Source organism: Actinomadura sp. 3N508, assembly GCF_044326375.1.
Lineage (GTDB): Bacteria > Actinomycetota > Actinomycetes > Streptosporangiales > Streptosporangiaceae > Spirillospora.
Map to the genome: position 1 here is coordinate 56,677 of NZ_JBIRAX010000012.1, position 57,671 is coordinate 114,347.

The 57,671-nt window shown below is 72.0% G+C and carries 44 protein-coding genes and 1 riboswitch (2 of these 45 only partly in view); of the genes, 23 read left to right on the forward strand and 21 right to left on the reverse strand.

Annotated elements, in window-relative coordinates:
• The 3 genes from ACH34S_RS34050 to ACH34S_RS34060 form a co-directional block, all read right to left on the reverse strand.
• Positions 1-152, reverse strand: partial view of an exodeoxyribonuclease VII small subunit gene (locus tag ACH34S_RS34050; RefSeq protein ID WP_395956991.1) — the 5' portion only. Its footprint begins 85 nt before the window's first position; 152 of the gene's 237 nt are visible here — the first part of the coding sequence; the start codon lies at positions 150-152; its stop codon lies beyond the left edge, outside the window.
• A gap of 10 nt (positions 153-162) precedes the next feature.
• A complete protein-coding gene (gene xseA / locus ACH34S_RS34055) occupies positions 163-1,377 on the reverse strand; it encodes an exodeoxyribonuclease VII large subunit (RefSeq protein WP_395956992.1) in 1,215 nt (404 codons plus the stop codon).
• An 85-nt stretch (positions 1,378-1,462) separates the two neighbouring features.
• Positions 1,463-2,368 (reverse strand): hypothetical protein, encoded by a 906-nt coding sequence (locus ACH34S_RS34060; protein ID WP_395956993.1) that lies wholly within the window; start codon positions 2,366-2,368, stop codon positions 1,463-1,465.
• Positions 2,369-2,619: 251 nt separating this feature from the next.
• On the opposite strand from ACH34S_RS34060, the gene ACH34S_RS34065 reads away from it, so the two are divergent.
• Positions 2,620-3,597: a 4-hydroxy-3-methylbut-2-enyl diphosphate reductase gene (locus ACH34S_RS34065; protein ID WP_395956994.1), complete on the forward strand. Its 978-nt coding sequence runs from the start codon at positions 2,620-2,622 to the stop codon at positions 3,595-3,597.
• 1 nt (position 3,598) lies between these two features.
• Here ACH34S_RS34065 and ACH34S_RS34070 read toward each other — a convergent pair whose 3' ends face one another.
• Together ACH34S_RS34070 and ACH34S_RS34075 are read right to left on the reverse strand one after the other, a co-directional pair.
• On the reverse strand, positions 3,599-4,162 hold the full coding sequence (locus ACH34S_RS34070; RefSeq protein ID WP_395956995.1) for a DUF6542 domain-containing protein: 564 nt from the start codon (positions 4,160-4,162) through the stop codon (positions 3,599-3,601).
• A 56-nt stretch (positions 4,163-4,218) separates the two neighbouring features.
• Positions 4,219-5,574 (reverse strand): DNA recombination protein RmuC, encoded by a 1,356-nt coding sequence (locus ACH34S_RS34075; protein WP_395956996.1) that lies wholly within the window; start codon positions 5,572-5,574, stop codon positions 4,219-4,221.
• Between the two features lie 221 nt (positions 5,575-5,795).
• Between ACH34S_RS34075 and ychF the strand changes: the two genes are divergently transcribed.
• From ychF to ACH34S_RS34125, 10 genes are all read left to right on the forward strand, one after another.
• Complete coding sequence (gene ychF, locus ACH34S_RS34080) at positions 5,796-6,887, forward strand: redox-regulated ATPase YchF (protein ID WP_395956997.1); 1,092 nt, start codon at positions 5,796-5,798, stop codon at positions 6,885-6,887.
• Positions 6,888-7,395: 508 nt separating this feature from the next.
• Positions 7,396-8,451, forward strand: a complete 1,056-nt coding sequence (locus ACH34S_RS34085; protein WP_395956998.1) for a conjugal transfer protein — start codon at positions 7,396-7,398, stop codon at positions 8,449-8,451.
• Between the two features lie 62 nt (positions 8,452-8,513).
• The gene (locus tag ACH34S_RS34090; protein WP_395956999.1) at positions 8,514-8,798 is read left to right on the forward strand and encodes a hypothetical protein; all 285 of its coding nucleotides are present in this window, start codon (positions 8,514-8,516) and stop codon (positions 8,796-8,798) included.
• A gap of 59 nt (positions 8,799-8,857) precedes the next feature.
• The gene (locus ACH34S_RS34095) at positions 8,858-11,401 is read left to right on the forward strand and encodes a TcpE family conjugal transfer membrane protein (protein ID WP_395957000.1); all 2,544 of its coding nucleotides are present in this window, start codon (positions 8,858-8,860) and stop codon (positions 11,399-11,401) included.
• A gap of 190 nt (positions 11,402-11,591) precedes the next feature.
• Positions 11,592-14,081, forward strand: coding sequence for an ATP-binding protein (locus tag ACH34S_RS34100; RefSeq protein ID WP_395957001.1), 2,490 nt, complete (start codon positions 11,592-11,594; stop codon positions 14,079-14,081).
• Complete coding sequence (locus tag ACH34S_RS34105) at positions 14,078-16,540, forward strand: type IV secretion system protein (RefSeq protein ID WP_395957002.1); 2,463 nt, start codon at positions 14,078-14,080, stop codon at positions 16,538-16,540. Before ACH34S_RS34100 ends, ACH34S_RS34105 begins: the two co-directional genes overlap by 4 nt.
• Positions 16,540-17,181 carry a hypothetical protein gene (locus tag ACH34S_RS34110; protein ID WP_395957003.1) on the forward strand — a complete coding sequence of 214 codons (642 nt, stop codon included), beginning with the start codon at positions 16,540-16,542 and terminating at the stop codon, positions 17,179-17,181. Before ACH34S_RS34105 ends, ACH34S_RS34110 begins: the two co-directional genes overlap by 1 nt.
• Entirely contained in the window at positions 17,178-18,227 is a 1,050-nt protein-coding gene (locus ACH34S_RS34115; RefSeq protein ID WP_395957004.1) for an NlpC/P60 family protein, read from the forward strand. The genes ACH34S_RS34110 and ACH34S_RS34115 overlap by 4 nt, the downstream gene beginning before the upstream one ends.
• A 100-nt stretch (positions 18,228-18,327) precedes the next feature.
• Positions 18,328-19,029, forward strand: a complete 702-nt coding sequence (locus ACH34S_RS34120; RefSeq protein WP_395957214.1) for a Mut7-C RNAse domain-containing protein — start codon at positions 18,328-18,330, stop codon at positions 19,027-19,029.
• A gap of 24 nt (positions 19,030-19,053) precedes the next feature.
• On the forward strand, positions 19,054-19,443 hold the full coding sequence (locus ACH34S_RS34125; protein WP_395957005.1) for a (deoxy)nucleoside triphosphate pyrophosphohydrolase: 390 nt from the start codon (positions 19,054-19,056) through the stop codon (positions 19,441-19,443).
• A gap of 267 nt (positions 19,444-19,710) precedes the next feature.
• On the opposite strand, the gene ACH34S_RS34130 is transcribed toward ACH34S_RS34125, so the two are convergent.
• On the reverse strand, positions 19,711-20,739 hold the full coding sequence (locus ACH34S_RS34130) for an NlpC/P60 family protein (protein WP_395957006.1): 1,029 nt from the start codon (positions 20,737-20,739) through the stop codon (positions 19,711-19,713).
• A 7-nt stretch (positions 20,740-20,746) separates the two neighbouring features.
• Positions 20,747-20,882, reverse strand: a riboswitch (cyclic di-AMP (ydaO/yuaA leader).
• 183 nt (positions 20,883-21,065) lie between these two features.
• Here ACH34S_RS34130 and typA point away from each other — a divergent pair.
• Positions 21,066-22,919 carry a translational GTPase TypA gene (typA, locus tag ACH34S_RS34135; RefSeq protein ID WP_395957007.1) on the forward strand — a complete coding sequence of 618 codons (1,854 nt, stop codon included), beginning with the start codon at positions 21,066-21,068 and terminating at the stop codon, positions 22,917-22,919.
• Positions 22,920-23,011: 92 nt separating this feature from the next.
• Here typA and ACH34S_RS34140 read toward each other — a convergent pair whose 3' ends face one another.
• The 6 genes from ACH34S_RS34140 to ACH34S_RS34165 are packed head-to-tail and all read right to left on the reverse strand — an operon-like array spanning position 23,012 to position 31,112.
• On the reverse strand, positions 23,012-24,271 hold the full coding sequence (locus tag ACH34S_RS34140; protein WP_395957008.1) for an FHA domain-containing protein: 1,260 nt from the start codon (positions 24,269-24,271) through the stop codon (positions 23,012-23,014).
• On the reverse strand, positions 24,259-24,990 hold the full coding sequence (locus tag ACH34S_RS34145) for a 4Fe-4S single cluster domain-containing protein (protein ID WP_395957009.1): 732 nt from the start codon (positions 24,988-24,990) through the stop codon (positions 24,259-24,261). Before ACH34S_RS34145 ends, ACH34S_RS34140 begins: the two co-directional genes overlap by 13 nt.
• Positions 24,991-25,016: 26 nt before the next feature.
• A complete protein-coding gene (locus tag ACH34S_RS34150) occupies positions 25,017-26,933 on the reverse strand; it encodes an AAA family ATPase (protein WP_395957010.1) in 1,917 nt (638 codons plus the stop codon).
• Positions 26,934-26,974: 41 nt separating this feature from the next.
• Positions 26,975-28,120: a response regulator receiver protein gene (locus ACH34S_RS34155; RefSeq protein WP_395957011.1), complete on the reverse strand. Its 1,146-nt coding sequence runs from the start codon at positions 28,118-28,120 to the stop codon at positions 26,975-26,977.
• A gap of 22 nt (positions 28,121-28,142) precedes the next feature.
• A complete protein-coding gene (locus ACH34S_RS34160) occupies positions 28,143-30,566 on the reverse strand; it encodes a serine/threonine-protein kinase (protein ID WP_395957012.1) in 2,424 nt (807 codons plus the stop codon).
• 12 nt (positions 30,567-30,578) lie between these two features.
• On the reverse strand, positions 30,579-31,112 hold the full coding sequence (locus tag ACH34S_RS34165; RefSeq protein ID WP_395957013.1) for a DUF4282 domain-containing protein: 534 nt from the start codon (positions 31,110-31,112) through the stop codon (positions 30,579-30,581).
• 170 nt (positions 31,113-31,282) lie between these two features.
• Between ACH34S_RS34165 and ACH34S_RS34170 the strand changes: the two genes are divergently transcribed.
• Positions 31,283-31,900, forward strand: coding sequence for a prepilin peptidase (locus ACH34S_RS34170; protein WP_395957215.1), 618 nt, complete (start codon positions 31,283-31,285; stop codon positions 31,898-31,900).
• 42 nt (positions 31,901-31,942) lie between these two features.
• Here the strand turns inward: ACH34S_RS34170 and ACH34S_RS34175 are convergent, their stop codons facing one another.
• Entirely contained in the window at positions 31,943-33,715 is a 1,773-nt protein-coding gene (locus tag ACH34S_RS34175) for an LCP family protein (protein ID WP_395957014.1), read from the reverse strand.
• Between the two features lie 615 nt (positions 33,716-34,330).
• On the opposite strand from ACH34S_RS34175, the gene ACH34S_RS34180 reads away from it, so the two are divergent.
• The 5 genes from ACH34S_RS34180 (at position 34,331) to ACH34S_RS34200 (ending at position 40,137) form a co-directional block, all read left to right on the forward strand.
• Positions 34,331-35,161 (forward strand): hypothetical protein, encoded by an 831-nt coding sequence (locus ACH34S_RS34180; RefSeq protein WP_395957015.1) that lies wholly within the window; start codon positions 34,331-34,333, stop codon positions 35,159-35,161.
• Positions 35,162-35,173: 12 nt separating this feature from the next.
• Positions 35,174-37,201, forward strand: a complete 2,028-nt coding sequence (locus ACH34S_RS34185) for a fumarate reductase/succinate dehydrogenase flavoprotein subunit (protein WP_395957016.1) — start codon at positions 35,174-35,176, stop codon at positions 37,199-37,201.
• Positions 37,198-37,968, forward strand: a complete 771-nt coding sequence (locus ACH34S_RS34190) for a succinate dehydrogenase/fumarate reductase iron-sulfur subunit (protein ID WP_395957017.1) — start codon at positions 37,198-37,200, stop codon at positions 37,966-37,968. Before ACH34S_RS34185 ends, ACH34S_RS34190 begins: the two co-directional genes overlap by 4 nt.
• A 326-nt stretch (positions 37,969-38,294) precedes the next feature.
• Positions 38,295-39,011: a Crp/Fnr family transcriptional regulator gene (locus ACH34S_RS34195; RefSeq protein WP_395957018.1), complete on the forward strand. Its 717-nt coding sequence runs from the start codon at positions 38,295-38,297 to the stop codon at positions 39,009-39,011.
• A 112-nt stretch (positions 39,012-39,123) separates the two neighbouring features.
• Complete coding sequence (locus tag ACH34S_RS34200; protein WP_395957019.1) at positions 39,124-40,137, forward strand: LysR family transcriptional regulator; 1,014 nt, start codon at positions 39,124-39,126, stop codon at positions 40,135-40,137.
• A gap of 17 nt (positions 40,138-40,154) precedes the next feature.
• Here ACH34S_RS34200 and ACH34S_RS34205 read toward each other — a convergent pair whose 3' ends face one another.
• The 4 genes from ACH34S_RS34205 to ACH34S_RS34220 form a co-directional block, all read right to left on the reverse strand.
• Positions 40,155-40,907 carry a succinate dehydrogenase/fumarate reductase iron-sulfur subunit gene (locus ACH34S_RS34205; RefSeq protein ID WP_395957020.1) on the reverse strand — a complete coding sequence of 251 codons (753 nt, stop codon included), beginning with the start codon at positions 40,905-40,907 and terminating at the stop codon, positions 40,155-40,157.
• 2 nt (positions 40,908-40,909) lie between these two features.
• The gene (locus tag ACH34S_RS34210; protein ID WP_395957216.1) at positions 40,910-42,847 is read right to left on the reverse strand and encodes a fumarate reductase/succinate dehydrogenase flavoprotein subunit; all 1,938 of its coding nucleotides are present in this window, start codon (positions 42,845-42,847) and stop codon (positions 40,910-40,912) included.
• A 2-nt stretch (positions 42,848-42,849) separates the two neighbouring features.
• Entirely contained in the window at positions 42,850-43,539 is a 690-nt protein-coding gene (locus tag ACH34S_RS34215; protein ID WP_395957021.1) for a succinate dehydrogenase cytochrome b subunit, read from the reverse strand.
• Between the two features lie 178 nt (positions 43,540-43,717).
• Positions 43,718-44,947: a PP2C family protein-serine/threonine phosphatase gene (locus ACH34S_RS34220; protein WP_395957022.1), complete on the reverse strand. Its 1,230-nt coding sequence runs from the start codon at positions 44,945-44,947 to the stop codon at positions 43,718-43,720.
• 374 nt (positions 44,948-45,321) lie between these two features.
• On the opposite strand from ACH34S_RS34220, the gene ACH34S_RS34225 reads away from it, so the two are divergent.
• Positions 45,322-47,028 carry an ABC transporter transmembrane domain-containing protein gene (locus tag ACH34S_RS34225; protein WP_395957023.1) on the forward strand — a complete coding sequence of 569 codons (1,707 nt, stop codon included), beginning with the start codon at positions 45,322-45,324 and terminating at the stop codon, positions 47,026-47,028.
• Positions 47,025-48,812: an ABC transporter ATP-binding protein gene (locus tag ACH34S_RS34230; RefSeq protein ID WP_395957024.1), complete on the forward strand. Its 1,788-nt coding sequence runs from the start codon at positions 47,025-47,027 to the stop codon at positions 48,810-48,812. The genes ACH34S_RS34225 and ACH34S_RS34230 overlap by 4 nt, the downstream gene beginning before the upstream one ends.
• 16 nt (positions 48,813-48,828) lie before the next feature.
• Here the strand turns inward: ACH34S_RS34230 and ACH34S_RS34235 are convergent, their stop codons facing one another.
• Positions 48,829-50,922 (reverse strand): prolyl oligopeptidase family serine peptidase, encoded by a 2,094-nt coding sequence (locus tag ACH34S_RS34235; RefSeq protein ID WP_395957025.1) that lies wholly within the window; start codon positions 50,920-50,922, stop codon positions 48,829-48,831.
• A 208-nt stretch (positions 50,923-51,130) separates the two neighbouring features.
• Here ACH34S_RS34235 and ACH34S_RS34240 point away from each other — a divergent pair, with 208 nt between their 5' ends.
• The 3 genes from ACH34S_RS34240 (at position 51,131) to ACH34S_RS34250 (ending at position 54,113) form a co-directional block, all read left to right on the forward strand.
• A complete protein-coding gene (locus ACH34S_RS34240; protein ID WP_395957026.1) occupies positions 51,131-52,534 on the forward strand; it encodes a serine/threonine-protein kinase in 1,404 nt (467 codons plus the stop codon).
• Positions 52,535-52,615: 81 nt separating this feature from the next.
• Positions 52,616-53,515, forward strand: coding sequence for an N-acetyl-1-D-myo-inositol-2-amino-2-deoxy-alpha-D-glucopyranoside deacetylase (gene mshB / locus ACH34S_RS34245; RefSeq protein ID WP_395957027.1), 900 nt, complete (start codon positions 52,616-52,618; stop codon positions 53,513-53,515).
• A gap of 22 nt (positions 53,516-53,537) precedes the next feature.
• Positions 53,538-54,113, forward strand: a complete 576-nt coding sequence (locus ACH34S_RS34250) for a DUF6113 family protein (protein ID WP_395957028.1) — start codon at positions 53,538-53,540, stop codon at positions 54,111-54,113.
• Positions 54,114-54,128: 15 nt separating this feature from the next.
• On the opposite strand, the gene ACH34S_RS34255 is transcribed toward ACH34S_RS34250, so the two are convergent.
• From ACH34S_RS34255 to rocD, 3 genes are all read right to left on the reverse strand, one after another.
• Positions 54,129-55,742 carry a DHA2 family efflux MFS transporter permease subunit gene (locus tag ACH34S_RS34255; protein ID WP_395957029.1) on the reverse strand — a complete coding sequence of 538 codons (1,614 nt, stop codon included), beginning with the start codon at positions 55,740-55,742 and terminating at the stop codon, positions 54,129-54,131.
• A 178-nt stretch (positions 55,743-55,920) separates the two neighbouring features.
• Complete coding sequence (locus ACH34S_RS34260; protein WP_395957030.1) at positions 55,921-56,889, reverse strand: LCP family protein; 969 nt, start codon at positions 56,887-56,889, stop codon at positions 55,921-55,923.
• A gap of 103 nt (positions 56,890-56,992) precedes the next feature.
• A protein-coding gene (gene rocD / locus ACH34S_RS34265; protein WP_395957031.1) for an ornithine--oxo-acid transaminase crosses the window boundary here: on the reverse strand, positions 56,993-57,671 show its 3' portion. Its footprint extends 536 nt past the window's final position; only the last 679 of its 1,215 coding nucleotides appear in the window; the start codon falls outside the window, past its right edge — the gene reads right to left on this strand; its stop codon occupies positions 56,993-56,995.

The window sequence follows — 57,671 nt, forward strand, 5'->3', positions numbered from 1 at the left end:
CAGATCGCCGCGAGCCTCTCGCCCCGCTCCCACAGGGCGAGCGACTCCTCCAGCGTGAGCCCGCCGGCCTCCAGCCGCTTGACGGTGTCCGCGAGCTCGTCGCGCGCCTGCTCGTACGACGGCTTCTCGGCCGTCCCCTTCTCGTCCGCCACCTGCCCCACCCTAGGACTCCTCACGCTCGGAGACGGTCACGCCGAGACGGCCGCGGGCCAGCCGGACGGTCAGCCGCTCGCCGTCCTTGACCGCCGGCGACTCCCGCACCACCGCGCCGTCCTCCCGCTGGACGATCGCGTACCCGCGCTCCAGCGTCGCGGCGGGGGACAGGGCCAGCAGCCGGGCGCGGGTGTGCGACAGCTCGTCCCCGGCCCGGTCCAGCGCGCTCGACAGGCACCGCCGCGACCGGTCGCGCAACGCCATGACCTGCTCGGACTGCCGTTCGATCTCCCGTACCGGATCGGCCAGCGCGGGCCGCGACCTGATCGAGCGCAGCCAGGCCAGCTCCCGCTCCACGGCGCCCGTCAGGCAGCGCCGCCCGCGGTCGCGGAGCTGCCGGACGAGCTGGAGCTGCTCGCGCACGTCCGGGACGGCCTTCTTCGCCGCGTCCGTCGGGGTCGAGGCGCGCACGTCCGCGACCAGGTCGAGGAGCGGCGCGTCCTGCTCGTGCCCGATCGCGCTGACCACCGGGGTGCGGGCCGCGGACACCGCGCGGACGAGGGCCTCGTCCGAGAACGGCAGCAGGTCCTCCATCGCGCCGCCGCCACGCGCGATGATGATCACATCGATCTCGGGATCGGCGTCGAGCGCGCGCAGCGCCTCCATGACCTCGCCGACCGCGTACGAGCCCTGCACGGCGGTGTTCTCGACGCGGAACGCCACCGCGGGCCACCGCCGCCGCGCGTTCTGCAGGACGTCGTGCTCGGCGTCGGACTCGCGCCCGCAGATCAGCCCGATCTTGGCGGGCAGGAACGGCAGCGGGCGCTTGCGCTCCGGCCGGAACAGCCCCTCGGCGGCCAGCACCCGCTTGAGCCGCTCCAGCCGGGCGAGCAGCTCGCCGACCCCGACCGGCCGGACCTCCAGGACGCTGAGCGAGAACGTCCCGCGGTTGATCCAGAAGTCGGGCTTGGCGTGGACGACGACGCGCGCCCCGTCCGCCACCGCCGGGCCCGCGGCCTCGAACACCGCGCGCGGCCCGACCACCCGCACCGACATGTTCGCCACGGGGTCGCGGAGCGTCATGTAGACCGTCCCGCCGCGGGCGTTGAGGTCGGTGATCTGGCCCTCGACCCAGATCCGGCCGAGCCTGCCGATCCAGCCGCTCACCGCCTGCAGGACCGTCCGCACCGGGACGGGGGATTCCGCCGAGGTCTCCATCGCCATGCCGGAAGCCTATGGTGCGCGCCGCCCACCCCGGGCGGACGGAAGGCCCTCGGACGGCGTTTCGTCCGAGGGCCTTCCGTAGGGCTCAGCTGGTGCCGTTGAGCTTGGCTATGCGGCGCTCGTACATGCCGATGACGTCCTCGCGGGCGGCGTGCTCGCGCTCGTACTCGCGCAGCAGCTTCACCTGGTCGACGGACAGGCCGCGCAAGCGCGCGCGGAGCTGCGGCAGGCTGGCGTTGTCGTAGTCGGGGACCGGCAGATCCTCCGCGCTACTCGCGGCCTTGGCGGGCTTGGCGGGCTTGGCGGCCTTGGCGGGCTGCGCAGGCTTCGTGGGCTTGGCGGGTTCGACGGGCTTGGCGGCCTTGGGGCTCGGCGCGGGCTTCGCCTGCGGTGCGGGCTCGGGCTTCGGCTCGCTCGGCTCGGGCTTCGGCGCGGGCTCGGCGACCGGCCCCGCCTTCTCCTTCTTCGCCTCCGCCGCCTTGTGATGCCTGCCCAGCGCGCCCGGCCTCGCGGGCTTGGGCGGCGCACCCGGACGGGCGTGCTTCGGCGTGTGCCGCGTCCCGGCACCCGGCTTGCCGATCGAGATCTCCTCGCCCGCCCTGCCGTTGGCGCCGTTCCCGGCAGCGGACGTTCCCGTCGCTGACCTGGGGCGGGCCGGCGGTTCGGCCACCCGGGCGCGGCGGACGGGCTCGTCCGCCCGTTCCGCGCGCTCCTCGTCGCGGCCCGGCTCCTCGCCGCGGACGCGCTCCACCACGCGCCCGACGACCTTGACCGTCGTGGTCTGGACGTCGTCGCGCAGCCGCCCGAGCACCGGCTTCACGCCGCCGCCCTCGGTGATCTCCTTGTAGTCCCGGCTCACCCGGTCGCCGAGGAGCAGCGCCCGGCCGACGCCGAACATGGCCAGCCGGACCGCGTGCAGCGGAAGGTCGCGGACCTGTTCGCCCACCGTGTCCTGCACCTGCTCCTTGAGGCGGCGTGGCGATCTCGTCATCGTCTTTCCTCTTCCTGCCGACGTGAACACCGGATCGGGTCGGACGGCACTGGCTTGTCGAATGTCACTCTGCCCCATGGGTGCGATCGTGGTCACCCCGGGTTAATGGATTTCTGTCCAAGAGCGGCGTGCGGTGGGTCACATGGCGGGCTTCACCAGGGCTTCGACCCCGTCCCACCGGGCGTGCGCCCGCCCGGCGGACCCCGTCCGCCGCTGTGCTGGCCCCGTACCGTCCCTCGTACGATAGACGCATGACCGCGAACACGAAGCGCCGTGTCCTGCTCGCCAAGCCGCGTGGTTACTGCGCGGGCGTCGACCGCGCCGTGCAGGCGGTCGAGATCGCTCTGGAGAAGTACGGGGCGCCGATCTACGTCCGGAAGCAGATCGTCCACAACGTCCACGTCGTCAAGACGCTGGAGGAGAAGGGCGCGATCTTCGTGGAAGAGACCGAGGAGGTCCCCGAGGGCTCCATCGTGGTCTTCTCCGCGCACGGCGTCGCGCCCGTCGTGCACGAGGAGGCCAAGGGCCTGAGCCTGCGCACCATCGACGCGACGTGCCCGCTGGTCACCAAGGTCCACAAGGAGGCCGTGCGGTTCGCCGAGCAGGACTACGACATCCTGCTGATCGGGCACGAGGGCCACGAGGAGGTCATCGGCACCACCGGCGAGGCGCCCGACCACATCCATCTCGTCGACGGCCCGGGCGACGTCGCGAACATCACCGTCCGCGACCCGGAGAAGGTCGCGTGGCTGTCGCAGACCACCCTGTCGGTGGACGAGACGATCGCCACCGTCGAGAAGCTGCGCGAGCGGTTCCCCAAGCTGATGGACCCGCCGTCCGACGACATCTGCTACGCCACGCAGAACCGGCAGGTCGCGGTGAAGGAGATGGCGGCGCAGGCTGAGTTCGTGATCGTGGTCGGCTCGGTGAACTCCTCCAACTCCGTCCGGCTGGTCGAGGTCGCCAAGGAGCACGGTGCCGACGACGCCCGCCTCGTCGACTACGCCGAGCACATCGACCCGGCCTGGCTGGAGGGCGTCGACACGGTCGGCGTCACCAGCGGCGCGTCCGTCCCTGACGAGCTGGTCCAGGACGTCCTGGCCTGGCTGTACGAGCGCGGCTTCGGCGAGGCGGAGGAGGTCGAGTCCGTGCCGGAGAGCATGCGCTTCTCGCTTCCGAAGGAGCTCCGCAAGGACCTCCGCAAGCCCCTCCCCATCACGCCGGTCTGATCTAGTCGGCGTCGCCGTGGCGCAGGCGGCGGCGTTCCCGCGCCGTCGTGGCGGGGGACTCGTCCCACCGCACGGGGTTCTCGTTCTCCTCTTTCTCGAAGAGCCGGACCCCGGCGAGCTTGTCGCGCAGTTCCCTGATGTTCGTTCTGAGCCCGCGCGCCAGGCAGATGACCACGACCAGCACCGTGCCGAAGAACAGCCACGGCGCGGTGGACGCGAGCGCCGTGAGGACGCCGACGGTCACCGCGCGCAGCAGCGCCCCGTCGCCGAGCGCGGTGGCGAGGACGACCGTGAACGTGGCGGCGAAGAACACCAGCGGCGGGCTGACCACCAGCGTGAGCAGGTCGGCCGGGCGCGTGGCGAACGCGGCGAGGGCGCAGCCGGCCGCGAAGCCGCCGCCGGCGAGCAGCGGCACGCCGAACCAGCGCGACAGCAGCCCGCACACCACCCCGGCCGCGAACATGACCACGATGCCACCGCGCCCGGTGAGGCTGATCGGGCCGCCGGAAGAGCGGGCCGAGGACGCCGGGCGCCGCCGCCCGGGAGAGCCGCGCTCATGTCCCACCGGAGCCTCCGGGGCCGGCGAGGCGCCGCCCGGCGCGCCGCTTACCGTCGATGAACTCATCGCCACCCCTCACGCTCGTGGGTGTGTCGCCGATCAGTCTGCTCGGGGAAGGCCCGTCCGCCGAAACCTATCGCTTCCGGGTCCGAACCAGGCTGAGACCATTCGTCATCGGGCATGTGGTCGTCCTTCACAGCGTCGAACGGTTCGTCGTGGGCGGTGAGTTCCGCGGCGGAGAGCGCGCGCGGGCTCTCCTCGACGGGGCGGGCGCCGTCCAGGTCGTCGTCGACCACGCCCAGCTCGTTCAGCTTGCGCGCACTGACCAGTACGCGCGTCTCCAGCGTTCCGATCGTCCGGTTGTAGGACTTGATGGCGCCGGTCAGCGCGCGGCCCAGTTCGTCTACGTGCTGGCCCATCGTCCCTAGGCGCTCGTACAGTTCCTTGCCGAGATCGAAGACCGCGCGGGCGTTCCGTGAGAGAGCGGCCTGCTGCCATGCGTAGGACGCCGTCCGCAGCATCGTGATGAGGGTCGTCGGCGTCGCGATGTGCACGCGCCGCCGCATCGCGTGCTCCAGTAGTTCTGGGTCGCGGTCGAGCGCGGGCGCCAGGAACGCCTCGCCCGGAATGAACAGCACCACGAACTCCGGTGCCGGGCTGAACGCCTGCCAGTACGACTTCGCCGCCAGCCGGTCGACGTGGTCGCGCAGATGCCGGGCGTGCGCGTCCAGCCGCACCGGGTCGCCGCTCTCGGCGGCCTGCAGATACGCCGCCAGCGAGACCTTGGAGTCGACCACGATGCTCTTGCCGCCGGCCAGCCGCACCACCATGTCGGGACGGACCGTCCCGTCGACGGTCACGGAACTGGCCTGCTCGTCGAAATCGCAGTGATGCGTCATCCCGGCGAGTTCCACGACACGGCGGAGCTGGAGCTCGCCCCACCGCCCGCGCGCCTCGGGCCGCTGCAACGCCCGCACCAGCGACTGCGTCTCGCGCCGAAGCTGGTCGGAGCTCTGCCGGACGAAGTCGACCTGCTTGGCCAGCATCGCGTGCGACTCGCGGCGGCCCGTCTCGACCTCGCGGAGCTGCTCCTCCACCTTCGCGAGCGTCTCCTTCAGCGGCGCGACCAGGTGCTCGACGGCCTGCTGCCGCCGCTGCAGCTCCCCGGCCGCCTCGACGCCCGCCGCCTTGAGCCGCGCGTCCGCCAGCTCCAGGAACCGCTGGTTGCTCGCGTCCAGCGCCTTCGCGGACAGGTTCTCGAAGTGCTCGGCCATCCGCTCCTCGGCGTAGGCGAGCTTCTCCTCGGCCGCCCGAGCCCGCGCGATCAGCGCGCCCTGCCGGCTCGTCGCGAGCGCGTACCCGGCGACGACGCCGAACACGGCGCCGACGAGGAGTCCGGCGAACAGCGCGAGATCCATTGCCTCATCGTGACAGCGCGACCGCGAACGACCACCCCGACTCGCCGTGACCCCCGCCGTCCCCGGACATTTGGCTCTGACGAGTCGTTTTCATCCTTGGTCTTGGGTCACCCCTCGGCCGGTGCGCGAGGATGAAAACAACTCGCTGATCACCAACCCGCAGCCCGCTGGATGATCTGGGCAGCCCAAGGGGTCGGTTGACGCCCATAAACTTGACCGCCGTGAGCCTCTCCATCGGAATCGCCGGGCTGCCCAACGTCGGCAAGTCCACCCTGTTCAACGCGCTGACCAAGAACGACGCGCTGGCCGCCAACTACCCGTTCGCGACCATCGAGCCGAACGTCGGCGTGGTCGGCGTGCCCGACCCGCGCCTGGCGGTGCTGGCGGAGATCTTCGGCTCGCAGAAGATCATCCCGGCGACGATGGAGTTCGTGGACATCGCCGGGATCGTCAAGGGCGCCTCCGAGGGGCAGGGGCTCGGCAACAAGTTCCTCGCCAACATCCGCGAGACCAACGCGATCTGCCAGGTCATCCGCGCGTTCGAAGACCCGGACGTCACGCATGTGGACGGCGACGTCGCCCCGTCCCGCGACATCGAGACGATCAACACCGAGCTGATCCTGGCCGACCTCCAGACGATCGAGAAGGCGCTGCCGCGCCTCGACAAGGAGGCCCGCACCAGGAAGGACAAGGAGAAGCTCGCGGTCGTCGACGCGGTCAACGCCGCGCAGAAGCTCCTGGACGAGGGCATCACGCTGTTCGCGGGCGGCGCGGCCGCCGGGATCGACCTGTCGCTCCTGCGCGAGCTGCACCTGCTCACCGCCAAGCCGTTCCTCTACGTCTTCAACCTCGACGAGAGCGAGCTGACCGACGAGGCTCTGCGCGCGCGCCTGCGCTCCCTGGTCGCCCCCGCCGAGGCGATCTTCCTGGACGCCAAGATCGAGGCGGAGCTGATCGAGCTGCCCGACGACGAGGCGCTCGAACTGCTGCAGGGCATGGGCCAGGAGGAGTCGGGGCTCTCGCAGCTCGTCCGGATCGGGTTCGCCACCCTCGGCCTGCAGACGTACCTGACGGCGGGCCCCAAGGAGTCGCGGGCCTGGACGATCCGCAAGGGCGCCACCGCGCCGGAGGCGGCCGGCGTCATCCACACCGACTTCCAGCGCGGCTTCATCAAGGCCGAGATCGTCTCGTTCGACGACCTCACCGCCGCCGGATCGATGGCCGGCGCGCGCACCGCCGGCAAGGTCCGCATGGAGGGCAAGGACTACGTCATGCAGGACGGCGACGTCGTCGAGTTCCGCTTCAACGTCTGACCGGCGGCGTGCGGGGCAGGCGGCGGGGCGCCGCCTGCATGTGAACAGGGCCATGACCTGTGTGATTTTGACAACAGCGAGGTCGTGCGGTGGCTCTCTGGGGCCAATGAGGCCACCGCGTTCCATGGGGCGCGTGAGCTGGGTGTTTTGCTGTTATACGTCCCAAAACCGACACTTTGCCGGGTTCTTTGGGAACGGATTGCGGTCGGGGGCGTCACCAGGTAACCAAGCAACTCCCGACCCGCGCTGCTTGTCCGGAACCTGGGCCTGCGCACCGTTCGGAGGCTCGGATAGGGGATCGTCACCGTTTGGCAATCTTCCCTGTTCCTGCTGAGGTGGATCGCATTATCCACAACCGCGTGCCGGGGCTGTGCTTCACTGCGATGCGCTGGAACAATTGACGCTCGTGGTTACGCTGGGCCCGGGGTGGGTTCAGAAAGGCCACCGGGCAAGACGACCAGGCACACAGGACCGCGCCGACCGGGGGCGAGGCGCGAGCGGAGGCAGGATGGCTCGCAGGTCGGCCGTGGGACGCGGCCGTGACACCGCCGTCGTCGACGAGACGGCGCCGCCCGGCCGGGCGCTCGCATCGTCCGTCGACCCCTGGGGCCTGCCCGCCGGCGACCCGGCCGAACACCGGCGCGGCGGACGCGGCCGCGGAGGCGGCGGCGACGGCCCGCGCGGCGGACGCTGGGGCGGATCCGGCGGACGCTGGTGGGTCTGGGCCGGGCGCGCCGTCCTCTGGGCGCTCATCCTCGTCATCCTCGTCAACGGCGTCCGCGCCCCCTTCGAGCGCTTCACCGCCGAAGACGACCCGGCCGCCACCCCGGCCGGCGGCAGCGGTCCCAAGCCCGCGCGGGGCGCCGGGTTCCCCACCAGCGCGGCAGGCGCGTTCGCCCTCCAGTTCGCGAACGTCTACCTGAACTACGACCAGAAGACCGCCCCGGCCCGCGAGGCACAATTGCGGACGTTCCTGCCCGACGGCGCCGACCCCCAATTCGGCTGGAACGGCGCCGGCAAGATGCAGGTGCAGAGCGTCCAGGTCGCCGGGGTCGACGCCCGCGACGCCAGCAACGCGACCGTCACGCTGCTCGCCCGCACCGCCGACCAGTGGCTCCGCCTCGCCGTTCCCGTCTACGCCGACCGGAACGGCTCCCTGGTCGTGTCCGCACGGCCCGCCCTCCTGCCCCCGCCGACCAAGGCCAAGCTTCCCCAGAGCGGCGTCCAAGACCGCGACACCGCGCTCGAAAGCGAGCTTCAGCCGTTCCTCGGAACGTTCTTCCAGGAGTACGCCACCGGCAACCAGGCGGCCCTGTCCCGCTTCTCCTCCACCGGGGCGACCATCGCGGGCCTCGCCAACACCGTCCGGTTCATGCAGGTCAAGGAGGTCGTGGCGCCCAAGGGGTCCGCGGGCGAGCGCACCGTCACCGCGACGGTCGTGTGGCAGCTCGCCCAGGGCGGCGGCGGCGAGCTCGACCAGACCTACCGGCTCGCCATGGTCAAGAAGGGCACGACCTGGCTCGTGCGCGACATTCGCGGCACCACCGAACCGAGCGCATCATGAGAGGCCGCGATTTGAGGAAACCATCCCCCAGCCGATCCGCCGACCAAGGAAGGTAGCAGTCGATGCTGCACCACATCATGGCGTCGATTCCCCACGAAATCCTGGCGGCGCCGGACGACGAACTCAAGACCGACCAGCTCGCCGATTGGCTCCGGCAGATCTTCGGCCCGCTCTTCCTGGTGATCGTCTCCATTGTCGCGATCTTCTTCCTGTTCACCCGCGAGATCACGCGTTTCGTCCAATTCATCGTGCTGGCGATCGGAATCGGGGTGGTCTTCTACGTGCCCAACATCATCGAGACCACGGCCAAGGCGATAGCCAAGGCCCTCGGCGTGGACGTCTCCTGACCCCCCGGACGGAGGATCGGCAGGCGGACCCGTGCTCGCGCAGTTAGGGGAGTAGGGGCGTGGATCTACCCACGTACACGAACATCTGGCGCATCGAGAAACGGCTGTACAAGCTGTACGACCTGCGGCTGCCCATGCCGCTGCCGCTCGTCCAGATCGGCGTGTTCCTCGGTGTGTTCGTGCCCTGGATCCTCATGCTCAGGCTCGCGGGCATCCCGTTCGAGTCGCCGTGGCACGTGCTGTACATCGTCCCGCCGGGCGTCCTGACCTGGCTGGCCACCCGTCCCGTCATCGAGGGCAAGCGCCTCACCGAGCTGCTGATCTCCCAGACCCGCTACCTCGCCGAGCCGCGCACCTGGTGCCGGCTCACCCCGATCCGCGAGCCGCGCGAGGTGGTCATCGTCGCCCGCGTGTGGCGCCGCGCCGAGGCACCCGCGCCCGTCGCCGCGCCGGAGCGCGCCGCGATCAAGTCCCGCCGCAAGCGCAAGCGGGCCGCCCAGCCCGCCGCCACCGCCCAGCCCGCCGCCACCGCCCAGCCCGCCGCCACCGCCCAGCCCGCCGCCACCGCCCAGCCCGCGACCGCGCACCAGCCGGCCGTGCCCGTCCTGCTGCCCCGCCCGGCCGCCGCGCAGGCCCCGCCGACATTGGCCGACTACGCCGCCCAGCACGCCGCCCCACCCGCGCCCGCCGCACCGGCCGCTCCTGCCGCGCCCGTCGCTCCTGCTGCGCCTGCCGTGCCGATCGTGCCCCCGCCGCCCGTGCCGGTCGCGCCCGCCGCGCCCGCCGCGCCCGCGGCCTCCAAGCCCTGGCGCCGCACGACTCGCGACATCTCCCACGAGGACGACGTCCAGGCCGTCCCGGCCGAACTCGAATACCCCCCGGCGGTCGCACAGGCGGACGTCCCGCCACCGGCCCCTGCGCCCGGTACCGGCAAGCGGGCCTTCGCCTCAGGCGTCCGCCGTCCCGGCGCGCCCACGGAGGTCTGGCAGGCCGCCGCCCCGCCGGCCACCCGTCCCGACATCCCGCAGCAGGCCCCACCGCCCGAAGCCCGCCCGGCGCTCGAAGTGGAGCCCGCTGCCGCCGAGCACCCGCGTCCGGCCGGAGAAGAGGGCGATGTCAGAGTCGCCGGGCCCCCGGCCGAGACGGCCGAACCCGCCGCGCCGCGCCGCGAGCCGGTCTGGTCGGAGGGCGAGACCCGGCGCGACGTCCGGCAGGAGCCGCCCGGTGCGGCCGAGCCCGCACGGCACGACCTCACCAAGCGCGACGAGGGCCAGAGGCTGCAGCAGAGAGCCAACGGAGAGACCGGCGACAGGAAGGTCGCCGGCCGGCGGACGCCCCCGCCCGTGACACGGCCCGACCTCCCGATGGTGCCGGGCGCGTTCGGGGCGCAGCCGGACGAGACGCCCGCGAACGGGGCACAGCCGGCCGCTCCGGAGGTCCCGGCCCCGCGGTTGGAGCCGCCGCGGCCCTGGTCGCAGGGCCTGTCCAGGCCGCTGCGCCCGGTTCCGGAGCCCGCGCCCGAGCAGGAGCAGGAACCCGCGGCGCAGGCGCCGCCGGCCGCGCAACCGGCCGCGCCGCCCTGGCCGGAACCGGCGGAGGAACAGCAGGCCCCGCCGCGCGAGGTCCGGTCGCAGCCTGCCTCGCCCGTCCGGCCGCGCCCGCTGCCGCCGCCTCCGGTGCCACCGCCGTCCGGTCCCGCGATCACGCCGCCCGACCCCGAGCACGAGGTCACCGGCGGCGGGCTGCGGCGGCTGTTCCACGCCGTCGGCGGCGGGCACGGCGACGTCGACGCCGAGTACCAGCAGCGCCTCCAGCAGCCCTTCCGCGGGACGCGGCACGTCGTCGTGCTCGGCTGCACCGGCGGCGCCGGGCAGACCGTGACCGCGCTGATGCTGGGCCACACCTTCGCGCAGCACAACGGGGAGCCGATCGTCGCCGTCGACGTCAACCCGGGGCCGGGCGCCCTCGCGCGGCGGACGCGCAGCGACACCAACGAGACGCTGACCGGGCTCATCACCCGCGCCGACCAGGTCGGCTCCCTCACCGCGATGCGCCGCTACACCTCGCAGGCCAAGTCGGGCCTCGACGTCATCGCCGCGGGCAAGAACCCGCTGCAGGCGCTCGACGACCGCGACTACGCGCTCGCGATCCGCACCATCGACAGGTTCTACTCGGTGACCCTCCTCGACGCCGCCGCGGCGGTCGTCGCCCGCGTCCTGCCGTACGCCGACCAGCTCGTGCTCGTCGCCCCGGCCAGCGCCGACGCGCCGCGCGCGGTCGCGATGACGTTCGAGTGGCTCGACGGCCACGGCTACGAGGAACTGCGGTCCCGCGCCGTGACCGTCATCAACGGGGTGAGCCGCCGCAGCATGGACGACGTCGAGCAGGCCGAGGCGATGGCGCGGGGGCGTTGCCGGGCGCTGGTGCGCATTCCATGGGATGATCACCTGAGCATGGACCGCGCGCCGCGCAACGAGCTGAAGTCGTTGCGCTCGCCGACGCGGCGTGCCTATCTTGCCCTCGCCGGCGTGGTCGCCGGCGGATTCACCGTCATGCCCGAGCGTTACCAGGAGTTCGAGCACGAGCAGGAGGCCACCCGATGAGCGCCCCTCGCGGGCACCGAGCGGAGATCTGTGCCGGCCGGGCGGAGACCTGCGACGGGACCCGCGTCATCCGGGCCTCCCTTGCGGGCGCGCCTGACGTTGATGACCATCCGGAAGGCGAACACTTCCCCGCGCGGCCCTTCGCGATCGCCCGCGCCTCGGCACAATGGACCGGGATGGGGAGGACGGCATGAGCAAGTCGAGCCGGCTGGCCGTGCGGTACTTCGACGACCGGGTGCTGCTCACCGACAACGCAGCCTGGGCCTACTTCCGCCTGCCCACGGTGTCGTACGAGTTCACCACGGGGGAGGAGCGCGAGGCGCTCGCCACCAACATCACCATCGCGCTCGCGGGCATCCGCATGCAGGACGCCGAGGTCCACCTGCGGATCGCGCACCGGACGTACCCGGCAGCCGACTGGGCGCTCGCGCTCGACCGGACGTCCGACGACGGCCCCGGCTGGCGCGAGTACTTGGAGGAGACCTACGCGCACGTCTGGGCCAAGGACTTCTGGACCAAGGAGGTCTACCTCGGGGTCCGGCTCGGGCCGCGCGGCATGGGCGCGCACCTGTCCGGTGGCGTGTTGTCGCAGCTCCTCGGGTTCTACAAGCGCAGTGAGAAGGTCCTCGGCGTCCACGACGACGCGATCGACAAGAAGGAGATCGCGCGCTGGACCGACCAGGCCGAACGCGTCGGCCGCGCGCTCGGCGGGTCGGCGCTCTACGCGCGGCACGCCACGTCCACCGAGGTGGCGTGGCTGTTCCAGCACGCGGTGACGGGGTCGCTGGCCGATCCGCCGCCGTCCGCCGTGGCGCGCCGGACGTGGGGCAAGGGCGAGATCGAGTCGCTCGTCGAGGGCGCCATCCACAACGGGCGCTCGTACCTGCGGATCGAGCAGCCGAACATCACCGGCAACGGCCCGGGTGCGACGGCCGCGTCCTACGTGGCGTACCTGTCGTTCGCGCGCTTCCCCGACCTGATGCCGTTCCCCGACGGCGAGCCCTGGTTCCACTACTCCGACGCGCTCCCGTTCCCTGTCGAGATCAGCGCGCGGATGAAGCTGGTCCCGCCGGCCAAGGCGTCCAAGGACGTCTCGCGCAAGCTCGCGCACGCCCGCGACATGGACCAGCACATCCGGGAGGCGGGCGCCGAGGCGCCGATCGCGCTCGCGGAGCAGATCGACGCGGCGCGGATGCTGGAGCACGGCATCACCAAGGAGCGGCTGCCGTTCGTGTACGGGTGGCACCGGCTGATCGTGTCCGCGCCGACGGAGGAGCTGCTCGCCCAGCGGGTGGACGCCGTCGTCGAGCACTACCGCGACATCGGCATCGACGTCGTCAACTCCACCGGCGACCAGTTCTCGCTGTTCCTGGAGTCGCTGCCCGGTGACCAGATCAGGCTGAACGCGTACGCGCAGCGCCAGCCGCTGCGCACGATCGCGGGCGGCATGCCGGTCGCGACCGTCGACCTCGGCGACCGGACCGACGAGCACGACGAGGGCTGGATCGGCCCCTACATCGGCGAGACGCTCGGCCGCGCCCGGTCGATCGTGCACTTCGACCCGCTCGTCGCGGCGGCGCGGAACCGCCCGACCGCGGTCGCGATCACCGGCGAGCCGGGCGGCGGGAAGACGACCCTGGCGCTGCTGCTGATCTACCAGATGGCGCTGCGCGGCGTGACGATCGCGGCGATCGACCCGAAGGGCGACGCCGAGTCGCTGGTGGAGCTGCTGAAGGCGCGGGGCCGTAAGGCGCGGATCCTCCCGCTGGGGTCGGCGGCGCCCGGCCTGCTCGACCCGTTCTCGTTCGGCGACGACCTCGCCACCATGAAGACGATGGCGACGGAGACGCTGCGGCTGCTGCTGCCGCGCATGTCGGAGGAGCGCGAGTCCGCGATGATCCAGGCGGTCGGCGCGGTCGCCAACGCCGAACGCCCGTCGCTCGGACGCGTCGTCGACTACCTCGAAGGCGCCGACGACCCGGCGTCCAAGAACCTCGGCGCCGTGCTGCGGTCGATGTCGGAGATGCGGCTCGCGCGGCTGTGCTTCGACCCGTCCGGCGGCGAGCGCATCGACACCGCCGGCTGGACGACCGTGTTCACGCTCGGGGGCCTCACCCTCCCCGACGTCGCGATCTCGCGGGAAGACTATTCCTACGAGCAGCGCCTGTCGGTCGCGCTGATGTACCTGGTGTCGCAGTTCGCGCGGCGGCTCATGCACGGCCTCGACCGGCGGATGCCGAAGGCGATCTTCCTGGACGAGGCGTGGGCTATCACCGCGACGCCGGAGGGCGCGAAGCTCGTCCCGGAGGTGTCGCGCATGGGCCGGTCGCGCAACACCGCGCTGATCCTTGTCTCGCAGAACGCGGGCGACCTGCTGAACGAACAGGTGACGAACTGCTTGTCCTCGGTGTTCTGCTTCCGCTCCACGGAGCGGGTCGAGGTCGGCAACGTCATGGCGCTTCTCGGGGTGGAGGCGTCCGAGGAGCACAAGGCCGTGCTGCGCAACCTCGGCAACGGCGAATGCATCTTCCGTGACCTCGACGGCCGAGCGGGACGCATCGGCGTCGACCTGATCTCCGAGGAACTGCAGCGTTGGCTGGACACCAACCCGACCCGGTCCCGTCCGGGCACGTCCGAACTCACCGCCGCGGGGGCCGAGGTCGAGGAGGTCCGTCGATGAGGGGTCCCCGCGACGGGACGGCGCGCCTGCAGCGCTCGCCCGGCGAAGGGCTCGACCGTGCCGTCCTGAAGCGGCGGCGCCGCCGGCGTCCCGAGCGCCGCAGGCACCCGCGCAGCCGCCGCTCGGTGCTGTTGCTGGCCGTCATGGCGCTGTTCATGATCGGCCCGCTGTCGCCGGCGATGGCGTCGGTGCCGAACCCCGGCCTGCCGACCCCGAACGACGCGTGCAGCCCGGCGGAGAGTCCTTCGCCCGAGCAGTACGGGTCCGGGACGGACGGCATGATCAAGCCGCCCGACTATCCGAGCGAGAAGCTCCGGCAGACCCCGGTCGAGAACCTCACCTACTACGACCGGTACGGCACCGCCGGGCAGTACTGGTACGCCGTCGACATGGGCTGCGCGGACGCGATGGCCCTGATGGGCAACGGCCTCGCCAACACCGTTTTCACGTTCGTCCGGGCGATCGACCGGACCACGATCAGCGTCTACCAGGCGGCCGCCTCGCCGTCGCTGCTCAACTGGCTCAAGGAAACCGTCGACGGCGTCATCACCGACATGGGCCAGACGTTCAACGCGCGCTACTGGTCGTGGGTGGTCATCCTCGGCGCGATGTGGCTGGCCTGGTGGGGGCTCGTCCGCAAGCGGGCCAGCAAGGTCACCGAGGGCGTGATCTGGATGGTCGTCGCGATGGTGGCGCTGGTCTGGCTGATCGCGCGGCCGTCCGACTTCACCACGCTCGGGACGACGACGTCGGAGGCGACGAGCGCCGCGTTCAACGCCGCGCTGCCGCAGAGCGACACCAAGGGCGGGGTGTGCATCCCCGCGCCCGGCGGCAAACCCGATCCGTCGGCCTCGGCGAACCTCGACGAGACCACCCGCAACGCGAACCGGCTGTGGGTGGCGCTGGTCTGCAAGCCGTGGATGCAGGGCGTGTTCGGCACCACCGACCCCAACGCCAAGATCGTCAAGGACAACGCCGACAAGCTGCTCTGGTCGCAGGCGGTCGACCTGCCGGAGACCTACAACGACAACAACCAGGCCGACCTGGGCAAGAAGGCCGACGCCTACAAGGACGTCGCCAAGAACGTCGAGGAAAAACATCCCGGGACATATCCGCTATTCCAGGGCAAGAACTGGGAGAACCGGCTGGGGGTCGCGTTCGGCGGGCTGCTCGCGGCGATCGTCGCGGGCGTGCTCATCATGGTCATCGCCATCGCGCTGATCGTGGTGAAGATCGCGTTCCTGCTGCTGCTCGTGGCGGGGCCGATCTTCCTCGGGATCGGGATCCATCCGGGCATCGGACGGGTCATCGCCATCCGCTGGCTGGAACTTCTGCTGTCCATGCTGCTCAAACAGGCCGCGCTGATCGGCGTCCTGTCGCTGCTGCTGTGGGCGTACGGGCTGATCCTCGGCGAGACGCTGCCGTGGGGCCTGCAGATCCTGCTCATCGCGCTGGTGACGTTCGCGGCGTTCGTGTACCGCAGGCCGTTCCAGCACCTGTTCTCCGCGGTCGGCTACGGAGCGGTGGGCTCGCGGGAGAAGAGCGAGGCGCTGCTCGACCGGTCCGCCTCCGAGGCGCGCCGGAGCACGATCGCGGCCGTCGCGCCGTTCGGCGGCGCCGGGCTGGCGCGCTGGGCCAAGCGGGAGGCGACGTCCGAGTCCGCGGGTGCGGCCGCGCAGCGCGAGGCGCAGCCCGGCACGGCGGTCGCCGCGGCTGACCGGCGCGGCCCAGGCGCGGCGGAAGGCCAGTCGCCGGAGGACGCGCCGGTGCTGGCGGCCCGGCCGCGCGGCGCCGGTACCGGCACCGCGGCGCGCCAGGGACGGACCCAGCGCGGTGCTCCGCCGCTGAACCTGCCGTCCCGCGCCGCCGCGGCGACGGACCGCCGCACGGACGGCAGCGGCCCGAGCGGTCCCGTGGGGGGCGTCGTGGTGGGCGGCGGTAAGTCGTCGCCCGGCGCGGGCTCGGGCGCCGGAACCAAGCGCCCGCCCTCCTGGACGGGACGCGGCGGCTCCGGCGGCGGTGTCAGCGGTGGCGGCAACGGCGGCTCGGGCGGCGGCGGCCGGGGCGGCGCCGCTTCGGGCGGCGGCTCCGGAGGTTCGGGCGGCTCAGGCGGCGGCTCGGGCGGTTCGGGCGGTTCCGGTGGGAACGGCCGGGGCGGAGGCGGCTGGTTCGGCGGAGGCGGCGGTGGCCGCTCGCCCGGCTCGGTCGAGCGCGGCCGTGGCCGCGGCGGCTCCGGCAACGGCGGCGGTTCCGGTGGCGGTTCGGGCGGCGGATCCGCGGGGAACGTCCCCCGGCAGCGTGGCGGTGCGGGCGGTGCGCCGTCGAGGTCCCAGCCGGCCGGAGAGCGGCGGACGCCTCCGCCGCTGTGGGGCAGGGGCGGCTCGCAGGACGGCCCGTCGCTGCCGTTCTGGCTGCGACCCGTCGACCGTCCGTCCGGTGAGGCGGAACGGGACGGCTGATGAACCTGAACGACCGGCAGCGCCGGTTCCTGTTCGGGGGGCTCGTCGTGCTGCTCACCGCCATCGGCCTGTACCTGACGTTCGCCGCGCCAGAGGACGACGAACCGGCCCGTCAGGAGGCGCGCCCGAGCGGCACCCCGACCGCGGGCCCGATCGGCCCGGCGTCCCCGCCGCCCGGGATCCAGAGCCCCGTGAACCCGGCCGAGTTCGACATCTACCGGCTGCTGCCGTTCAACCGCCAGGAGTTCGCCACCGCCGCCGATCTGGCGCAGCGGTTCGTCGCCGCCTACGGGACGTACCGCTTCGACGAGCCGCCCGAGACCTACGCGGCGCGGCTGGCCGGATTCGTCAGCGAAGACCTCAGGGGGCAGCTGGCGCGGGACGCGGGCACGCCGGGCCTGCTGGAGGAGCGGCGCCGGACCAAGGTCGTCGCGCAGGGCTCGGCGAGCCTCGACCAGGTCCGCACCATCGAGAACAACTCGATCATCTTCGTGGTGACCGGCACGCAGCGGGTCACCGAGGGCGGCGCCGAGAGCAACGACCGCAAGCGGTACGCGGTGACCGTGGCGCGCGACGGCGGCTCCCTGAAGGTCTACTCCTTCCAGCCGGCGGACGTGGGCCAGGTGGGTGACACGGGATGAACCGCCGGGTGCTGATCGGCGCGGCGCTCGGTGCCGCCGCGGTGCTGTTCGCCGGGCTGATCATCGTCCCGGTGATGCTCGGCGCGAGCCGGTTCATGTTCGGCGGCGGCGTCGCGGGCGGCAACTGCGTGAACGTGTCGGGCGCCGAGGCCCAGCCCGCGGCGGCGAACGACGCGAAGGCCATCCCCTCCAACTACCTGGAGCTCTACAAGGAGGCGGGGGAGAAGTTCGGCATTCCGTGGAACGTCCTCGCGGGGATCGGCAAGGTCGAGACGAGCCACGGCACGTCGAACCTGCCGGGCGTCAAGAGCGGCGAGAACTACGCGGGTGCGGGCGGCCCGATGCAGTTCCTGCAGCCGACGTGGGACGCGTTCGCGGTCGACGGGAACAAGGACGGCAAGAAGGACCGCTACGACCCGGTGGACGCGATCCCGTCCGCCGCCGCGTACCTCAAGCACAACGGCGCCCCGCGCCGCATGCGGACCGCGATCTTCCAGTACAACCACTCCTGGGACTACGTGAACCTCGTCCTGGACTGGGCGAAGCGCTACGTGGGCGGCGACTTCAAGGTCGTCCAGGCCAACGGCATCGAGTGCGAGGACAACGACCTCCCGGCGAACGCGTCCGCCCTCGTCAAGCAGATCATCGCGTTCGCGATGGCGCAGCGCGGCAAGCCGTACGTGTTCGGCGCCAACGGCCCCGACGCGTGGGACTGCTCCAGCATCATCCAGGCCGCCTACCGGACGGTCGGCCTGAACATCCCGCGCACCACGTTCCAGCAGTGGCCCTTCGGCGTGAAGATCGCCAAGGGCAAGGAACAGCCCGGTGACCTGGTGTTCTTCAACTCCGGTCCGGGGACGTCGTCGAACAATCCAGGCCATGTCGGGATGGTGATCGGCGAGGGCAAGATGATCGTGGCGAGCTGCTCGACGTGCGTCCCCGCGATCGGCGTCAAGCCCTACAAGCGGTCCGACTGGATCGGGACGACGCGCCCGCTCGCACGCCCCGACCTGAAGAAGAAGGTCAACGAGCTGGCCGCCGAGTAGCCAACCGCCGCCGGGAAATACGGAGGGGATCCGGCGGGCGGCGTGGCATGCTGATCGCGTGGAGCCCGAGCTGACCATCCGAGTCGCCGACGAGCTGCTGATGTTCCTGCCGGCCGCGCGGCGCGAGCCGGTGAGCCGCGTGCCCGCCGACGGAACCTCGACGCTCGGGCATCTCGTGGAGTCGCTCGGCGTCCCGCTGCCCGAAGCGGGGCCGATGACCGTCGGCGGCGAGCCGGTCGCCCCGTCGACCCGTCCGGCCCCTGGCGCGGAGGTACTGGTGGCGGCCGTGCCGCGCCCGCAGCGCGTCCCGCTGGAGCCGGGCCAGGTCGCGCCGCGCTTCGTCCTCGACGTGCACCTCGGCACGCTGGCCCGCCGGATGCGCCTTCTCGGCCTCGACACCGCCTACCACAACGACATGGACGACCCGGCGCTGGTCGTCCAGGCGAACGAGGAGCGCCGCGTCCTGCTCACCCAGGACCGCGGCCTGCTCCGCCGCCGCGCGCTGTGGTTCGGCGCCTACGTCCGCGGCTCGCGCCCCGACGACCAGCTCCGCGACGTCCTGGACCGCTTCGCGCCCGCCCTGCGCCCCTGGACCCGTTGCACCGCCTGCAACGGTGAACTCGTCCAGGTAGACAAGCAGGAGATCGAGCGCGACCTGGAGGCGGGCACCCGCCGCAGCTACGACGTCTACGGCCGCTGCGCCGACTGCGGCCAGCTCTACTGGCGCGGCGCGCACGGCGGCCACCTGGAGAAGATCGTCCAAGAGGCGACGCGGCAGGTCGAGGCCGCCGCCGCGAAATAGCACCGAGAGGGGTTGGTCGGCATCGTGCTCGTGGTCGTTGGCGCGGCGATCATCCGTGACGGCCGGCTGCTGACCGCGCAGCGGGCCGAGCCGCCGCACATGGCGGGCGGCTGGGAACTGCCGGGCGGCAAGGTCGACCCGGGCGAGTCCGACGAGGACGCCCTGATCCGCGAGTGCCACGAGGAACTCGCCATCAAGGTCCGCCTGACCCGCAGGATCGGCACCGACTGGCACCTGAGCGAACGCGCCGTCCTCCGCGTCTGGACGGCCCGCATAGTCGAAGGCGAACCCCGCGCCCTAGAACACCTGGCCCTCCGCTGGCTCACCCAGAACGAGCTCTACGACGTCCCCTGGCTCCCAGGCGACCTCCCAGTAATAGATGCCCTAGCCACCCAGGGCCTCCTAGAGACCTGAACGTCTACTCGGGATAACGGCGCCCAGCCATCACCGCAACCCCGCAACAACCTCGACACTCGCGATCGCGTCCGAAGGCAGGTTCGAGCTTGCGAGAACCTGATCGCGCAGCGAGCCGCCAGGCGAGACGGAGCGATGCCAGCGATCGCGTGCTTTTCTCGACGATGGAGGGCCCCCAGGGCCCGAAGGAGGAGAGAAATGCAATAAACACAGCACGAGGCCCCTCCTACCGCGCCGCAGGAGGGGCCTCGTACGTTCTTGTGGCTCTTAGCCGATTCGGTTGGCTCCCGCGTAGTCGGAGCGGTCGGAGAGCTTGGAGATCTTCACCACGTCGCCGGTCTGCGGGGCGTGCAGGTACTTGCCGTCGGCCAGGTAGATGCCCATGTGGTGGAGGCCGGCGCCGAAGTAGACCAGATCGCCGGAGCGGAGTTCGCTTCGGGAGACCTTCGTCCCCAGGCCGTACAGGTCGCCCGTGTAGTGCGGCAGGCCGGGCTTGCCGACCTTGGTGTAGGCCCAGACGACCAGGCCGGAGCAGTCGAAGGAGTTCGGTCCTGCGGCGGCCCACACGTAGGGGGCGCCGAGTTTGGTGAGCGCCTTGCGGGCCATCTTGGCGGGGAGGCCGGAGCCCTTCACGGTGGCGCGCAGGCCGCTGCGCGGGTCGCGGACGTGCGTGGTGGTCAGCTTGTCGAGGCGCTTGGTGACTTCCGCCACCTTGGCCTTGGCGGCCTGGCGGGCCTTCTCCGCGTCCGCCGCCGCCCGCTCGACCTGGGCGATCTTCGCCTCGGCGGTGCGCTGGGCCGTGTCCGCCCGGTCGATCTGCTTCTGCAGGGCCTGGACGGCGGTCGTCTGGTTCTGCGCGAGGTAGGCGCGGTCGGACAGGCCCTCCGGGGAGCCGTTCGCGCCGAAGATCATGTCGGGGGAGCCGGACATGTAGTTCGCCGCGGCCAGCTGGCCGAGCCGCTCCCGGGCCGGCGCGGCCTGGACGCGCAGTGTCGCGGCCTGCTGTGCGGCGGCCTTCTGCGCCTTCTGCGCCTTGCCCAGCTCGACGCGCGTCTTGTTGTACCTCTCGGTGAGGATCTCGGCCTCTTCGTTCAGCGCGTCCAGGCTCTTGAGCAGGCCCTTCTCCGTCGTCGGAAGCGAGGATGGGGCCGGGGTCGGTGCGGCGGCGGGCAGGCCGCGTCCGGACGGCTGGGCGGCGTGCGCGACGGCGGGCGCGGTGGCGCCGAGGCCGATCAGGAGCATGGTCGCCGCGGCGGCGGGCGTGATACGGCGCCGCCGGTGGGGATCCGGTGCCAAGCCGGTGTTCTCCTCTCCTCGCGCGCCTACCGGGTTAGCTGACGGGTTCGGGCCAGGAGTCGCCCTACGACATGCGTCGATTCACCCCAGGGGTTATGGGTCCCCGGTTCTCCCGCGGTCGGGAGATTCGGCGCTCCGGCCGCAGCCCCGAGGGGATGGGGCTCCAGACGGCCGGACCTCGGGCACATTACAAAGGATCAGCAAAGTTGGCCAATCGGGGGTGGGGGACGCCGATCGCCCGGGATGGGTGGTATGCCGAGCCAAGTAGAATGGGGGCTGCCGTGTGTCAGCGGCGGATCCCGAACTCTCACGCAAGGCGAGCCCGCATGCCCATCTCCACGCGCGACGACCTCCGGAACGTCGCGATCGTCGCTCACGTCGACCACGGAAAGACGACGCTGGTCGACGCCATGCTCTGGCAGTCCGGCGCCTTCCGCGAGAACCAGGACGTCGACGACCGCGTGCTCGACTCCAACGACCTGGAGCGCGAGAAGGGGATCACCATCCTCGCGAAGAACACCGCGGTCAGGCACGGCGGGCTGACGATCAACATCATCGACACCCCCGGCCACGCCGACTTCGGCGGCGAGGTCGAGCGCGGGCTGTCGATGGTGGACGGCGTCGTCCTGCTGGTGGACGCCAGCGAGGGCCCCCTCCCGCAGACCCGGTTCGTGCTGCGCAAGGCCCTTGAGGCCAAGCTGCCGGTGATCCTGGTGGTGAACAAGACCGACCGTCCCGACGCCCGCATCGACGAGGTCGTGGACGAGACGTACGAGCTGTTCATGGACCTCGACGCCGACGAGGCCCAGATCGACTTCCCGATCGTGTACGCGTCCGGCCGGGCGGGGCGGGCCTCGCTCGACAAGCCCGCCGACGGCGAGATGCCCGCGAGCCCCGACCTGGAGCCGCTGTTCACGGTCATCACCGGCACGATCCCGGCGCCGGCCTACGACCCGGACGCCCCGCTCCAGGCCCACGTGACCAACCTCGACGCCTCCAGCTACCTCGGCCGGATCGCGCTCTGCCGCATCCACGCCGGAACGATCAAGAAGGGCCAGCAGGTCGCCTGGTTCCGGCACGACGGCAGCGTCGACCGCGTCAAGATCACCGAGCTGCTGATGACGGACGCGCTCGAGCGCAAGCCCGCCGAGGCGGCGGGCCCCGGCGACATCATCGCGATCGCCGGCATCCCCGACATCATGATCGGCGACACCATCGCCGACCCGGACGACCCGCGCCCGCTGCCGCTGATCACCGTGGACGAGCCCGCGATCTCGATGACCGTCGGCACCAACACCGGGCCGATGGCCGGCCGCGAGAAGGGCACCAAGGTCACCGCCCGGATGGTCAAGGACAGGCTCGACCGGGAGCTGGTCGGCAACGTGTCGATCCGGGTGCTGCCGACGGAGCGTCCCGACGCGTGGGAGGTGCAGGGTCGCGGCGAGCTGGCCCTCGCGATCCTCGTCGAGAACATGCGCCGCGAGGGCTACGAGCTGACGATCGGCAAGCCGCAGGTCGTGACGAAGATCATCGACGGGAAGAAGCACGAGCCGGTCGAGCGGCTCACCGTCGACATCCCCGAGGAGCACCTCGGCGCCGTCACGCAGCTCCTGGCCGTCCGCAAGGGCCGCATGGAGCACATGACGAACCACGGCACCGGCTGGATCCGGATGGAGTTCCTCGTCCCGGCGCGCGGCCTGATCGGGTTCCGCACCGAGTTCATGACCGAGACGCGCGGCACCGGCATGGCGCACCACGTGTTCGAGAGCTACGAGCCGTGGTTCGGGGAGCTGCGGACGCGCCCGTCCGGGTCGCTGGTCGCCGACCGCTCCGGTGCCGCCACCGCGTACGCGATCACGAACCTGCAGGACCGCGGCACGTTCTTCGTCGGGCCGACCACCGAGGTGTACGAGGGCATGATCGTCGGGGAGAACTCCCGGTCCGACGACATGGACGTCAACATCACCAAGGAGAAGAAGCTCACGAACATGCGCTCGTCCACCGGCGACGAGCTGGAGCGGCTCACCCCGCCCCGGCTGCTGTCGCTGGAGGAGGCGCTGGAGTTCTGCCGCGAGGACGAGTGCGTCGAGGTCACGCCGGGCGCCGTCCGCATCCGGAAGGTCGTCCTGGACGCCAAGGAGCGCGAACGCATGCGCGCCCGCTCCAAGCGCGCCAGCTGATCGGAGACAGCGACGGCATAGACAGCGACGTCAAAAGGGCGGCCCCGCGGTTCTCATGACCGCGGGGCCGCCCCCTTTTATCGCTGTCGCCGTCAGTTCAGCTGGACGGTGCCGGTCACGTCGGCGGCCAGGCGGAGCTGGTCGCCGTTGCGGAGCGGGGCCTCCACGCCGCGCGGGAGCCGCTCGCCGTTGACGAACGTCCCGTTGGTGGAGCCCTCGTCACGCACCCACGCCGTCCCTGACGGGTCGAGCCACACCGTCGAGTGACGCCGCGACACGTTGTCGTACTGGGTGAACGTGGACGCCACCGGTGACTGGCCCGCGTCCCGTCCGAGCACCAGATGCTGGCCGACGGAGACCTTGAGCTCGCCCGTGGGGAACATCACGCGCAGGGTGGGCGTGCCCTTCTGCGGCAGCGGGCGCAGACACGAGTCGCACTGCGCGGCGCTCGGGTTGGGCAGGACCGCCTCGCAGTACGGGCACATGAACGCCGTGCCGTCGGGCTGCCGCCCCTGGTTGTGGTCGGGCGGCAGCAGCGTCGCCTCGCGGCCGTGCTGCGGCATCGGCGGCTGGCCCGCGCCGTGCTGCGGCTGGCCTCCGTGCGGCGGCGGCGCGCCGAACTGGTCACCGCCCGGCCCCGGCTGCGGAGCGCCCCACTGGTCGCGCTGCTGCTGCTGTTGCTGCTGCGGTGGTGCGCCCCATTGGTCCTGCGGCGGCTGGTACGGCTGCTCCTGCGGCGGCGGGGAGTACTGGTCCTGTGGGGGAGAGTACTGGTCCTGCGGGGGCGAGAACTGCTGGTCCGGCTGCTGGTAGTCGGGCATCGGGGGCTGCTGCTGCGGCGCGCCCCACTGGTCCTGCTGCTGGGGCTGCTGCTGGGGCGGCGGGGCGCCCCACGGGTCGCCGGGCTGCTGCTGAGGAGACGGGCTCTGGCCGCCGGGCTGCTGCCCGTACGGGGCCTGCCCATGCTGCTGCTGCCCGTGCTGATCGGGCTGCGGCATGGGCGGCTGGCCCCACGGGTCCGGCTGCTGCGGCTGTTGCTGCTGCGGCTGCCCCCAGGGGTCGGGGGACTGCCCGGGCGTGCCGGGGGGCGGGGCCTGCTGCTGGTACGGGTCGGGTGCCTGCTGGTACTGGCCGCCGCCCTGCTGCCCCGGCGGGGGGCCGTACTGCGGCTGGCCGCCCTGCTGCGGGCCCGGCGGCGGCGGTGGCGGATAGCCCCGCTGCTGGTCGTCGTACCCGCCCGGGCCCTGCCGCTGGGCGCCGCCCGCGCGGGCGAGGTTGGCCCCGCAGCTCATGCAGAGCAGGTCACCCTGCTGGAACGGTTCGTCGCAGACAGGACATTTCAAGGTCGCCATGACACATCCCCCGAGCGCACCCCGGCGCGGTCGAGCCTCGACGTGAGGTGATCCATATCACCCCTTCGCGGGATCCCGATGTAGTACACCCGCCTTCCCTCCGGCCCTTCGTCCACGGACACCTGTACTCGGGGCCCTGTTACCTCTCCAGTCTTCCCGATGTCGGCCAGTGCCCCGTACCGCTCGCGCCCCAGCGGGGACAGCGGCACGACACGCTGGTTGGCCGACCCCCTCCAGAGTAGAGAGCCTCCACTGGAGTGTCGCCCCCCCGGGTTGAGCCGATCGACGTACGGCCCTGCGATCACTGCGTCGCACATGTCCAGGATCTCGCGCGTCTCAGCGGTGCGGGCGAGCCGAGAGTAGACATATCCGCTGTAGACCAATATGTCCAATGCAATCGTCTCATGGTCCCTGCGGTCCCGCCACGCGCGGACCCCGCGCAGCAGCGCCGCCAGCGCGGCCGGCTGCTCGAACGGCTCACCACCGGAAACGGTCACGCCGTCCACCGGGCCCGGCAGCGATTCCAGCCAGCCGAGCAGCGTCTCGACGGGCACGGCCTTGCCCGGGTCGGCCTCCCACGTGTCGCGGGACAGGCAGCCGTGGCAGTGCAGCGTGCAGCCCTGCGTCCAGATGCCCGCACGGGTCCCGGGGCCGAGTGTGGTCACCGGGTAGTGCGCCTTGGCGAGCAACACTTCCGGCGGGAGGCTGCCTTCGGCCACCTCCCGCGTCCTGGATCGCGACGGCGTCACTGGAGCTCCAAGTGGACGATGCTGCCCTCGCGCCGGATGCCCGACACGGTGATCTTCTCGTCGGGGATGAGCTCCCGGTCGAACAGCGCGCGCGCCAGCGGGTTCACGAAGTAGGACTCCAGCGCCATGCCGATGCCGCGCCCGCCCTTGGCCAGCTCCTCGGTGCACCAGCCGCGCAGCGTCTCCAGCGCCTCGCCCTTCACGGCGAGGACGAGCCGGTGCTCGTCGGAGACGCGCCGGCAGATGTTCGCGAACTGCAGGTCGAAGATCTTGTGCGCGGCCTCGCCGGCGATGAAGTCGAACACCACGATGTTGTCGCCGAACCGGTTGAGCAGCTCCGGCCGGTTCAGGACGTCGGTGAAATGCTCGGCGACGGCGGACTTGATGCGCTGCTCGACCTCGTCGTAGGCCATCCCCGGTGTGATGTTCTGCACACGGCTCGCCGACCCGTACGGGGAGGCGTCCCGGGTCGTGAGGTCGTGGCCGGGGACGTACATCCCGAGGTTCGAGGTGAAGATCAGGATTGACTCGGAGAAGTGCACGGTGTTGCCGCGCCCGTCGGTGAGCCGCCCGTCCTCCAGGATCTGCAGGAACTTGTCGAGGATCCGCGGGTGCGCCTTCTCGATCTCGTCGAACAGCATCACCCGGAACGGGTCCTCGCGGACGGCGTTGGTCAGCTCCCCGCCCGCCTCGTGGCCGACGTAGCCGGGCGGCGACCCGATCAGCCGGTCGCCGGACCCCTCCCCGGAGAACTCGCTCATGTCGAAGCGCAGGTAGGCGGACTCGTCGCCGAACACCAGCTCGGTGATCGCCTTCGCCAGCTCCGTCTTGCCGGTGCCGGTCGGGCCCGCGAAGAACAGCACCCCGCGCGGGCGGCTGCCCGACCGCGTCGCCTGCGCGCCCGACAGGCCGAGCACCGCCCGCTTGAGGATGTCGAGCGTCTTCGTGACGGCCTGCGGCTGCCCGATCACCCGCTCCGGGACGCGCTTCTCGCCCTCCAGCACCCGGCGCCGCAGATGGCCGCGGCTCCACGGGTTGTCGAGCACGCCGAGCTTGTAGGTGCGGACGGCGTCCGGCAGGTCGGCGAGGTCGACGTTGCGCTCCTTCGCCAGCCGCGTCACCTCGATCATCGACTGGAGCGTGAGCCCGTCGGCCTGCTCGGCGAACGCGTCGCACGCGGCGGCGGCGACCTCGTCCGAGCCGACGTCGCTGACCCCGAACGCGCGGGCCAGCAGCCGCGCCGTCTCCTGCCGGTCGCCGAGATGCGGGCGCGGGATCGTGATCTCGCGGATCGTCTCGTTGTCGGTCGTCAGCCACGGCGGCAGGTCGCCCGGCCGCTCCACCAGCCACACGATCGGGTTGTAGAGCGGCTTCGGCCGCGGCCCCGTCACCCGGACGGGCCGGGCGCTGCGCGACAGCTTCGCGCAGAACCGGAAGAAGTCGCGCTCGGACGGCTCCAGGTCCGTCGGGGTGCGGGCGATCCGCGACGCGGAGTCGATCACGAACGCGGCGCGGATGTTCTCCTTCGGCCGCGCCACCGCCGCCAGATGCCGGGTCAGCGCCTCCAGCGACGGCTTCTCGTCCGCCTTGATCTTGCCGAGCAGCGCCGCCGCCGACCGCGCGGCATCGTCCCCGATCTCGTCGCCGGGCTCCGGGTACACCTGCAGGCCGTCCACCGGGTCGTACACGATCATGCAGGACGCGCCGCTGGAGCGCAGCGTCTCCCACAGCAGCCCGCGCAGCGGCAGCAGCCGTGCGGGCCCGGCCGTGTCCAGCGGCGGCGCGAGGAAGCTGTCGTAGAGGTTGCCCGACAGGACGTACTGCGAGTGCACCGAGAGGGTCGCGTCCAGTTCGCGGATGAACGGCGGCCACCCCTGCAGCCGCCCACCGAGTGTCGGCGATTCAATGCTCATCCGGCTTACTCCACTCCGCTCTCAGCACGCACCCTGGGACGCTACTTTGGACGCTCCCTGCTGCGCTCGCGTTGGCCCGCACGGGTCCTAGTGTGCCGTGACCCGGCGGAAACCGGCAGCTCGCGGACCCCCGGGTCCAGGCGCCACGACACGTCGGAGCGGATTCCGATGGCCTCCAGACGGGCCCTCGCCTCCTCGAACGCCTCGCACCACTCGCGTTCCCGCTCGACGTCGACGCGCCGGTCGTCCTCGCTCTCGGCGGGCCGATCCCGCACCATCGACGCCCGCACGTGCGCCGCGTCGTCGACGCGCATCCGCACGCTGTGGTCGGGCCAGGCGCCCTTCGTCAGCGTCACGGTGCCGTCGTCCGCGGTCAGCGTCTCGAAACCGGCCTCGACCTCGTAGCCCAGGTCCTCGAACGCGGCGGTGATCGAGTCGAGCACGTACCGGCGCTCGGCCTCGGCCTGCTCGGCGGCGTCGCGTTCCGCGGCCCGGCGGCGCTCGTCCTCCCTGCGCTCCTGGACGCGGCCGTTCGCGTCCTGGATCCGGAGGCGCACCTCGTGCAGGACGCCCTCGGCCTCGTCCGCCGACGCGATCCGGGCGAGGAGCTGCGCCGCGTCCGCCACGGCACGCTTCTCCTCGTCGGCCGCGTCCGGCAGCAGGCGCGCCATGATCCGCGCGAGGCTCCGCTGGACGGCGGCTCGCTCGTCCTCATCATTCCCGGACTCGGGGTCGGGCCGCCGGGCGGTGTCGGCCTGGAGGGCCTCGGCGGGGACGGCGAAGACCTGCGCGGTGACCTCGGCCGCGAGGTGCTCGGACAGGCGCCGTTCGGCCTCGTCCAGGAGGCGGTCGGTGGACGTGCACCATTCCGTGAGCTCCGCCACCGGGCGTTCGTCAGGCGGCAGCTCCGCCGGGAGGGACACCTCCGTCGCGCCGAGCCTGTCGCGGGTCTCGGCGAGCGCCTCGATGCGCGCGTTGCGGGCCACGACTTCGCGGAGCGCGCGTTCCCGGGTCTCGACTTCGGCGAGCGCCGCCGCGCGTGCCTCGGCGCGTCCCTCCGCGAGCGCGGCCAGCGCCTCCGCGCCCCGGCCCGCGATCCCCGCGCCGTGCCCGAGCACGCGGTTCATCCCCAGGGTGAGGACCACCGCCATGTCCAGGACGATCTCCGCCTCGACGCCGCTGCTCACGCTTCCCCTCCACTGCCGCCGCTCACGCCTTCCCTCCGGCCCCTCCGGCGCCGATCCTCGACTCCCGCCACCGGTGCAGGCGCATGCCCGCCGTGATGGCGTGCGCGAACGCGCCCGCGGCCATCAGCAGCAGCCACAGCAGCGTCCCGAGCGGCATCACCGCGCCGAGCAGGATCAGGACGATCAGCAGCGGAAGCGTCCCCGCGAGGAGCAGCAGCCCGCACCCGGGGCGCCCGCCGCGCCGCGCGGCACCGCGGGACGCCCTGGACACGCCGGACAGCATCCGCCCGATCCCCGCGAGCACCTTGGAGAACAGCGACCACGGCCCGCCCGGCAGGTACTCCGTGCCTTGCGCGCGGGCCAGCATCACCTCGCTGCCGCACTGCACCGCCCCGGCGATCACCGACGCCGCGACCAGGAACCCGAGCGACGCGCCCGACGACCGCTGGAACCCGCCGACGGCACTGGGGCCGGTGTCGTCGCCGCCGAAGAGGGTGTCGACGATCCAGCTTCCGAGCAGCCAGAACGCGAGGAGGGGGAGCGTCCAGAGGAGGGCGCGGGTCGTCGCGGCGCCGCGTCCGGCGAGCCGTTGCCGTTCGCGGTCGGCCCATTGCGCGCGGAGCGCCTCGTCCCGCCGTTCGGCGGCGAGACGGTCGCGCGCCCGCGCCTCGGTCTCCACGACCGCCTCGGGTGCGGCCAGGGACAACGCGAGCTGCCGGAGCGGATCGTCGCCTGCGCCGTCCGCCATCCAGGCGAACCACGGCGGGGGCTCGGCGACGGACGAGCGTGCCCGGGACGCGCCGTCCGCGAGTTGCGGCGCGGTCTGCGCGGGGCGTGCGGCCAGGGCCAGGAGGGTCAGGAGGACTACGGGCGGATCGTCTGCTCCGGCGTCGGGGAGCCGCGCCTCCAGCGCCGGGGGAGTCGCCTCCTGTGTGCGCAGCCAGCCGGCCAGGTCGTTCCACGCCGTGGCGTAGGCGCGCCACTGGTCGTCGATGCGGGCGAGTTCCCGTCCCCCCGCGAAACCGGCCAGCACGCGCAGCAGGCCCCGCTCCCACAGGTCCTGGCCGATCCGGCAGGCGAGGTGATGGTCGGGGTGGCGGCGGTCCTCGGCGAGGGCGGCGAGGTTCGGCAGATCGTCGGCCGTCGTCCGGCGGCCCAGGTAGTGGGGCGGGAGCTCGGGGTCGAGCCACCGGACCAGGTGCAGCAGCTTCACGTCGGACGGCAGGCGCGCGGTGAGGTGCCGGTCGACGAGGTCGATGAGGCCCTCGTCGTCGGGCATCTCTGTGAGCCAGTCGCGGAGGCTCTGCCATGCCTGCCCGGATTCGCCTCGCTCGAAGAAGTACTGCGCGGCGTGATCCCAGTCTTCGATGAGCGCGCGCGCCAGTTCGTCGCGGCGGGTGAAGCGGCGGCCGTTGAACGGGAGCCCGCCGCCTTGCCGGGCGCCTTGCCGGGCGCCTTGGTCGGCTTCTTCGGCGACCGGTGGTGAGCCGCCGTCCAGCCATTCCTTGACCTGCGCGCCCGCCCATCTCTTGCGCGGGTCGCGGGTGAGCAGGCCCTGGCACAGGAGCCGCAGTCTCGGGTCGGGGACGTCGTCCGCGCGCACCGGACGCGTCGCGAGATGGTCGACCACCACGGTCTCGCTCAGCCCCTGGAACGGGGCCCGGCCCGTCGCCGTCTCCCGGACGATCATGCCGAGCGACCACCAGTCACGGGCGGGCGACACCTGCCCGGACAGCGACTCCGGCGCCGCGTACGCGAGCGTCCGCGACGACGACGCGAACACGACGCTCTGATCGAGCACCTTGCTCAGCCCGAAGTCGGCGATCGCCAGCCGCACCGGGTCGGTCCCGACGACCAGGACGTTCTCCGGCTTGAGATCGCGATGGACGATGCCCGCCCGGTGCAGGGCCGTCAGCCCGTCCGCGAGCTGCGCCGCGAACTCGGCGGCGGTCGCCGCGGGCAGCGGTCCGTCCTGCAACAGCGACCGCAGGTTGCCGTCGGGCGCGTAGGCGGCGACCTCGTAGTCGCGCCCGTCGGCGTGGCCGGTCTCCAGGATCCGCAGGACGTGCGGCGAGTCCAGCGCGGGCAGCTTCGCCCAGACCTCCCGGTCGGCGCTGTACCCGCGGCGGAAGATCTTCGCCACGTACTCGTCGCCGCGCGCGTCCCGGACCAGGAGCAGATCCGACTCGGCGCCCTGGACGGGAAGCTCCGCGACCGCCTCGTACCGCTCGCCGAGCACGGCCGGGAGCCGCATCAGCGATTCGCCGCCGGCTGCCGCCTCGCCGTTCCGCCGCGTCCGCGACGCCGGGTGCGACCCCGGGCGCGGCGCCGGTACGCGCCCGTCGCGCCGGGTGGAGCCCGCGTCCGGCGCCGGGGCCGGGGCGTCGCGCCGCGTGTCCTGCGGCGGCGTCCCGCCCCCGGGCCGGGTCTCGTCGAACTCGCCCACCAGCAGCCCCGTCTAGTCCTTGTCCTTGATGGCCCGCAGATACTCGCTCATCTTGAACTGGTTGATCACGAATTCCAGGATCGTCCGGACGGTCAGCACCTGGAAGAGCCACACGAACGGGGAGGAGACGAGCAGCAGGAGACCGAAGGTCGATCCCTGGTCGAGCCAGTCCAGCCCGTATCCCGCCATCAGCAGCGACAGCACGGTGATCGGGACCAGCGAGAGCGCGTAGACGATCTTGACCAGCTTCGCGGTGACCATGTGGTCGAAGTTCATGTCGAACAAGGCCCCGAACACGCCTTTGCTCGACGGGTCGCGCGGCGGGGGCGTCCAGCCCTGGGCCTGGTCCTGCGGCCCGTAGGGGCCGGGCGCGTAGGGCCTGGAGGCCGGCCCCTGGCCCTGTCCTTGTGGCGGTCCCTGCTGCGGCGGACCTGGCGGCTGGTTCGGTGGCGGACCGTAGGGGGCGCCCGGGTGACCGGCTCCGGGCTGTCCTGGGCCGGGGCCCTGCGAGTGCGGGGGGTGACCGGGGTCCGAAGGATGCGTCATCGCCGTCGTCTCCAGTGTTGGGCCGCCTACAGGAAGACTCTAGAGCCTGCACCCCGCCCGTGCCGGGACGAACCGCGCTCGGACAGGGCCTGCGGACAGGGCCGGGCGTACGGTTGGGGTGCTTGTGATCGAGGCGAAGTCGGATCTGGCGAGGTTCAGTGGTCGCGTTGGTGTTGCTTCCGGCCGGGCTCGCCGTCGGGCTGCTCATGGCGCCGCTGGCGGCACCGTTCGGCGGCGACGTCCCGCGCGGCCGCCGCGTCCTGATGGGGCTGGTCACGGCCGCTCTCTACGGGGTCCTCGGATGGCGTGCCGGGCCCGAGCCCGTCCTGCCCGCGCTGCTCTATCTCGCCGCGGTCGGGACGCTTCTCGGGTTCATCGACGTCAAGGCCAAGCGGCTTCCCGACCGGTTCACCCTGCCGTCCTACGGCATCGCGGCGGCGCTCCTGGCCGGGGCCGCGCCCTTCACCGACGACGGCCTGCGACGTTTCGAGCACGCGCTCCTCGGCATGGCGCTGCTGTTCGGGCTGTACTTCGTCCAGGCGTTCCTGGTGCCGTCCGGCATCGGCATGGGGGACGTCAAGCTGGCCGGCGTGCTCGGCCTCTACCTCGGCTGGTTCGGCCAGGACGCCTGGATCCTGGGCCTTCTGGCGACCTACCTGCTCGGCGGTGTGGCGGGCGTCGGCATCATGATCGCCCGCCGCAGCCGGAAGGGCGAGTTCGCGTTCGGTCCCTGCATGCTCGCCGGGGCGTTCCTCGCACTCCTCGCCTACTCCGCGCCCACGGCCTGAGGCCCGCTCCGGACGCGCGCCGGACGCCCGCCGCGCGACGCGTCAGTCGCAGAGCTTCTGGTCGCCCTTGATCCCGCCGCCGATCTTGTTGATCGTGGGCGGGGCCAGCCGCAGGCCGTTCTTGCCGATGAGAAGCCGCACGCCGTTCGCCGGGGCGCCTCCGTCGGGGGTGAGCAGCGCGTCCGGGACGTCCCGCGCGAGCGCGGACGCCTGCGCCTCCGCGGCCGGCGCGAAGACGATGCGGCTCTCCGGCACCGTCGCGCCCTTCTCGACCTTCTTCGCCACCACGAAACCGCGCTGCCGGAGCTGCTTCACGACACGTCTCACCAGCGCGTCCCGTCCGCCCGCGGCGACGACGGTGACGCTCACCTTGCCGGGGACCGGCGGCGCCTGCTTCGCCTGGACGGGCCCGGTGGGCTCCGCGGGCAGGTCGTTGTCGTGCCGGATCGCGTCGAACAGCGGCTTGGCCAGGTCCTGGTTCCACTGGACGCGGTTCGGGTCGGGCGCGTACCGCTCGACCGGGACGGTCACGAACCGCACCTGGCCCGCGCTCATGCCCTTGAGCCCGTCGGCCAGCTTCCGCATCGCGGACAGGTCGAGATCGTCGTCGGTCGTCACCGACTTCGTCGCGGCCTTGAGGAACTTGTACGTCTTCGCCGGGTCGGTGAGCACCCTGCCGCTGGTGGCCTTGTCGACGACCGCCGCCATGAACTTCTGCTGGCGTTCGATCCGCTCCAGGTCGGACCCGTTCCCGAGCGAATAGCGGGCCCGCACGTACCCGAGGGCCTGCTTGCCTTTCACGGTCTGCTTCCCGGCCTTCAGATACAGTTCCGCGCGCGGGTCGTTGACGGGCTTGTCGACGCAGATCTCGACGCCGCCCAATGCGTCCACCATGCGCTTGAAACCCGAAAAGTCCACCTGCACGAAATGGTCGATGTGGATGCCGGTGAGCGACTCCAGCGTCTTCCACGTGCAGGTCGCGCCCGCGAACGCGAACGCGGTGTTCAGCATCCCGAACCGTGCCGGGGCGGTCCCGCCCTTCTCTTTCTCGCACTCGGGGATTTTCACCATCGAGTCGCGGGGGAAGCTGATCCCGACCGCCTGGTCCCGGTTGGGCGACAGGTGCAGCAGGATCGCCGTGTCCGACCGCGCGCCCGCTATCTCGGCCGCCGCGCCGCCGTACCGGGCGTTCTCCCCTTCACGCGTGTCGGAACCGATCAGCAGGATGTTGAGCGACTTGTTCAGCTTCCGCGGCCGCTCGGTGCCGAGCTGGTCGGTGACGTGCTTCGTCCTGATGCCGCCGACCAGGTCGTGATACAGCCACGCCGCTCCCGCGCCCCCGATGAGCAGGACGACGGCCAGGCTGAACGCCATCCGCCGGAGAACCTTCCGGCGACGGCGCCGGGGGCCTCCCTCGCCTGCGGCTGCCTTCTCCTCCTCGTCCCCGTCTTCGGACCCCGCGCCTCCGTCGTCAGCCGCCTCGTCCGGCTCGTCCGCAGCTTCGGATGCCTCTTCCTCCGGTGCGCCTTTGGCGCGCTGTTGCGGGGTGGCGGCGGAGTCGGCCGCGTCAGGGTCGTCCTGGCCGGGAGTGGACGACGCGTCGGTCTCGGAATCGTGCGCCGAGCCGTGGTCGTCCTGGTCGTCCTGGTCGCTCTCGCCGCCCTCGTCGTCGTCGGGCTCGGTGCCGGTGGGTGTGGGCGTGCGCAGGCGGGTCTCGTCGAAGACGATGCCGGCGGGCTTCGAGGGGTCGGCTGAGGCGCCGGGTGCGGCCTGGTCCCGCGCGAGATCGTCGCGGCCGGAATCGTTGTCGCTCATCGGTCCCGTCTCGGCGCGGGCCCTGGGAGGGGCGCGTGATTTGCGTAGTCCGTCAGTCTATGAAGGCGGCGGGGACCGCGGGGGAGCGTGCGCCTCCACATGTTGGATGCGCGAGACGTCCGTTTTGTTGACGTGAGCGCCGAAAACTCGATGTTGTGACGGTGCGGTGCCCGTTCGAGGCTTTCCGTCACCGGCGGACCGGGCGGGTGCGCAGCGGAGGCCGCGTCCGCCGTGGTGATCGGGGCGGTCGCCGGCGATGCCTTAGCGCGCTCGTCTCCATTCCGCTGGGCAATAACAACTGGTTATGGATGACGGGCGGTGCCGGGACGCCCTTCGAGCGATAAAGTCTGTGGTCAGACTCACATATGGGTTCTCCCTGTTACGTATGTCACAGCTCCCGTCGGGTGGCGTAAGGTCGCTTCGCTAGAAGCGCACACGAGGCGTCACCGCCCGCATGCGGCACGGCCCACGGCCGCCGCCTGCGGCTCCGGCCGGGACGCACTCCCATCGGGCCGAGGTCCGGATCCAGGGGCAGCGGCCGGGCGCGGGCGGACGCATATGTGCGCGCAGACCGTGATACGGGGACACGACGACCCGAGCTCAGGAGAGCGATCGATGAGCACTGTGGAGGCGCCGGCGAAGTCGCGCGCCCAGATCAAGGAACGCACGCTCCGGAAGGACAACTGGCGCCTGTATCCGGTCACGACCTTCGTGATCTTCACGGCATGGGTGGTGTACGCGACCGTCCGGGCCTTCTGGGGCTCGGCGTTCTACGTCCCGGAATTCCACTACCTGACGCCGTTCTACTCGCCGTGCTTCAACGAGATCTGCAACAACGTGACCGTGAACGGCCACACCGGCAACGCGGCGGAGTTCGGGACGTTCCTGCCCGAGTCCACCCGCGGCTGGATCCCGTTCGCGGCGATCTCGCTGCCGTTCCTGCTGCTGTTCCGGCTCACCTGCTACTACTACCGGAAGGCGTACTACCGCTCGTTCTGGGCGTCGCCGTCCGCGTGCGCCGTCAAGGAGCCGCACGGCAAGTACACCGGCGAGCGGCGCTTCCCGCTGATCGGGCAGAACCTGCACCGCTACTTCTGGCTCGCGGCCGTCCTCATCTCGCTCGTCAACACCTACGACGCGATCCTCGCCTTCCACGGCAAGGACGGCGGGTTCGGCATCGGGCTCGGCACGCTCATCCTTGTGGCGAACGTCGTCCTGCTGTGGCTGTACACCCTGTCGTGCCACTCCTGCCGGCACATCGTCGGCGGGCGGTTGAAGAACTTCTCCAAGCACCCGTTCCGGTACCGGATGTGGGGCTGGGTGTCCAAGATCAACGAGCGGCACGGCATGTACGCGCTGATCACCCTGGGCTCGCTGGTGGTCGCCGACCTGTACGTCGCGCTCGTCGCCAGCGAGACCATCTCCGACCTGCGTTTCTTCAACTGAGGCCAAGGAATCATGACTGAGATCGAGAGGCACTCGTACGACGTCGTGGTCATCGGTGCCGGCGGCGCCGGGCTGCGTGCGGCGATCGAGGCGCGCCTCCAGGGCAAGAAGACCGCGATCATCTCCAAGTCGCTGTTCGGCAAGGCCCACACGGTGATGGCCGAGGGCGGCGCCGCCGCGGCGATGGGCAACGTCAACGCCAACGACAACTGGCAGGTCCACTTCCGCGACACCATGCGCGGCGGCAAGTTCATGAACAGCTGGCGGATGGCGGAGCTGCACGCCAAGGAGGCCCCGGACCGCATCTGGGAGCTGGAGCACTGGGGCGCGCTGTTCGACCGCACCAAGGACGGCAAGATCAGCCAGCGCAACTTCGGCGGCCACGAGTACCCGCGGCTGGCGCACGTCGGCGACCGGACGGGCCTGGAGCTGATCCGCACCACCCAGCAGAAGATCGTCGCGCTTCAGCAGGAGGACCACGCCGAGCACGGCGACTACGAGGCCAGGCTGAAGGTCTGGGCCGAGACGACCGTGACGCGGCTGCTGAAGGACGCCGACGGCAAGATCTGCGGCGCGTTCGGCTACGTCCGCGAGACCGGCAAGTTCGTCGTGTTCGAGGCGCCCGCCGTGGTGCTCGCGACCGGCGGCATCGGCAAGGCGTTCAAGGTCACGTCCAACTCCTGGGAGTACACCGGGGACGGGCACGCGCTGGCGCTGCTCGCGGGCGGGACGCTGCTGAACATGGAGTTCGTGCAGTTCCATCCCACCGGGATGGTCTGGCCGCCGTCCGTCAAGGGCATCCTCGTGACCGAGTCGGTGCGCGGTGACCGCGGCGTCCTGAAGAACTCCGACGGCAAGCGGTTCATGTTCAACTACATCCCCGAGGTGTTCAAGAACCAGTACGCCACCACCGAGGAGGAGGGCGACCGCTGGTACGACGACCCCGAGAACAACAAGCGCCCGCCGGAGCTGCTGCCGCGTGACGAGGTCGCGCGCGCGATCAACTCCGAGGTCAAGGCGGGCCGGGGATCGCCGCACGGCGGGGTGTTCCTCACCGTCGTCGACCGGATGCCGGGCGGCGCCGAGGAGATCAGGCGGCGGCTGCCGTCGATGTACCACCAGTTCAAGGAGCTGGCGGACGTCGACATCACGGCCGAGGCGATGGAGGTCGGCCCGACCTGCCACTACGTGATGGGCGGCGTCGAGGTCGACCCCGACACCGGGGCCGCGCTGGTGCCCGGCCTGTTCGCGGCTGGCGAGGTCTCCGGCGGCATGCACGGCTCGAACCGGCTCGGCGGCAACTCGCTGTCGGACCTGCTGGTGTTCGGGCGGCGGGCAGGCCTCGGCGCGTCGGAGTACGTGGACGCGCTGGACGCGCCTCCCGCCGTCCCCGACGCGGAGGTCGAGGCGGCGACGGCGGAGGCGCTGGCGCCGTTCGAGCGGGAGGGCGGCGAGAACCCGTACGCCGTCCATGCCGAGCTGCAGCAGACGATGAACGAGCTGGTCGGCATCATCCGCAAGGAGGGCGAGCTGGAGCAGGCGATCGCCTCGCTCGACAAGCTCCGCGAGCGGGTCGCGAACGTGAAGGTCGACCCGGTCGCGGTCGGCGACGGCGGCCGCGGCTACCACCCGGGCTGGCACCTCGCGCTCGACCTGCGCAACATGCTGCTGGTGTCGGAGGCCGTCGCGAAGGCGGCGCTGGAGCGGCAGGAGAGCCGCGGCGGCCACACCCGCGACGACTATCCGCAGATGTCCGCGGAGTGGCGGAAGGTCAACCTGGTCTGCTCGCTGGCCGGTGACCCGTCGTCCCCGCACGTCGAGCTGAAGCGGCAGCCGATGGAGCCGATGCGCGACGACCTGCTCGCACTGTTCGAGAACGACGAGCTGAAGAAGTACCTGACCGCCGAGGAGCTGCCGGCGGCGCTGGCCGAGGAGGCCAAGGCCGAGGAGGCGGAGGCTGCGGCCGGGTCCGGCGCGACCGCGGCGAAGGCCAAGGGCGACGCGGACGGCGCCAAGGACGACGAGGAGGACGGCCGATGAGCTACGAGGCCAAGTTCAAGGTCTGGCGCGGCGACGACGGCGAGGGCGAGCTCACCGACTACACCGTGGAGGTGAACGAGGGCGAGGTCGTCCTCGACATCATCCACCGGCTGCAGGCCACGCAGGCGCCCGACCTCGCCGTCCGGTGGAACTGCAAGGCGGGCAAGTGCGGCTCCTGCTCCGCCGAGATCAACGGCATGCCGAAGCTGCTGTGCATGACCCGGATGTCGACGTTCGAGAAGGACGAGACGATCACGGTCACGCCGATCCGCACCTTCCCCGTCATCCGCGACCTGGTGACGGACGTGTCGTACAACTACCAGAAGGCGCGGGAGATCCCGTCGTTCGACCCGGGCGACGCCAAGCCCGGCGAGCTACGCATGCAGCAGGTGGACGTCGAGCGCTCGCAGGAGTTCCGCAAGTGCATCGAGTGCTTCCTGTGCCAGAACGTCTGCCACGTCATCCGCGACCATGAGGAGAACAAGGCCGAGTTCGCCGGCCCGCGCTTCCTGATGCGGATCGCCGAGCTGGAGATGCACCCGGCGGACGTCGCGGACCGGCGCGAGATCGCGGCGAAGGACCACGGGCTCGGGTTCTGCAACATCACCAAGTGCTGCACCGAGGTCTGCCCCGAGCACATCAAGATCACCGACAATGCGCTGATCCCGATGAAGGAGCGGGTCGTCGGCCGCAAGTACGACCCGGTGGTGTGGCTCGGCAGCAAGCTCGGCATCGTCAAGAAGGGCCAGGACACGCCGTCGGCCTGACGCCCCGGCACCGAAGCGACGGTTCTCGCCGGCGTCCCCCACCGCCCCGCGCGGTGGGGGACGCTCGCGTTTCCGCCACGCGAGGACGTCGCTCTGGCATGCGGCGTCCCGTCTCGTGACGGGCGGCGTGCCCCCGGGCCGCCGCCCGTCGTACCGCCGTTCCCCTGAACGCGGTGGACGCTGGGTGGCCTCCCGGCCGCACACGCCACAAGCAACCCTCGCCGACGCCCGGGGAGTCGAAAAGGGATTAGTGCACACAACGCGTGACTGAACCGTGATTGTTTTCCCGGGCCCGTGGAAGCCCGGGTCCCTTTAGCGTGGTGGGCATGAGCGCCCTCGAACCGGGCTCGTTCCTCGCCGATCTCACTCAGGCGGAACGCGAAGACCTGGAGTCACGTGGCCGCGTCCGCGAATTCGCACGGGGGGACACGCTCTTCGTGGAGGGCGAGCAGCCCGGCTGGGTCGCCGTCCTGCTGAAGGGCCGGGTGAAGGCGTTCTCCTACCGGGAACAGGGCGGTGAGGCGCTGCTCGCGGTGCGCGGGCCGGGCGCGCTGCTCGGCGAGGTCGCCGCGATCGACGGGCAGCCGCGCTCCGCGTCGGTCGCCGCGCTGGAGCCGGTGCGGGCGCTCGCCGTCACGGCCGACGAGTTCATGGCGTTCCTGCAGTCCCACGGGCGCGTCTCCATCATCATCATGCGGATGCTGTGCCAGCGCTGGCGCGACGCCGACCGCAAGCGCGCCGAGTTCGGCATGTTCGACGCGACCGGACGCGTCGCGCAGCGTCTCGTGGAGCTGGCCGAGCGGTTCGGCGTGCCGTACGAGCGGCGGACGGGCGCGGGCGCGGGGCCGGGCGCGGGTCCGGGCGGTGAGAGCGTCCGCATCACGCTGAACCTGTCGCAGGAGGAGCTGGCGGGCTGGGTCGGCGCGTCCCGGGAGGCGGTCAGCAAGGCGCTGCGCACGCTGCGCGCGCACGGTTGGATCGAGACGGGACGGCGGCGGCTGATCGTCCACGACCTCCAGGCCCTGCGCCGCCATGCCCGCTGACCGCACGGCCCGCTACCGCACAGTCCGCTACCGCACAGTCCGCTGACCGCACAGGCCGCTAGCAGCACCGCTGGTGGGGGACGCCGGGCGGGCGGCACGTAATCTGTGCAGGATGCAGTTGCAGCAGCTCGCCTATTTCGTCGCGGTCGCGGAGGTACGGCACTTCACGCAGGCCGCCGAGCTTCTGCGGGTGGCGCAGCCTTCGCTGTCCAAGCAGATCCGCGCGCTGGAGACGGAGCTGAACGTCTCCCTGTTCAGCCGTGCCAGGGGCAACATCACCCTGACGCCCGCCGGTGAGGCCCTGCTGCCGCTGGCCAAACGCATCCTGGCCGACGTCGACACCGCCCGCCTGGAAGTGCAGGAGCTGGTGGGCCTGAAGCGTGGACGGGTACGGCTGGGCGCTACACCGTCCCTCTGCGCGGGCCTGCTGGCGGACGTGCTGCGCCGTTTCCACGACGCCTACCCAGGGATTCAGCTCATCGTCGAAGAGGGAGGCTCGCGTGACCTCGTCCGCGAGCTGACGCGTGGGTCGCTCGACCTGGCCCTGGTCATCCTTCCGCTGCACGGCGACCCGCCCCTGGACACGACCCCGATCCTGCGCGAACACCTCGTCGTGGCGTCTCCGGCCGGCCGGCCGTCCGATCCGGAGAACGGGGTTCCGGAGCGGCAGCCCAGGGCGGCGGCGCTGCCGCGACGCTCGTACCTGCGGATCGAGGATCTGCGGAACCGCCCGCTGGTGATGTTCCGCCCCGGCTACGACCTGCGCGAGGCGACGATCGGCGCGTGCCGGGAGGCGGGCTTCGAGCCCAGGTTCGCGGTGGAGGGCGGCGAGATGGACGCGGTGCTGCGGTTCGTCGAGGTCGGGCTCGGTATCGCGGTCGTCCCGAGCATGGTCCTGTCCGGGCGGCCGGGGCTGCGCGGGACACCGCTCGTCCTGCCCGACGAGGAGGCGCGGCGCGGCCGGCACGGCCCGGGCCTTCTCCGGACGGTCGCGCTGGCCCACCGCAAGGACGTCGAACTGACCCACGCGGCACGCGCCTTCCAGGACACCCTGGAGACGTTCCTCGTGGAGGCGGGCCTGGCCGGGAGCCTGCCCGCAGGGGTCGAGACCCTCGTCCACGACTAGCGGCAAGGGCCGGTGGATCAGCGCTTCCTGCCGCCCGCGGTCGCCTTCAGGTAGTCGTGGTTGAGCCGCCCGATGACGTCCAGCGGGATGCCCTTCGGGCAGGCGGCGGTGCACTCGCCGGTGTTGGTGCAGCCGCCGAAGCCCTCCTCGTCGTGGGTGTCCAGCATGGACACGACGCGGTCCCAGCGTTCCGGCTGCCCCTGCGGCATCAGGCCCAGGTGGGTGACCTTGGCGCCGAGGAACAGCGCGGCGGACCCGTTGGGGCACGCCGCGACGCAGGCGCCGCAGCCGATGCACTCGGCGGCCTCGAACGCGCGGTCGGCGTCCGGCTTCGGGACGGGCGTCGCGTGCGCCTCCGGGGCGGTGCCGGTCGGGGCGGTGATGAAGCCGCCCGACTGGATGATCCGGTCGAACGCGGAGCGGTCCACGACCAGGTCCTTCACCACGGGGAACGCCGCCGCGCGCCACGGCTCGACGTCGATGACCTCGCCGTCCTTGAACTTGCGCATGTGGAGCTGGCACGTGGTGGTGTTGCGCTCGGGGCCGTGCGGGGTGCCGTTGATGACGAGCGAGCACATGCCGCAGATGCCCTCGCGGCAGTCGTGGTCGAACGCGACGGGCTCCTCGCCGGACGCGATGAGCTTCTCGTTGAGGACGTCCAGCATTTCCAGGAACGACGCGTCGGGCGAGATGTCGTCGAGCTTGTACTCGACCATCGCGCCCTTGTCCTCCGGGCCGCGCTGGCGCCAGACGCGCAGTGTGAGCTTCATGGTTACTTGTACGACCTCTGGCTCGGCTTGACGTAGTCGAAGTTCAGGTCCTCCTTGTGGAGGACGGGCTTTTCGCCTTCCCCGGCCCATTCCCAGGCGGCGACGTAGCCGAAGTTGGCGTCGTCGCGTTTGGCCTCGCCGTCCTCGTCCTGGCTTTCGGCGCGGAAATGGCCGCCGCAGGACTCGGTGCGGTGCAGCGCGTCGATGACCATCAGCTCGGCCAGCTCGAAGAAGTCGGCGACGCGGCCCGCCTTCTCCAGCTGCTGGTTCAGCTCTTCGCCCTTTCCGGTGACCTTGACGCGCTCCCAGAATTCGGCGCGCAGCGCCGGGATGAGGTCGAGCGCCTTGCGCAGCCCTTCCTCGGTGCGCTCCATTCCGCAGTACTCCCACATGATGTGGCCGAGTTCGCGGTGGAAGGAGTCGACGGAACGGTCGCCGTCGACGGCGAGGAGCTTGTCGATGCGCGTCCTGACCCGGTCTTCGGCCTCGGTGACGGCGGTGCCGGCGACGGGCGGGAGCGCGTTGCGGGCGATGTAGTCGCCGATGGTGTTCGGCAGGACGAAATAGCCGTCGGCCAGGCCCTGCATCAGCGCGGACGCGCCGAGCCGGTTCGCGCCGTGGTCGGAGAAGTTGGCCTCGCCGATGACGAACAGTCCGGGAATTGTCGATTCCAGGTCGTAGTCCACCCACAGGCCGCCCATCGTGTAGTGGACGGCCGGGTAGATGCGCATCGGCGTGTCATAGGGGTTCTCGCCGGTGATGCGCTCGTACATCTCGAAGAGGTTGCCGTATTTGGCCTCGACCTTGTCGCGGCCGAGGCGTTCGATGGCGTCCGCGAAGTCGAGGTAGACGCCGAGCCCGCCGGGGCCGACGCCGCGCCCTTCGTCGCACACGTTCTTCGCGGCGCGGGACGCGATGTCGCGCGGGACGAGGTTCCCGAACGACGGGTAGATGCGCTCCAGGTAGTAGTCGCGCTCGTCCTCGGGAATGTCGTAGGGCTTGCGCGTGTCGCCGTGCTTCTTCGGCACCCAGACGCGTCCGTCGTTGCGCAGCGACTCCGACATCAGCGTCAGCTTGGACTGGTGGTCGCCGCTGACCGGAATGCACGTCGGGTGGATCTGCGTGTAGCAGGGGTTGGCGAAAAGGGCTCCGTGCCTGTGGGCGCGCCAGGAGGCGGTGACGTTCGAGCCCATCGCGTTCGTGGACAGGAAGTACACGTTGCCGTAGCCGCCGGACGCGAGCACGACCGCGTCCGCCGTGTAGTGCTTGATCTCGCCGTTGATGAGGTTCCGGACGACGACTCCGCGCGCGCGCCCGTCCTCCATGATGAGGTCGAGCATCTCGTGGCGCGGGTGCAGCTCCACGTTGCCCGCCTCCACCTGCCGCATCAGCGCCTGGTACGCGCCGAGCAGCAGCTGCTGGCCCGTCTGGCCGCGCGCGTAGAAGGTGCGCGACACCTGCGTCCCGCCGAAGGAGCGGTTGTCGAGCAGGCCGCCGTACTCGCGGGCGAACGGGACGCCCTGCGCGACGCACTGGTCGATGATGTTCCGGGAGATGTCGGCGAGCCGGTACACGTTCGACTCGCGGGAGCGGAAGTCGCCGCCCTTGACCGTCTCGTAGAACAGCCGGAACACGCTGTCGCCGTCGTTGCGGTAGTTCTTCGCGGCGTTGATGCCGCCCTGCGCGGCGATCGAGTGGGCGCGGCGCGGGGAGTCCTGGAAGCAGAACTGGACGACGTGGTACCCGGCCTCGCCGAGCGTCGCCCCGGCCGAGCCGCCCGCCAGGCCCGTACCGATGATGATGATCTTCTTCTTGCGCTTGTTGGCCGGGTTGACCTGCCTGGCCTCGAACTTGCGGGTCGTCCAGCGGTCCTCGATGGGCCCGGCCGGGGCCTTACGGTCGGCGATCGGCTCGCCGGACTGGTAGAAGGCGTCGATCATGATCAGCTCACCCACCCGAATGTGATGGACAGGGGGACGGCGGCGAAGCCGAGCGTGATCAGCCCGGCGACGGACGCGGCGAGCCCGCGCAGCGCGCGCTCGCGGCGCGGCGTGCGCAGCCCGAGGGTCTGGAACGCGCTCCAGATGCCGTGGTGGAGGTGCACGCCGACGAGCACGATCGCGACGACGTACCAGAGGGTGATGTACCAGCGGGACGGGTCGAAGTCGGCGACCATCCGCTCGTAGGGCGTGGCGTCGGCGCCCTTGGGATTCACGACGAAGAACGTCAGGTCGAGCAGGTGCCAGACGATGTACACGGCGATGATGACGCCGCCGTACCGCATCGTCCGGGCGGCGTAGCCCTGCGCGTGCGACTTCTTCTTCGACTGGTACTTCACCGGCCGCGCGGCGGACGCGCGCCGCGCCAGCGACACCGCCGACCACATGTGCAGGACGACCGACACCCCGAGCACGACCTCGATGAGCGTCAGCACGGTCCGGCGCGGCACCGCGGGCTCGCCGATCGTGCGGAGCCAGTGCGCGTAGTGGTTGAAGTCCTCCGCGCCCATGAAGATCTTCAGGTTCCCGACCATGTGCGCGATCAGGTACAGCACGAGGACGCCGCCGGTCACCGCCATCACGGCCTTCTTGCCGACGGTCGACCGGTAGATCGCGGGTATCGCTATAGCCACACCGCGGACGCTACGTCCACCTCGGGAAAGAGTTCCAAGTCATCGCGGCACTCGTTTCGATAGCCGCAGGCTATGAGCACAAGCAGCGCGGGACTTCGATCCCGATTCGGACATTGCGCAGGTGAGAGACTTCACAGGGCGTCCGGGAACCCGACCCCGAGTGATCCAGAAGACAAACTCAGGGCTGGTGCGACAGGAGGAGAACGGCCAGGTCGTCGGTCAGCACGCCGCCATTGAGACGTTCCACTTCGCCGACGAGCTCGTCGATGAGCGACCGTCCGCCGATGCCCGTCCCGCGCGCCGCGCGCGCCAGCTCGACGAGGCCGTCGGTGCCGAGCCGCGCGGAGCCCTCGCCGACCCGTCCCTCGATCAGGCCGTCGGTGTACAGCAGCAGGCTCCAGGACTCGCCGAGGTCGATCTCGGTCGTCGGCCACTCCGCGCCGGGCACCAGCCCGAGCGCGGGCCCGTGCGCGTACTCCGGCAGCGCCGTGACCTCGAACCCGCCCGCCCCCGGGACGCCGGACGCGGGCGGCTCGCGGAACAGCAGCGGCGCGGGATGCCCGGCGAGGTGCATCCGCGCGGTCCGCCGGGACGGCGCGATCGTGATCATGCAGAGTGTGGTGAAGATCTCCTCGCTGCGCCGCTCGTGGCCGAGGACGGTGTCGAGGGTGCCGAGGAGCTGCTCGCCGGTGTGCCCGGCGAGGACGAGCGTCCGCCACGCCATCCGGAGCTGGACGCCGAGCGCCGCCTCGTCCGGGCCGTGACCCGCGACGTCCCCGATCATCAGGTGGACGGCGCCGCCCTCGGTCTGCACGGTGTCGTAGAAGTCGCCGCCGAGCAGCGCCCGCCGCCGGCCCGGCCGGTAGCGGGTGTGGTGCCGCAGCGTGGGGTCGTCGATCAGCGGGACGGGCAGCAGCCCGCGCTCCAGCCGGGCGTTCTCGCGGCCGAGGATGCGGGCCTCGACGAGGCGCCGCTCGGTGTCCTCAGAGCGCTTGCGCTCGATGGCATACCGGATGGCGCGGGCCAGCAGCGGCGCGTCGACCTCCTGCTTGACCAGGTAGTCCTCGGCTCCGGCGGCGACGGCGCGGACGCCGAGGTGCGCGTCGTCCAGCCCGGTGAGGACGACGACGGCGGCCGTCCCGGACATCGCGAGCACCTGCCGCAGCCCCTCCAGATGGTCGATCCCGGGGGTGGACAGGTCGACGAGGATGCACTGGATGCGCCGCGTCAGCGCCCGCCGCGCGGCGTCGAGGTCGCCGGCGACGCTGATGCCGACGTCCAGGCCGCTCTCGGCGAGCATCTTCTCGACCATGACGACACCGGACGGGTCGTCGTCGATGAGGAGCAGATCGATCCTGCCGTCCGCTCCGGGCGTGAAGGGATGCGTCTGTTGGCTGATGGTGCTCACAATGCTTCCGAGTGTCGGGCTTCGACGGCTGAATCTCTTCCGCCCGGCCGCCGGCGCAGGTACATGACCGGCGCAGCCTCCGAGGACGAAATGGATTCACATGGCAACGGCCTGCGTATTCCGCTCTATTCCTGCGGGCGCAGGAGGAGCGGAACGGGCCGCGCCGGGGGAGCGGCGTTGGCCTAGCCGCCGGGGTCCCGGCTCATGGAGCGGTGGGAGGGGGGCGCTCCGTCGGTCTTGACCTTAGCGTGTCCTAACCTCCCCGCGCACCCTAGGGGAGCTTCCGCGGGCCTGGTTACGGGCAGACCGGAACCGGATCCGTGCTGCTGAAAAACCAGTCGAACTTCGGCCGATCGGCTGCATAACCTTCGTCCGTGAAGCCGTTGCCGGAGAAAGATCCTGGCAGCCCTGACCACCGATCCCCCGCGCGTTACCTGCTGTGGCTGCTGCGCGTTCAGTGGCGCAGCTGCACCGTGGGCGTGCTTCTCGGCGTCACGTGGATGCTCAGCCAGGCCCTCATGCCCGCCGCGATCGGCCGCGCCATCGGCGACGGCGTCGTGGCGCGGGACGAGCATGCCCTGCTGCTGTGGAGCGGCGTGCTGCTCGGCCTCGGCGTCCTGGCGGCCGTGTCCAGCGCCGTCAGGCACCGGTTCGCGGTGTTCAACTGGCTGTCGGCCGCCTACCGTACGGTCCAGCTCGTCACCCGCCAGTCCACCCGGCTCGGCGGGACGCTGCCGAAGCGGCTGAGCGCGGGCGAGGTCGTCAGCATCGGCCTGTCGGACGTCTCGCACATCGGCGACACCCTGGACATCGTGTCCCGGGGCTCGGGCGCCGTCGTCGCGATCGTCGCCGTGGCGGGCATCCTGCTGTCGACGTCGCCGCCGCTCGGGCTGATCGTGCTGGTCGGCGTCCCGCTGATCCTCGCGATCGCGGCGCCGCTGCTGCGCCCCTACCGGGACCGTGAGCTGGCGCACCGGGAGCTCGTCGGCGAGCTGAGCACGCACGCCACCGACCTCGTCGCGGGGCTGCGGGTGCTGCGCGGGATCGGCGGCGAGCCGCTGTTCTCCCGCCGCTACCGCGCCGAGTCGCAGCGGGTCCGGGTGGCGGGCGTGGCGGCCGCGCGGGCCGAGACGCGGCTGAGCGGCGCCGAGGTGCTGCTCCCCGGGCTGCTGATCGCGCTGGTGACATGGGTCGGCGCCCGCTTCGCCGTGAACGGGACGATCGGCGTCGGCGAGCTGGTCGCGTTCTACGGCTATGCCGTGTTCCTGATCGTCCCGCTGAAGACGCTCGGCGAGGCCGCGGGCAAGATCACCAAGGGGCTGGTGGCGGCGGGCCGGGTCACCGCGCTGCTGTCCATCGAACCCGAGCTGCCGGACGCGGGCACGGCCCGCCCGGCGGCGGGCTCCGAGCTGATCGACATCGCGTCCGGGCTGGTCGTGCGGCCGGGCCGGGTCACCGCGATCGCGGCGGCCGACCCGCGCGACGCGCAGGCGATCGCCGACCGGCTCGGCCGGTACGCGCCCGGCGAGGTCGACTTCGGCGGCGTCCCGCTGCACACCGTGGCGGACGTCAGGAAGCGGATCCTCGTCGCGGTGAACGAGGACCGCCTCTTCGCCGGGTCCCTGGCCGAGTCGCTGGCGCCCGACGGGGACGAGGCCGCACTGCGCGCCGCGATCCATTCCGCATGCGCCGACGACATCGTCGAGTCCTCCGGGCTGGACGCCCATGTCGCGGAGGCCGGACGGGAGTTCTCGGGCGGGCAACAACAGCGCCTCCGGCTCGCGCGGGCACTCGCCGCCGACCCGGACGTCCTCGTCCTAGTGGAGCCGACCAGCGCCGTAGACGCGCATACGGAGGCGCGCATCGCCGACAGGCTCCGCCCAGCGCGCGCGGGACGCACCACCGTGGTCTGCACCACGAGCCCGCTGATGCTGGACCGGGCCGACCACGTGGCCTTCGTCGAGGACGGCCGGATCGTCGCGGAAGGAACGCACCGAGACCTGCTGGAGACCGAACCGCGGTACGCGGCCACCGTCACCAGAGGAGAAGCAACGGACCGAGCGGAAAGGGCACGACGGTGAGCGCGGAGACACTGCCGGTCGCGACGCCCCCGCAGGTGCGCGCGTACGCGCGGCGGCTCGTCGTGCGGCATCCGCGCGGCCTCGCCGCCGTGCTGGCCCTGCACGCGCTCGCCGCCGTGACGGGCCTGGTCGCGCCGCGCCTGCTCGGCGCGCTCGTCGAGGACGTCCGCGACGGCCGCGCCGACATCGACACCACCGGCCTCGCCATCGCCGGCTTCGTGATCGTGCAGGCCGTGCTGACCAGGTACGCCTACCTCGCGTCCGCGAAACTGGGCGAGCGCGTGCTGGCGGAGCTGCGCGAGGAGTTCGTCGACCGGGTCCTGGCGCTGCCGCTGTCGCGGGTCGAGCGGGCGGGCACCGGCGACCTGGTCACCCGCGCGTCCCGCGACGTGGACACGCTCGGCACGTCCGTCCGGTACGCCATGCCGGAGACGCTCGTCGCGATCGTCGTCGGCGGGTTCACGGTCGGCGCGCTGCTGCTGAACGGCCCGCTCGTCGCGCTGCCCGCGCTGGTCGCCGTCCCGATGCTGTGGGCGGTGATGCGCTGGTACCTGCCCCGCGCGCACGGCGGGTACCTGCGCGAGAACGAGACGTGGTCGCAGATCGCGGACGGGCTGACCGAGACCGTCCAGGGCGCCCGCACGGTCGAGGCGCTCGGCCTCGCCGACCGGCGGCACGCCCGCGGCGACGCCGACATCGCCCGCTCCTACAAGGCCGAGCGGTACACGCTGCGGCTGCGCATGGTGCTGTTCCCGGTGGCCGAGTTCGGCTTCGTCCTGCCCGTCGTGACGACCCTGCTCGTCGGCGGCTACCTCTACATCCACGACATGGCGACGCTCGCGCAGGTGACGGCGGCGACCCTGTACGCGCAGCAGCTCATCCAGCCCGTGGACACGCTGCTGTCCTGGCTGGACGAGCTGCAGCTCGGCAGCGCGTCCCTGGCCCGCCTGCTCGGCGTCGGGAACGTCCCGCCGGACCGGACGCCGAACGGCCGCAGCCCGGAGGGGGAGCGGCTCACGGCCCGCGACGTCCGCTACGCCTACCGTCCCGGCCAGGACGTCCTGCACGGCGTCGACCTCGACCTGAGACCCGGCGAGCGGCTCGCGATGGTCGGGCCGAGCGGCGCGGGCAAGTCGACGCTCGGCCGCCTGCTCGCCGGAGTGGACGGCCCGCGCTCAGGAACGGTCACCGTCGGCGGCGCCGGAGGCGCTTCGGGGGGTGTGGGGGGTCGTCCCCCCTCGGAAGACACTGGTGACAACGGCGGCGGCGTGCCGCTGGTCGAGCTGCCCCTGGACGATCTGCGCGGCCACGTCTCCCTGGTCACGCAGGAGCATCACGTGTTCCGCGGGACGCTCCGCGAGAACCTGGTGATGGCCCGTCCGGGCGCGTCCGACGCCGACATCGAGCGGGTCCTCGCCGCCGTCGACTGGGACGGACCCGAGCTGGGCACGATGGTCGGCTCCGGCGGCGAGACCCTGTCGCCCGCGCAGGCCCAGCAGCTCGCGCTGGCCCGGCTCGTCCTGGCGGACCCGCACACGCTCGTCCTGGACGAGGCGACCTCGCTCCTCGACCCGCGCGCGGCCCGCCGCCTGGAACGCTCGCTCGCCGCAGTCCTCGACGGCCGGACCGTCGTGGCGATCGCGCATCGACTCCACACCGCGCACGACGCCGACCGCGTCGCCGTAGTGGAGGACGGCCGCATCACCGAACTAGGCACCCACGACGACCTGATAGCCGCCAACGGCTCCTACGCCGCCCTATGGAAGTCCTGGCATGGCGCCTGAGCGCGGTGCGGGCGGCTCACCTCGCGAGTGCGGATTTCAGGAAGTCCACCTGTAGCAAAAGGAGATTCTCCGCGACGGTCTCTTGCGAGGCCATGTGCGTGACTCCTGACAAGGGGAGGATGGTGTGCGGGCGGCCTGCCGCGAGGAGGGCCGATGAGAGGCGCAGGGTGTGGGCCGCGACGACGTTGTCGTCGGCCAGGCCGTGGATGATCATGAGCGGCCGCTTCAGCTCGGCGGCGGACTCGATGAGGGAGTTGGCGGCGTAGTTCTCCGGCTCCTCGTCGGGGTGGCCCAGGTAGCGCTCGGTGTAGTGGGTGTCGTACAGGCGCCAGTCGGTGACCGGCGCGCCCGCGACCCCGGCGTGGAACACGTCCGGGCGGCGGAGCACGGCGAGGGCCGCCAGCCAGCCGCCGAACGACCAGCCGCGGATCCCGACGCGGTCGAGGTCGAGCGCGTCGGGGTTGCGGCGCGCCGCCTCGATCAGCGCGGTGATCTGGTCGTCCAGGACGGGGCCGGTGAAGTCGCCGTGGACGGCGCGGTCCCACTCCGGGCCGCGTCCCGGGGTGCCGCGGCCGTCGGCGATCACGACGGCGAAGCCCTGGTCGGCGAGCCACTGCGCCTCGCAGTACATGCGCTGGACGGCGAGGACGCGCTGCGCGTGCGGCCCGCCGTAGGGGTCCATCAGGACGGGCAGCCGCCCGTCGCCGGGCTTCCATCCGGTGGGCAGCAGCACGGCGGTGCGGATCTCGCGGTCGCCCGAGCGCAGCAGCTCCACCCGCGGCGTGATCACCGGCGTCTCCGCCAGCGACACCACCGGGTGGGTGCCGGACGGCGTCCGCACCTCGACCTCCGTGCCGGGACGGTCCAGCCGCGCGCCCGCGACGACCGTGATCTCGCCGGACGCCGTCCCGCTGAAGACGCCCCGACCCTCGGTGTGCCGGGCGACCTCGCCGTCGTTCCAGGTGTAGAGGTGGATCTCGGTGGGCTCCTCCGACGCGGTGAACAGGATGGAGCGCCCGTCCACGCCGAGCACCGACCGGACCTGGAGGCCGGCGGGCGTGACGGGCTCCCCGGCGACGGTGATCCGCCGGGTGCCGGCCGCGCGGTCCTCGGTGACCCAGACGAGGTCGCCGTCGGCGGTCCGGGCGGGCAGCCCGGGGACGATGTCGGTCCAGTCCGCGTCGGACTCGGTGTGCAGGAGCGTCGTCTCGCCGGAGTCCGGGTCGACGCTCAGCACCCGCTGGGAGCGCTGGTCGCGCGGCTGGACGACGATCAGCAGGCCGTGCCGGTCCCACGCGGCGGTGACGACGTAGGGGAAGGTGCCGCGGTCCCATGCCACGGCCGTCCGGGCGTCCGGGCGTCCGGCGTCGATCTTGAACAGCACCAGGCCCACCAGCGCGTTCGGGGTGCCCGCCGCCGGGTAGGCGATCTCGGCGGGCGGCGCCTCCGGGTTGGCGGGGTCGGCGATGTGCCAGCGCAGCACGGGCGTCTCGTCGACGCGGGCGGCCAGCAGCGTCGCGCCGTCCGGGGACCACCAGTGGCCCCGCATCCGGTCCATCTCCTCCGCCGCGACGAACTCCGCGACGCCGTAGGACACCTGGTCGGTCTCGGGCTGGACGAGCGCCCGGTCGTCGGTGCCGTCCATCTCGATGAGGCGCAGCGTCCGGCCTGACACGTAGGCGATTCGCCGGCCGGCCGGGTCGGGGCGCGCGTCGAAGACGGGCTCCTGCGCGGGCAGCTCCCGCACGATCGAGGTGTCGAGGTCGGCGACGTAGAGGCGTCCGCCCAGGGTGAAGGCGGCCTGCCGCATCGCCCGGTCGGTCGCGTAGCCGACGATGCCGCCCGCCTGCTCGCGGGCGCGCTCGCGCCGGGCCCGCTCCTCGGCCGGCAGGTTCTCCTCGCCCGGGACGTCGAGCGCCGCCGGGTCGGCGACGCAGCGTTCCTCGCCGGTGGCGGTGTCCAGCGTCCACAGGCAGGTCACCGGGTCGTCGCCGGCCCTGGTGCGCAGGAACGCGACACGGGACTCGTCGGGCGCGATCTGGAAGGCGCGCGGGACGCCGAGGCTGAACCTTCGCGTGCGGGCGCTCTGCCGCGGATAGCTGATGCTCATGACATCCGAGTCTGCCAGTCTGAGTCCGGCCCCCCGCAGGGCGGCCGGGTGGAATCGAGCAGCGGGAACGGCGGCGCGCCGCGGCGTCCTGCCCTATGATCACGGGTCGTCGCCTGGCGAGCCGGGAATGTCACGTGCCCGGTACCGGGCTCGCGTAAGCTCAAGGCTTCCCCAAGCACATTTGTCGTCGCGCTCTGAGGAGTGGTCAATGCCGGAGCTGCAGCCGGGAGATCCCCGGCGGCTTGGCTCGTACGAGATCGTCGAACGGCTCGGCGAGGGCGGCCAGGGTGTCGTCTACGCGGGTCTCGACGCCTCCGGGAACAAGGCCGCCATCAAGCTGCTGCGCGCCGACCTCGCCGCCGACACGATGGCGCGCAACCGGTTCGTCCGGGAGGCGCAGGCCGCCAAGCAGGTGGCGCGGTTCTGCACCGCGCAGGTCCTGGAGGCCGACGTCGCGGGCGACCAGCCCTACATCGCCAGCGAGTACGTGCCGGGTCCCTCGCTGTTCAAGCAGGTCACCGAGGGCGGCCCGATCTCCGGGGCGACGCTGGAGCGGCTCGCGATCGGCACCGCGACCGCGCTGGTCGCGATCCACCAGGCCGGGATCGTGCACCGCGACTTCAAGCCGCACAACGTGATCATGGCGCCGGACGGGCCGCGCGTGATCGACTTCGGCATCGCGCGGGCGTTCGACACCGACCAGACCAACGCGACCAAGGCGATCGGGACGCCGTCCTACATGGCGCCCGAGCAGGTCGCGGGTGCCGCCCTCACCGAGGCCGTGGACGTGTGGGCCTGGGCGACGACGATCGTGTTCGCCGCGACCGGGCGGCCCCCGTTCGGCGACGACACCGTCGTCGCCGTGATCAACCGGGTGATGCACGAGCCGCCGTCGCTGGAGGGCGTGCCCGCCGACCTGCACCGGATGATCGCGGCGTGCCTGGTCAAGGAGCCCGAGCGGCGGCCGACCGCGCAGCAGCTGATGATGGCGCTGATCGGCAGCGGCCCCGGCGGCGGCGGGCAGACCCGCATGGACGACCCCGCGCAGGCCACCACGATGCTCGCGGAGGGCTCCACGCTCGCCGCCGGCGGCATCGCGGGCGCCGGGATGGCGGCGGCCGCCCGGCCCGGCGGCGGGACGCAGCGCGTGTCCCCGGCCGACTACACCGGGAACCTGCCGCCCGCGCGGTCCCCGTACGGGGCCGGTCCGCCGCCCGGCGCCAGGCGCAGCCGGTACGACGACTGGGAGCCCGAGCGCAAGTCCAGGTGGCCGATCGTCGCGGCCGTCGCCGCGATCCTCGTCCTGGCGCTGGTCGTGGGCGTGTACGCGGCCAGCCGCGGGGGGAACGACCCGTCCTCGCCCGTCTCGCCGACGGTCACCGACTCCGGGTCCGTCTCGGAGGAGCCGACGACGGAGGAGGAGGACACGCCGACGCCGACCCGCACCCGGACGCGCGAGAACACGCCCCCGCCGGACACCGACACGCCGACGCCCACCCCGACCGACGACAACACGGCGACGTCCACCCCGACCGACGACGAGACCTCGACCACGCCGACGCCCACCCCGACCGAGGACGACGGCGGCGCCCCGCCGCCCCCCGTTCCCTGAGCCGCTGGTCCGCGACGGTGTGACCCGCCCGGGCAGGGCGGTCATCACCCTCGCTCCGGCCCCTGAGTAGGCTCGTTTCCTATGAAGGAGCCGCGGATCCTGTTCGTCCACGCCCATCCGGACGACGAGTCCATCGGGACCGGGGCGACCATGGCCAAGTACGCCGCCGAGGGCGCCCACGTCTGTCTCGTCACGTGCACGCTGGGCGAGGAGGGCGAGGTCATCCCGGAGGACCTGCGCCACCTGGCCTCCGACAAGGAGGACCGCCTCGGCGAGCACCGGATCGGTGAGCTCGCGGCGGCGTGCGCCGCGCTCGGCGTGCGCGACCACCGCTTCCTCGGCGGCCCGGGCCGCTGGCGCGACTCGGGGATGATGGGCGCGCCCACCAACGACGACCCGCGCTGCTTCTGGCGCGCCGACGTCGACACCGCGGCGCTCGACCTCGTCACCGTGATCCGGGAGGTCAGGCCGCAGGTGATCGTCACCTATGACGAGCGCGGCAACTACGGTCATCCCGACCACATCCAGGCGCACCGCGTCGCGTGGCGGGCGTTCGAGCTGGCCGCCGACCCCGCCCACGAGGACGGCGCCGAGCCGTGGCGGGTCGCGAAGTTCTACGCCTACGCCACGCCGCGGACCGTGCTCGCCCGCGCGATCGCCGTGATGCGGGAGGCGAAGCTGCCGTTCGCGCGCGTCGCCGGGCTGGACGACCTCGGGTCGGGCGTCCCGGACGGGCAGGTCACCACGGTCGTGGACGCCCGCGCGCACCTGCCCGCCAAGCTCGCCGCCCTGCGCGCCTACCGCACCCAGATCGTGGTGGCGCCCGAGCAGGCCGGGCCGTTCTTCGCGCTGTCGAACAACCTGGGCCAGCAGGCGTTCGGCACCGAGTACTTCATCCTCCAGGCCGGGCAGCAGGGCCCGGTCGGTCCCGGGCGCCGCGAGCGCGACCTGTTCGCCGGGCTGGAAGACCCGCCCGGCTGAGCGTCTCGATACCCTGAAGCCCGTGGACGAAGACGACGACGAGACGCGGGTGAGCCTCGCCAAGCAGGGCCTTCCCGCGGGCGGCGCGGGCCCGGGCCCCGGTGACGCGGCCGCGGGCGAGGCGCCGGAGGGCCCGATCCCGCCCGTGCCGGACGGCGAGGCCCCGGCCGACGCCGTCGTGTCCGGTGCCGCCTACGCGGTGCTCGGGCTGTTCGGCGCCGTTTACGGGCTGATCGGCTCGTTCGTCCAGGACTGGACGGTGGAGCGGGTGCCGGTCGCGTCGATCGTCCTCGTCCTGGTGCTGTTCGCCGCGGTGCGGCTGGCGGGCTGGGGGACCGGCGGCCGGACGGGCCCCGTCATCATCGCGCTCACCTGGCTGATCGTCGTGTTCGTCCTGTCGAACGAGGGCCCCGGCGGTGATCTGGTCATGCCGACGGAGCTGAGCGGCAAGATCAACTACGCCGGGTACGTCTACATCATCGGCGGGCTGGCGGCGGCCGTCCTCGCGATCGTGCGCGTCCGTCCCGCCGGGCCGTCCGGGCAGTGGCTCCTCGGCGGTGCGGCCCGCGCGGGCCGCACCGACCAGACCGACCGGTAGCGTCCGGCTCGCCGCTCAGGTGGCGGCGTGCGCCGGTTCGGCGTCCGCGCCCTTGGGCGGCTCGGCCCGGTGCCCCCGCAGGGCCAGGCAGGCCACGGCGCTGAGGAACATCACGCCGATCGGCAGGAGCATCGCCGGCTTCATGGCGTGCGCGAAACTGTGCGAGAACACCTGTGCGGCCAGCTCGTGGATGCGGTTCGCGACGTTCGGCGGGATGCCGTCCGGGAGCTGCTGCTTGGCTCCGCTCTGCCCGGCGCCGACCTCCAGGCCGTCCTTCGCCGCCTGCGCGAAGCCGCGCACGAACCCCGGGCGCACGTCGGGCGGCAGGGCGGCGGAGCGGGTGGCCGCCTCGTCTCGCAGCGACGACGCGAGCTGGTTCTGCAGCAGCGCGCCGACCGCCGCCGTGCCGAGCACCGACCCGACCTGCCGGATCGTGGTGTTGACCCCGGACGCGGCGCCCGCGAGCCGCGGCGGGACGTGCCGGGTCGCCTCGGTGGCCATCGGGGCGAACACGCCGCCGATCCCGAACCCGGCCACGGCGAGCGGGGCGATGAACACCTTCCAGTCGCTGCCGACCTCGGCGACGGCCGCGACCCAGAGCATGCCGGTGGCGTAGAGGGCGAGCCCCGCCATCAGGATGTACTTGCCGCCGATGCGGTCCGACAGCCGCCCGGCGACGGGCGCCACGAACACCGACATCACCGACGACGGCGCCAGCACGAGCCCCGCCTTGAGGGCGCTGAACCCCAGCACCGACTGCAGGTAGATCGTCAGCGGCAGGACCATGCCGATCATGCCGACCGAGACGGCCGCGCCGAGGATGCTCAGGATCGTGAAGTTGCGGTCCCTGAACAGCGAGAACGGGACGAGCGGCTCCTCGTCCTGCCGGGTGCGCTGGTGCGCCGCGAACACCAGGAACAGGACGGCGCCGGCCGCGATCAGCCCCCAGATGACGGCGTTCCACTCGAACTTCTGGCCCTCGGTGAGCGCGAACGTCACGCAGAACAGGGCGGCGGACGCGAGCAGCACGCCGGTCAGGTCGAACCTGTGCCGGACGCCCGGCGTCTGGCCGGGCAGGATCGGTACGGCCATGGCCAGCACGAGCGCGCCGATCGGCAGGTTCACGAAGAAGATCCACCGCCAGTCGAGATGGGTGACCAGCAGCCCGCCGAGCGTGGGCCCGGCGATCGTGGACACCCCGGCCACCGCGCCCCAGACGCCGAGCGCGGTGCCGCGCCGGTCCGGCGGGAACACCGCGATGATGATCGACATGGTCTGCGGCATCAGCAGCGCGGCGCCGAGCCCCTGGACGGCGCGGGCGGCGATGAGCTGCGCCGGGTCCTGCGCGATCCCGCACACCAGGCTGGCCAGCGTGAACAGCGCCACACCGGTGATGAACAGGTTCTTCTTGCCCCACAGGTCGCCGAGCCGGCCCGCGGTGATCAGCAGTACGGCCAGCACCAGGATGTAGGCGTTGATGATCCACAGGACCTGGTCGAGCGAGGCGTCCAGCTTCTCGGTGATGCTCGGGATCGCGATGTTCACGATCGTCAGGTCGAGCAGCGTCATGAAGAAGCCGAGCGACAGCGTCAGCAGGATCGCCCAGGGATTCCCGCGCCATCTGCTCATGAAAGACCCCCCGTGGAAGCTCCGCCCTTCGGGCCGGGGGCTTTCCGCCCGCCCTTCGGCGGCGCGTCGCCGGCGGTCCGGTGCCCGGTCAGACTAATCCATGGGGACGACATCGATCAGTCAGATTATTTCCGAACATGTCGCCCGGAGGGCGGGGGCGCGTCGGGTCAGCGTCGGGTCAGCGGACGGCGTCGACCGTGTTGCCCGCGCCGCTGCGGGCCACGTACTCGGCGACCCGGTCGTCCCGGACGGCCGTGAACAGCGCCCGCGCGCCCGCGTCGTCCAGGAGCACGACGCTCTGCTCGCCCCGCTGATCCGTCCCCGCGACCGGGGTGGTCAGGTACTCCCGGGTCGACGTCCGCAGCAGCCGGTTCGCGAGCTCGCGCAGTGTGCCGGAAGTCACGGAGTCGTCCACGGTCACCGACCGCGTCGCCGCCCGGATGAACCGGTCGATCCTGATCGGGTTGCGGGTGCCGAGCGCCTTCTCCGCCAGCGCGTGCAGGAACGCCTGCTGCCGCTTGATCCGGTCGAGGTCGCCGTCGGGGAGGTTCCAGCGCTGCCGGACGAAGTCCAGCGCCTCGACGCCGTCCAGGTGCTGGCGGCCCGCCTGCCAGGTGCGCTCGTGCTTCGGGTCGTAGGTCGTCTTGGTGACGGTGACGTCCACGCCGCCGAGCGCGTCGGTCATCTGCACGAAGCCGCCGAAGTCGAGCGCCGCGTAGTGGTCGACGCGGACGCCGGTGAGCTGCTCCACCGTCCTGATCAGCAGCGCGGGCCCGCCGAACGCGAACGCGGCGTTGATCTTCGTGGTGCCGTGCCCGGGGACCGGCACCCAGCCGTCCCGCGGGATCGCGATCACCGACACCCGGTCGCCGCGCCCGGACAGGTGCACCAGCATGATCGCGTCGGCCCGCGCGCCCATCGAGGGGATGTCCGGCCGCCGGTCGGACCCGATCAGCAGCCAGTTCTCGCCGCCCCCGCCGGGCGCGGGCCGCCCGGCGCGGGTCGGCAGCGCACCGGCGATGCGCCGCACGTCCCCGTCGTAGGCGCGCTGCAGCAGGTAGAGGCCGCCTCCGACGAGCAGCAGGAGGCCCAGCGCCACCGCACCGCACCCGATGATCACCTGGCGTCTGGTCCTGTTCCGCAGCATCCGTCCAGCCTGCACACCGGGGCGGCGCCGACGCCCGCGCCGGGCGGGTGGAGGGGCGAGTCTTTGACGAGACTGGAGTTTGCTCTGACCAACGCGCAGGCCACTACCCCTTGAGGGCGATGTCCAGCTGGTCGAGGGCCCAGTCGAGGTCTTCGCGATCGATGGTCAGCGGCGGGGCGAGGCGGAGGGTGGTCTCGTGGGTCTCCTTGACGAGGACGCCGAGCTCCATGAGCCGCTCGCTCACCGGACGGGCCTTGCCGTGCAGCTCCACGCCCGCCCACAGGCCGCGCCCGCGGACCTCGCGGGCGATGTCGGCGGGCAGCCGGCCGAGGCGCTCGTGCATGTGCGCGCCGAGCGTCCTGGAGCGTTCCTGGTACTCGCCCGTCTTCAGCATCGCGACGACCTCGCGGCCGATGGCGCAGGCGAGCGGGTTGCCGCCGAACGTGGAGCCGTGCTGGCCCGGCCGGAAGACGCCGAGGACGCCGGCGTCCGCGACGACGGCGGAGACCGGCACGATCCCGCCGCCGAGCGCCTTGCCGAGGATGTAGATGTCCGGGACGACGTCCTCGTGCTCGCAGGCGAAGGTGGCGCCGGTGCGGCCGAGGCCCGACTGGATCTCGTCCGCGATCATCAGGGACCCGTTGGCGGTGCACAGGTCCCGCACCGCGCGCAGGAACCCGCTCGGCGGGACGTTCACGCCCGCCTCGCCCTGGATCGGCTCGATCAGCACGCCGACCGTCGAGCCGTCCATCGCGGCCTTCAGCGCCTCGACGTCCCCGTAC

Coding starts and splice junctions, on each gene's coding strand:
- xseA (WP_395956992.1), bottom strand. CDS start 1,377: ATGGCGATGGAGACCTCGGCGGAATCCCCCGTCCCGGTGCGGACGGTC.
- ACH34S_RS34060 (WP_395956993.1), bottom strand. CDS start 2,368: ATGACGAGATCGCCACGCCGCCTCAAGGAGCAGGTGCAGGACACGGTG.
- ACH34S_RS34065 (WP_395956994.1), top strand. CDS start 2,620: ATGACCGCGAACACGAAGCGCCGTGTCCTGCTCGCCAAGCCGCGTGGT.
- ACH34S_RS34075 (WP_395956996.1), bottom strand. CDS start 5,574: ATGGATCTCGCGCTGTTCGCCGGACTCCTCGTCGGCGCCGTGTTCGGC.
- ACH34S_RS34085 (WP_395956998.1), top strand. CDS start 7,396: ATGGCTCGCAGGTCGGCCGTGGGACGCGGCCGTGACACCGCCGTCGTC.
- ACH34S_RS34090 (WP_395956999.1), top strand. CDS start 8,514: ATGCTGCACCACATCATGGCGTCGATTCCCCACGAAATCCTGGCGGCG.
- ACH34S_RS34100 (WP_395957001.1), top strand. CDS start 11,592: ATGAGCAAGTCGAGCCGGCTGGCCGTGCGGTACTTCGACGACCGGGTG.
- ACH34S_RS34105 (WP_395957002.1), top strand. CDS start 14,078: ATGAGGGGTCCCCGCGACGGGACGGCGCGCCTGCAGCGCTCGCCCGGC.
- ACH34S_RS34110 (WP_395957003.1), top strand. CDS start 16,540: ATGAACCTGAACGACCGGCAGCGCCGGTTCCTGTTCGGGGGGCTCGTC.
- ACH34S_RS34115 (WP_395957004.1), top strand. CDS start 17,178: ATGAACCGCCGGGTGCTGATCGGCGCGGCGCTCGGTGCCGCCGCGGTG.
- ACH34S_RS34120 (WP_395957214.1), top strand. CDS start 18,328: ATGTTCCTGCCGGCCGCGCGGCGCGAGCCGGTGAGCCGCGTGCCCGCC.
- typA (WP_395957007.1), top strand. CDS start 21,066: ATGCCCATCTCCACGCGCGACGACCTCCGGAACGTCGCGATCGTCGCT.
- ACH34S_RS34140 (WP_395957008.1), bottom strand. CDS start 24,271: ATGGCGACCTTGAAATGTCCTGTCTGCGACGAACCGTTCCAGCAGGGT.
- ACH34S_RS34150 (WP_395957010.1), bottom strand. CDS start 26,933: ATGAGCATTGAATCGCCGACACTCGGTGGGCGGCTGCAGGGGTGGCCG.
- ACH34S_RS34165 (WP_395957013.1), bottom strand. CDS start 31,112: ATGACGCATCCTTCGGACCCCGGTCACCCCCCGCACTCGCAGGGCCCC.
- ACH34S_RS34175 (WP_395957014.1), bottom strand. CDS start 33,715: ATGAGCGACAACGATTCCGGCCGCGACGATCTCGCGCGGGACCAGGCC.
- ACH34S_RS34180 (WP_395957015.1), top strand. CDS start 34,331: ATGAGCACTGTGGAGGCGCCGGCGAAGTCGCGCGCCCAGATCAAGGAA.
- ACH34S_RS34185 (WP_395957016.1), top strand. CDS start 35,174: ATGACTGAGATCGAGAGGCACTCGTACGACGTCGTGGTCATCGGTGCC.
- ACH34S_RS34190 (WP_395957017.1), top strand. CDS start 37,198: ATGAGCTACGAGGCCAAGTTCAAGGTCTGGCGCGGCGACGACGGCGAG.
- ACH34S_RS34195 (WP_395957018.1), top strand. CDS start 38,295: ATGAGCGCCCTCGAACCGGGCTCGTTCCTCGCCGATCTCACTCAGGCG.
- ACH34S_RS34200 (WP_395957019.1), top strand. CDS start 39,124: ATGCAGTTGCAGCAGCTCGCCTATTTCGTCGCGGTCGCGGAGGTACGG.
- ACH34S_RS34205 (WP_395957020.1), bottom strand. CDS start 40,907: ATGAAGCTCACACTGCGCGTCTGGCGCCAGCGCGGCCCGGAGGACAAG.
- ACH34S_RS34210 (WP_395957216.1), bottom strand. CDS start 42,847: ATGATCGACGCCTTCTACCAGTCCGGCGAGCCGATCGCCGACCGTAAG.
- ACH34S_RS34235 (WP_395957025.1), bottom strand. CDS start 50,922: ATGAGCATCAGCTATCCGCGGCAGAGCGCCCGCACGCGAAGGTTCAGC.
- ACH34S_RS34240 (WP_395957026.1), top strand. CDS start 51,131: ATGCCGGAGCTGCAGCCGGGAGATCCCCGGCGGCTTGGCTCGTACGAG.
- mshB (WP_395957027.1), top strand. CDS start 52,616: ATGAAGGAGCCGCGGATCCTGTTCGTCCACGCCCATCCGGACGACGAG.
- ACH34S_RS34255 (WP_395957029.1), bottom strand. CDS start 55,742: ATGAGCAGATGGCGCGGGAATCCCTGGGCGATCCTGCTGACGCTGTCG.
- ACH34S_RS34260 (WP_395957030.1), bottom strand. CDS start 56,889: ATGCTGCGGAACAGGACCAGACGCCAGGTGATCATCGGGTGCGGTGCG.